Here is a 57,671-nt window from a genome sequence, read left to right as displayed (position 1 = left end):
TCTTGAACATTTGCGGTATGCCGCCCATTCTAAAGATTATAAAGTTACTGAAATCCCAAAACAAGAGACAAATAATGCCGAGCTTCCAACGGAATATGATGATAAGAAAAAACAGGCACCCGTTAAGACGGCATCAAGCAAGACCATTCGAGTGAACATTGAGCGGCTTGATATATTGATGAACTTATTCGAGGAACTAGTAATCGATAGAGGCAGGCTTGATCAAATTTCCAGTGAATTGGATAATCAAGAATTGCATGAAACAGTAGAAAGAATGTCCCGTATAACCAGTGATTTACAAACAATCGTATTGAATATGCGGATGGTGCCCGTGGAAACTGTATTCAATCGTTTTCCTAAAATGGTACGTCAATTGGCAAGGGACTTAAACAAGAAAGTCAATTTGGAAATCAACGGTGCCGAAACGGAACTTGATCGTACAGTCATTGATGAAATCGGTGATCCTCTCGTACATTTGATAAGGAACGCCATGGATCATGGAATTGAAACACCCGAAGAACGTTTGGCGAAAGGGAAGAATGAAGAAGGGAAAATCCTGTTAAAAGCATATCACAGCGGTAATCATGTTTTCATTGAAATCGAGGATGACGGCGCAGGAATCAATAAAGATCGAGTCTTGAACAAGGCGCTATCCAATGGGATATTAACTAAGGAAACTGCCGCCACCCTAACGGATAAGCAAATCTATGAATTGATATTCGCGTCTGGTTTCTCGACAGCGGAAACCATTTCAGATGTATCGGGACGCGGTGTGGGGCTGGATGTAGTTAAAAATACCATTGAGTCCCTTGGTGGATTTGTGACGATCGATTCCAAAGAAAATGAAGGATCCATCTTCCTTATTCAGCTTCCGCTTACATTGTCCATAATTTCTGTCATGCTGGTTGCCATCCAAAACGAAAAATATGCCATACCGCTTTCTTCCATCATAGAAACAGCAATCATAAAAAAAGCAGATATCATGAATGCCCATAATCAACAAGTCATTGACTTCAGGGGTAAGGTTCTGCCGCTTCTGTTCTTGAAAGATATATTTGAAGTTCCTATCAATCAGGAAGAAGAAGAGTCCCTCTCTGTGGTCATTGTAAGAAAAGGTGATAAATTAGCGGGATTAGTTGTAGATTCATTTATCGGGCAACTGGAAATCGTTCTGAAATCATTGGGCAATTATTTAACCAGTGCATTTGCCATATCCGGGGCTACGATACTTGGTGATGGTCAAGTTGCATTAATCATAGATTGCAACACATTGATTCATTGAATGATAGATGAATCGTGCAGGTATTGAGATGGTTCGACCGTGTCGATGCAGATTTCGTCAAGACTTCACAATCATCATTAGTTTTTTAAAGGAGGGGAATAGATGTCGGAGGATATGAAAGTAATCGTATTTCAAATAAAGGATAAGGAATATGCAATTCCAGTGGATAAGGTCAGCGGCATTGAAAAGCTACTGCATATTACCAGGGTTCCAAAGGCTTTAAAATTCGTTAAGGGAGTCATAAATTTAAGGGGGGTAATCACTCCAATTATTGATTTACGGGTTCGTTTTGATTTTGAAGAGGTGGAATACGATGAATCAACAAGGATTATCATCGTCATTCTGGATGATATGGAGGTGGGGTTAATAGTGGACTCTGCCAATGATGTTTTGGATATTCCAGTGGAGAGTATCGAACCTCAGCCTGAAGTTGTGGGACATTTGGCTTCAGAATACATTAGCGGAGTGGCTAAAATTGAAAAGCGACTGCTTGTCCTGATTAATTTGGAGAAGGCCTTAAGTCTTGAAATGACTGAAAATATGTTAAGAGAAGGATAATCATATGTCGTTCATTGAGAAAATCAACACTCTTCAGCTCGATATTTTGAAGGAAATCGGTAATATAGGTGCAGGAAACGCAGCAACTGCACTTTCTGCCATCCTTAATAGGAAAATTGATATGAATGTTCCTAATGTCCGAATCGTTTCCTTTGATGAAATGATGGAAATGGCTGGCGGGGCCGATCACGTCGTGGCCAGCGTTTTTCTTAGAATAGAAGGTGATGCTTCAGGAAGTATGTTTTTTATCCTTTCACTACCTGTAGCCCAATACTTGATTCGTAGGATGACTGGTGATGAAACCTTTTTGATGGAATCCGCACCCTATACTGAATTGGCACTCTCTTGCCTTCAGGAATTAGGGAATATTTTATCGGGATCCTATCTCTCTTCCCTTTCTGATTTTACCCGATTGAATATCTATCCATCCGTTCCTTCCTTGAGCATCGATATGGTAGGGGCAACGATCAGTTATGGGTTATTGGAATTATCTCAAGTAAGTGACGCAGCCATCGTCATTGAAACTGTACTTGAAAATGACCAGCTTTTTGCTGACTCGGTTAGTGGTCATTTCTTTTTATTACCTGATCCCGAATTTTTTGATATCATTTTTTCCGCCTTAGGAGTCTCACCTAATGACTGAATCGGTAAAGGTCCAGGTTGTTAAGGTTGGAATAGCTGATATGAATATAATAAAACCTCCCTATACGATTCGTACTTCAGGTTTGGGATCGTGTGTCGGTGTTGTGATTTATGATGAAAAAAAAGAAATTGCAGGTTTGGCCCATATCATGCTTCCAGACTCTTCACTCGCTAAATCGGGACAGATCAACGTTGCCAAATTTGCAGATACGGCGATAAACGAATTAGTGCAGGTATTAGTAAAAGAAGGCGCAAGAATGCCATTCCTAAAAGCGAAGCTGGCTGGCGGAGCACAAATGTTTCAATTTGCCTCCGGAGGGGATTTAATGAGAATCGGACCCCGGAATGTGGAAGCTGTCCGGAAAGGGTTATCTGACTTGCGGATTAGAATCGTTGCCGAAGATGTTGGCGGGAATAGCGGAAGAACGATTGAATTCAATTTAAATGATTGTCTGCTAAATATACGGACCGTTACAAAAGGGACTAAAAACATATAGGATCGGATTTGACTCTATAAAAACCAAAATATGACAGATGTATTTGCAACCGAATTATTATTGCATGTATGGCTTTAAGGGCCGTATTGATCACAAATCGTATAACAATGTTAGGAGGATGTCCAATGTCTCATCTGACCATCGAAGAAGAGCAGTTATGTTGGAAAAATTGGGTGGATTGCAGAGATCCGCTAGCCGGGGACATTTTGGTAAAGAAATACATACCTCTCGTATCGTACCATGTTCAACGTATTTCAGTAAGTCTTCCTAAAAATGTGAGCCGGGATGATATAAGGAGTTTAGGGATGATGGGGTTATTCGATGCCCTGGAACGTTTTGATACGAAGCGTGACCTCAAGTTTGACACATATGCATCATTTAGAATTCGTGGTGCCATTTTAGATGGATTAAGAAAAGAGGATTGGCTTCCACGGAGTGCAAGAGATAAAGCCAAGAAAATTGAATCTGCAATAGAGAAGCTGGAGCAGCAATACATGAGGAACCTTTCGCCAAATGAAATTGCCGCTGAATTGAATATTCCGGAAGATGAAGTATATGCTGCATTAAATGAGAATTTCTTTGCCAATGTACTATCTATGGATGAAAATCCCCAAGAGGACGATAAAGAAAGCGTGAATTTTCATATTAAAGATAAAAAGGCGGATTTACCTGAGGAACATGTGTTAAGGGATGAACTGTATGAGGAATTAGCCAAAGTCATTGAAACCCTAAATGAAAAAGAACAGTTGGTTTTACAGCTTTTTTATAAAGAAGAACTGACGTTAACCGAAATCGGACAAGTGATGAGTTTATCTACGTCACGGATATCCCAAATTCACTCGAAAGCGATTTATAAATTAAGAAACACGATGCAAGATCAAAAGATTTAATGAAGATATTTTCATTGAAGAGGCTATGGAGTTTGGAAGTCATAAGAGATTCCTATTGATTGAAGAAAGCCCTATAAATCAACTTGATAGAATTTTTAGGGATACCTTCATCAATAAATATTTCGAAATCACAGAATCTTCGAACTGTACGTTGTCAAGAAGAGCATAGGGAAAGTAATCAAGAAAAAAACAACAGTGAAAAAAGATCCCCATCCGTTAAAGGTAACAGGATTGACTATCCCGGTTAATTAGGAGGCAGCATGTCAGCATTTTTTATATTTCTGTTGTTTATATTGAACATATTCACCATTTTTGCCATCATCGTTTTATATCTTCGGCAAAATCGTTTAAGTAAGTTGGAAAAAGACCAAAAAGCCGTCATTGGAGAAATGGAACAACTTTTGTCTGGTTATTTAATGAAGATAAAGGAGGACAACGAGACACTGGTAAAGGCAATCAACAATTCGGTGGCGATGAATCCTGAGCATGGACAAAAAGGACAAGAACATGGTTCAATCAAAGAAACTAAGGAAGAAAAACAAGAAAAACAAGAACAAAACATTCTGCTAGAGTATAAAGCGGGAAGTCGTGCCGCCGCTAAAAAGCAGGCGATTATCGCTTATAAAATAATGCCTGAAGAAAATGAGGCCAATGCTTTACCCGTAAAAGTCGAGGACAAATTGGAACTTGCATCGGCTGCCATGGAATTTTCGGACATGCTGCAGGCTTCGTTAAATGAACGGTCATTAAATGAAAAAGTGGATATGTTAGCGGATCAAGGACATTCAGTAGTTGAAATCGCCAAAAAGTTAGGTCGCGGTCAAACGGAGATAGAGCTATTACTAAAGTTTCGCATGAATAGATAAACTTATCTCTTGATTGTGCAGAGTCATTATGATATATTATGAAATGGTGTTAATACACACGCCCCGTGATTCTTGCAGATGGTGCTGTTACGACAGTTTCTGTATGAAAATGATCGGTGCGGAGGAAAAACAAAACCATTTAGGAGGAACTAAAATGTCAGTCATTTCTATGAAACAATTGCTTGAAGCTGGTGTGCATTTCGGACACCAAACACGTCGCTGGAACCCAAAAATGAAGAAATATATCTTCACTGAGCGTAACGGCATCTACATCATCGACCTTCAAAAAACAGTTAAAAAGGTTGAAGAAGCTTATAACTTCGTGAAAGAACTAGCTGCTAACGGCGGTACTGTTCTTTTCGTCGGAACTAAAAAACAAGCTCAAGAATCTGTTAAAGAAGAAGCTATCCGTTCTGGTATGTACTATGTAAACCAACGTTGGTTAGGTGGAACTTTAACAAACTTTGAAACAATCCAAAAACGTATCGCTCGTCTTAAAGATATCGAAAAAATGGAAGAAAACGGAACTTTCGAAGTCCTTCCTAAAAAAGAAGTTATCCAACTTAAAAAAGAATGGGATCGCTTAGAGAAATTCTTAGGCGGTATTAAAGATATGAAGACTCTTCCAGATGCGATCTTCGTTATCGACCCACGCAAAGAGCGTATTGCTGTTGCGGAAGCACACAAATTACACATTCCACTTGTTGGTATCGTTGATACAAACTGTGATCCGGATGAAATCGATGTAGTTATTCCTGCGAATGACGATGCAATCCGTGCTGTTAAATTATTAACAGGTAAAATGGCAGATGCTATCTTAGAAGCTAAACAAGGCGAAGAAACAGCAACTGAAACAACTACTGCTTAATAAGTAAAAAAGGTTGCTTATTCAGTAAGAAAAAAGGTGATAAGAGGATAATGCCTTTTATCCCTTTTTTTTGCACTAAATAAACATACATAAAATCACTGTACGGAATGTCATTTTTAAAAGGTATGGGCGATTTTTAAGGGATGAAAATCATCTGCTGGTTTAGTTCCGTCATATTGACTGAAAATGTGGATGTTTTTCGAAAATATTGTCAAAGCTCGTTATTTTCTTTGATGATAACAAGTATTTTTTGGCAATAATGGGTAAAGATTGAATAAACTGCATTTAATTTGAGGAGGATATATATTATGGCAATCACTGCACAATTAGTTAAAGAATTGCGTGAAAAAACTGGTGCCGGTATGATGGACTGTAAAAAGGCACTTGTACAAACTGAAGGCGATATGGAAAAGGCAATCGATTTCCTACGTGAAAAAGGAATTGCAAAAGCTGCTAATAAAGGCGACCGTATCGCTGCTGAAGGTTTAACTTCAATCGTTGTTGAAGGAAACCAAGCGGTTATTCTTGAAGTGAACTCTGAAACTGATTTCGTTGCTAAAAACGAAGGCTTCCAAATTCTTGTTAAGGAATTGGCTGGGTTCCTTCTTGCGAACAAACCTGAAAGCGTTGAAGCTGCTCTTGAGCAAACAATGGAAAATGGAGCAAAAGTTGCAGATCATATCAATGCTGCTGTTGCTAAAATTGGGGAAAAATTAACTCTTCGCCGTTTCCAAGTCGTTTCTAAAACAGATAACGATGCATTTGGTGCATACCTTCACATGGGTGGCCGCATCAGCGTACTATCAGTTCTTGAAGGTACAACTGACGAAGAGGCAGCTAAAAGCGTTTCAATGCATATTGCTGCAATTAACCCTAAATATATCTCTCGCGACCAAGTGGATGCTAGCGAATTAGAACGCGAACGCGAAGTTCTTACGCAGCAAGCTCTTAATGAAGGAAAACCTGAAAAAATCGTTGCGAAAATGGTTGAAGGACGTATCAATAAATTCTACGAAGAAATCTGTGTTAACGAACAAGCTTTCGTTAAGAACCCTGATCAAAAAGTGGGACAATTCGTTGAATCAAAAGGTGGAAAAATCCAATCATTCGTTCGTTATGAAGTAGGGGAAGGTCTTGAAAAACGTCAAGAAAACTTCGCTGAAGAAGTAATGAACCAAGTTAAAAAAGACTAATTGTCAGATAATTAATAATGGGGAACACTCTTGTGTTCCCTATTTTTTGAAATGTCATGAATTTTTGGCAGTATTGCAAGAAAGCATGATGAACGAATGAAAAGATTACATAGTTGGAGGTTCTCATGAGTAACGCTAAATATAAACGTGTCGTTCTAAAACTAAGTGGTGAAGCATTAGCCGGTGAAGAAGGATTTGGAATTAACCCTGCAGTGATTAAATCCATTGCTGAACAAGTCAAGGAAGTGGCTGAGCTTGATGTGGAAGTGGCTGTTGTTGTCGGTGGCGGAAACATCTGGCGCGGGAAAATAGGCAGTGAAATGGGCATGGATCGTGCTAATGCCGATTATATGGGGATGTTGGCTACAGTCATGAACTCATTGGCATTACAAGACAGCCTTGATCAGCTTGGAATTGAAACGCGCGTGCAAACTTCCATTGAGATGAGACAAGTCGCAGAACCATACATTAGACGCCGTGCAATCAGGCATCTAGAGAAAAAGAGAGTGGTGATTTTTGCAGCTGGTACAGGTAATCCATACTTCTCAACGGATACCACTGCCGCCCTGCGTGCTGCAGAAATTGAAGCTGATGTCATCTTGATGGCGAAGAATAATGTGGATGGCGTATACAATGCAGATCCGGTTAAAGACAAAAATGCAGTGAAGTATGATAAACTTTCCTATCTTGATGTGATTAAAGAAGGGTTAGAAGTAATGGATTCAACTGCGTCCTCACTATGCATGGACAACGATATTCCATTGATCGTCTTCTCGATCATGGAAAAAGGTAATATTAAACGGGCCGTTTTAGGCGAAACGCTTGGAACTATTGTAAGGGGGAAATAAAAGATGCCGAAACAAGTTATTTCGAATGCGAAAACGAAAATGGAAAAAGCCATTGGAGCGTACACACGTGAATTAGCAAGCATCCGTGCCGGAAGGGCAAATGCCTCATTGCTTGATAGAATCTCGATTGATTATTATGGTTCGCCGACACCAGTTAATCAGGTGGCTGGTATTTCTGTCCCGGAAGCCAGACTATTAGTCATTCAACCATATGATAAAACGGTATTGGGTGAAATCGAAAAGGCGATTTTGAAATCAGACTTAGGCTTAAATCCTTCTAATGATGGATCGGTCATCAGGATAGCCATCCCGGCGTTAACTGAAGAGCGCAGAAAAGAGCTTGTGAAAGTTGTGAAAAAAGAAGCGGAAGAGGCGAAAATAGCTGTCCGTAATGTGCGTCGCGATGCTAATGATGATTTGAAAAAGCTTGAAAAAAGTGGTGAAATCACTGAAGATGATTTACGTGGCTATGCTGATGACATCCAAAAGATGACAGATGGCAATATCACGAGAATCGATGAAATTACAAAAGATAAAGAAAAAGAAATTTTGGAAGTATAATTTCCATTGAAGTATTGATTAAATAAAGAGGGCCGAATCCATACTGGGTCATGTCTTGGTGCTAACATATAGGTGTGCTTAAAGGAGAAAACTGTTATAATAAGGTTTCTCCGATAATGATTACTCCTTGAGTTAGTATGTTGCATGCAAACGTTGGAGGTGGTCCTTTTTTTGCATTTTTCATGGCAGTCATAATCGGTTTTAGAAAAAAATAAGGAATGATTTCTCCCTTTCAAGCTTCTAATGAAGAAATAATTTTCATAATAATAATATGAGAACCAGTTTTTTTTTGATATTATAATATAGATTCTTTTTAAGCGGCAGAAAGCTTGATATACATAGTGCACGAAAAACTTTGCCTTTGTAGAGAGATAAGTACAACCTGATGGGGGACTAACATATGTATTCACTTTGGAAGCGTTTCGTTAAAAAAGATGCTTCTTCCGATGTAACAAATAGGATTCAGCATATTAAACAGTTTGATGTTCCTCAGCATATCGCCATCATTATGGATGGGAACGGCCGTTGGGCCAAAAAGCGTGCATTGCCACGTGTGGCGGGTCATCATGAAGGAATGAAAACCGTTCGTAGAATTACGAAAGTTGCCAATAAATTAGGGGTCAAAACTTTGACGGTCTATGCGTTTTCCACTGAAAATTGGAAACGTCCGAAAAGTGAAGTTGACTTTTTGATGAAGCTGCCCCAGGAATTTCTTGGGACTTTTTTACCCGAGCTCATTTCCGAAAATGTTAGAGTTGAAACGATTGGGGACTTGTCACTCATTCCGTCACATACTCAAAGTGCCGTTAAACGGGCAATGGAAGACACGAAAGACAATGATGGGATGATTCTGAATTTTGCCCTGAACTATGGAAGCCGTGGGGAGATTGTCTCTGCAGTGAATAGCATCATTCAAGATGCTAAGAATGGTATAATAAAGGAAAATGTAACGGAGGAAATGGTATCCAGTTACCTGATGACCAAACATTTGTCGGATCCTGATTTACTGATCCGTACAAGCGGTGAAATCCGTTTAAGTAATTTCATGCTTTGGCAGTCTGCTTATACGGAGCTGTGGTTTACTGAAGTGCTGTGGCCGGATTTTAGTGAAGAGCATTTATTGCAGGCAGTTGAGGAGTATCAAAAGCGTTCACGAAGATTCGGTGGCGTTTAATGTAGAAGGCGAGGAAAATGGAATAATGAAACAACGAATTATTACGGCGGTCGCAGTTGCCGCTATCTTCATTCCACTAGTCATTTTAGGGGGCACTCCCTTTTTACTGACGGTTTATCTGTTAGGTTCAATTGGTTTATATGAACTGATGAAAATGAAAAAGTTACGTGTACTTTCTTTTGAAGCAATTCTTTCTCACATATTATTGTGGGTGCTTTTATTGCCTAATGAGCATACCGCTTTTTTGGCAGAAATTAATTATGATAAAGTTCAAGTATTCTTAATCGGGGTTTTGCTGCTGTTACTTTATACAGTCGTTTCAAAAAACCGTTTTACCTTTGATGACGCAGGCTTTCTAGTGATTTCAATCCTATACTTGGGCATAGGTTTCTACTTCCTATTTGAAACACGTGACTCTTTGGGGTTGGGGCTGATTTATATCCTGCTTACCCTATTTACGATCTGGGCAACTGATTCCGGAGCCTACTTCATTGGTAAATCGCTTGGTAAAAGAAAGCTGTGGCCGGAAATAAGTCCAAACAAGACGGTGGAAGGATTTATCGGCGGGTTAATATCCGCGATGGTGGTGGGTGTTCTATTTTACGCCTTCTCCAGCCTTGATTACACGTTATTACAATTATTATTGATTTCATTAATCATTGGGGTATTCGGCCAATTGGGTGATCTCGTCCAATCGGCGTATAAACGTCATTATGGCGTAAAGGATTCAGGGAAGCTTCTCCCGGGACATGGTGGAATTTTGGACAGGCTAGATAGTGTGATCTTCATTTTACCGATTTTGCATTTATTGCATGTTTTATAATATAAATATAGGCAAGCGTTATATGAATTAGGAGATGAACAATTTGAAAAATATCAGCCTTTTGGGCGCGACAGGATCGATTGGTCAACAAACAGCGGATGTAGTTAGGTCCCATCCAGATCAATTCAAGATCGTGGCGCTTTCTGCTGGAAAGAATATAGAATTGGTCAGGACTTATATACAAGAGTTTGAACCGAAACTGGTTTCAGTCCAGACGGAAGAAGATTATCATGTTTTGAAATGTGAATTCTCCAACCGCAAAGATATCGAGTTCATGTATGGGGATGAGGGATTGACTGCTGTTGCTGTTTATGGTCAGGCGACGATATTGGTCAATGCCGTCATCGGAAGCGTGGGTCTTTATCCGACACTTCAAGCAATAAAGGCTAAAAAGGATATTGCAATCGCCAACAAGGAGACGTTGGTGACGGCAGGTCATTTGGTCATAAGTGAAGCAAAAAAAGCGGGGGTCAGATTGCTGCCGGTTGACAGTGAGCATTCCGCTATTTTTCAGGCACTGCAAGGTGAAAAGGAAAAAAATATAGAACGTCTTGTCATTACTGCTTCAGGAGGCAGTTTTCGAGATCGGACCAGGGAAGAATTGAAGGATGTAACGGTGGAAGAGGCACTGAACCATCCGAACTGGTCAATGGGAGCTAAAATCACGATCGATTCAGCATCAATGATGAATAAAGGTTTGGAAGTGATTGAGGCCCAGTGGCTATTCGATCTTCCCTACGATAAAATTGATGTATTGCTACATAAGGAGAGCATCATCCATTCCATGGTTGAGTTTCATGACTCCAGCGTGATAGCACAACTGGGGACACCGGATATGCGGGTGCCGATACAATATGCACTTACTTATCCAGACCGTATTCCGCTGGCAGGTCGCAAACGATTGAACCTTGCTGAAGCAGGCAAACTGCATTTTAGGGATATGGATTTCACCAGATATCCTTGTTTGCAATTCGCTTATAAAGCAGGTAAAATGGGCGGAACGATGACTACTGTGTTAAATGCCGCCAATGAAGCCGCAGTCTCTGCGTTCTTATCTGGAAAGGTAACCTTCCTTGAAATTGAGACATTGATTGAAAAAGCGCTGAATCAGCATTCCGTCATAGCCCTTCCAGATTTAGAAACGATTCAGGAAGTCGATAATATGACAAGGCAGTATATAGAATCTTTAGTGAAAGATAGGTGACCGGAACATGCAGACTTTAGAAACGATTATAGCGTTCATCATCATTTTTGGAGCTCTAGTATTTTTCCATGAGCTTGGGCACTTAGTGTTTGCAAAGCGAGCAGGAATCTTATGCCGTGAGTTCGCAATCGGTTTCGGGCCAAAAGTATTCACATATAAAAAGAAGGAAACCGTTTATACCATCCGATTGCTTCCTCTTGGCGGTTACGTGCGTATGGCCGGTGAAGATGCAGAAAATATAGAATTGAAACCCGGCTATCGGGTGGGGTTAATGTTCGATAATGATGAGAATGTTACAAAGATCATTTTGAACAATAAAGATAAATATCCTGATATTCGTCTTGTGGAAGTTGAAGTGATTGACCTTGACCATAAACTGATCCTTACTGGTTATGAAGAGGGCGAGGAAGATACACTAAAAACGTTTACCATCAATAAAGAAGCTGTGATCGTTGAAAATGGTGTAGAGAACCAGATTGCTCCTTTTGACCGGCAATTTGCCTCAAAATCGCTTGGGCATCGTTTTCTGACGATTGTAGCTGGTCCGGCAATGAATTTCGTTTTGGCTTTTGTCATTTTTGTGCTGATCGGCCTGTTTCAAGGTGTCGTGGTGGATGAAGCGAAACTTGGTGAGTTGACTCCGGATGGTTCGGCTGTAAATGCCGGTTTAAAATCGGGAGATGTCATTCAATCCATAGAAGGGACGGAAGTCTCCACTTGGGGAGATGTTCAGGAAAGCATTCAGAAGAACCCTGGGCAAGAGATCGAGTTCGTCGTTGACAGGGACGGGAAAACATTAGAAGTACCGGTTGTTCCACAAGAAGTGGAAAGGGAAGGGAAGAAAATCGGGATTATCGGTGTTTACCCTCCGGTTGAAAAAGCACCGATTAAAGCTATACAATATGGTTTTACAGAAACGTATTTTTGGACAAAACAAATCTTCATCATCCTTGGTGATCTTGTAACGGGCGGATTTACGATTGACAGTTTATCTGGTCCTGTAGGCATATATAAATCAACTGAGGAAGTGGCGAAACAAGGTTTATTCACGTTAATGAAATGGGCAGGGCTGCTCAGCATTAACCTGGGAATCATGAACCTGCTTCCGCTGCCGGCATTGGATGGAGGAAGACTGTTATTCTTTGTGGTCGAATTCTTAAGAGGGAAACCAATTGACCGTCAAAAAGAAGGGATGGTCCACTTCATCGGCTTTGCTTTGCTGATGTTATTGATGATCGTCGTTACCTGGAATGACATCCAGCGATTCTTCCTGTAAGACATGTTTGGATAATGCAAAAACAGGCCAGCAGAATTATCTGTTGGCCGTTTTCTTATCTGAAGGGATTTCCTAGTTTTTTAATCGTTTTGGGGAAATTGTTTGTTTTCTAGGGAAATCGTAAGTATAATCGAGAATGAGTATATTAAATTAGCTTTTCTGAATGACCAGAAATTCTTTTTTGTATGAAATGACCGTATTAAAATGTTGCGGTATCAAATTTACCGAAGCTAAGTAATTTAAAGGAAATATTGAAGAGGTGCAGATATGAAACAAAGTATGACGTTGATCCCTACATTGAGGGAAGTGCCTGCAGATGCTGAAATCAAAAGTCATCAGCTGCTATTGCGTGCAGGATTTATGAGACAAAATTCCAGCGGGGTTTATAGTTTTATGCCGCTTGGAAAAAAGGTGCTTCAAAAGGTTGAGGCGATCGTTCGGGAAGAACTGGAAAATGCTGGTGCAGTGGAACTGTTGATGCCGGCTTTACAACAAGCCGAATTCTGGCAGGAATCTGGACGCTGGTATACTTATGGTCCAGAGCTGATGCGGCTTAAGGATCGCAACAACCGTGAATTTGCGCTTGGTGCCACGCATGAAGAAGTGATAACCAGTTTAGTTCGCGATGAGGTGAAATCCTATAAGCGTCTTCCATTGACGGTTTACCAAATCCAAACCAAATTCCGTGATGAAAAAAGACCGCGTTTCGGATTGCTGCGTGGACGTGAGTTCATCATGAAGGATGCTTATTCTTTCCATGCTAATCAAGAAAGCCTGGATGCTGTATATAAAAATTTATATGAGGCATATTCGAATATATTTAGCCGTTGTGGGTTGAACTTCCGTGCGGTCATTGCCGATTCTGGGGCAATGGGTGGTAAGGATACACATGAATTCATGGTCCTGTCTGAAATAGGGGAGGATACCATCGCTTATTCGGATACTTCCGATTATGCAGCCAATATTGAAATGGCACCTGTGAATGTAAAATATGAAAAAAGCGGCGAAGAACAAATTGCACTTGAAAAAATTCATACACCAGGTCAAAAATCGATAGAAGAAGTTGCTTCATTCCTGAATACTGATGCAGCGAAACTAATAAAATCATTATTGTTTAAAGTGGATGAAAAGTATGTGCTAGTTTTGGTACGAGGAGATCATGAAGTCAATGATATCAAGCTGAAGAACTTCTTTAACGCTTCAATCGTTGATTTGGTCGATCCAAATGAGACGAAGGAAGTCTTGGGATGTGCAATTGGATCTCTTGGACCAATAAATGTCACTTCTGAAGTGGAAGTGATTGCGGATCTTGCCGTTGAAGCCATGGTTAATGGAGTTTGTGGTGCAAATGAGGAAGACCACCATTATGTGAACGTCAATCCCGCTCGTGATTTTAATGTGGCCAATTATATAGATCTTCGTTTCATCCAAGAGGGTGATCCATCACCCGACGGAAACGGAAAAATTAAATTTGCCAAAGGGATTGAGGTAGGCCACGTATTCAAACTAGGAACAAAATATTCCGAAGCTATGAATGCGACATTCCTGGATGAGAATGGGCGGTCGCAGCCAATGATCATGGGATGTTATGGTATTGGGGTTTCCCGTACACTTGCAGCTGTCGCTGAACAATTCAACGATGAAAAAGGATTGGTCTGGCCAAAGAATTTAGCGCCATATCAAGTCCATTTGATTCCAATCAATATGAAGGATGAGGCTCAGGCTGCCCTGGCAGAAGAATTATATAAAGATTTAAAGGGACAAGGCATGGAAGTTCTAATGGATGATCGTCAAGAACGTGCGGGCGTAAAATTCGCAGACTCCGACTTGATCGGTCTTCCTGTCAGGGTGACTGTTGGTAAAAAGGCATCCGACGGAATTGTCGAAGTGAAAATCCGCAAAACGGGTGAGGTTCTTGAACTTGAAAGAGCTGAACTAACTCAAAAGCTCCACGAAATACTGGGATAATTTAAAAATGGGGGAACTAGGCATCATTCAATAGGATGATGCCTTTCCTTTTCATGGATTTGGATACTAGTGAAACATTCATGATATGTTATAATAGCCTCTGATATCAAAAAGAAAATGATAGTGAATAATATCTAAAGAGATAGTAGATAGGGGAGAGAGGGAATGGATCAAAATCCAAATAGCGGTAGAGAGAGATTTCAACTCTTGCTCCAGCAAATGGACTTGACCGAGGATGCCTTTGTAAATTATTTCATAGGTGCCGAAATTGATAAACTCTCAATCGAGAGGGAGTCCAAAACATGGCATTTTGCCTTTAATATACCTGCATTGATTCCTTGCAGTGTTCATACAAGACTTGCTACTCATCTAGCAAGTACGTTTTCCCATATTGCAAAGGTCACATTCAACTTGAATGTGGCCAATCCGCAAGTGACCGAACAATTGGTAAAAGAGTATTGGAAAAACTGCATTGGCGAGCTTGAAGGCATGTCTCCAGCACTGTTATCGCTCCTGAATGAACAAGTGCCAACGGTAAATGGATATAAGCTTATCGTAAGCGCCCGAAATGATACGGAAGCTGGTCAGCTGAAACGAAAATACTCCGGCATCATTTCGAATATCTACCAAACATTCGGTTTTCCTCCGTTGACACTTGAAGCGGAAGTGAAGGAAACGGTGTCGAATCCTGATTACCAAAAGTTTTTGGAAGAGAAACAAAAGGAAGACGCGGAAAAAGGACTTGCTGCGCTAGTGGAAATGCAGAAGAAAGAATCGGAAAAAGGCGGCGACGATGGCGTCTACGAAGGACCGGTTAAAATTGGCTATACGATTAAAGAAGATGCGGATTTCCGCAGAATCGAACAAATTATCGATGAAGAGCGCAGGATTGCTATCGAAGGATTCGTATTTGATGCAGAAGTGCGTGAGTTGCGAAGCGGACGAAGCCTGCTGACATTTAAAGTCACGGATTATACGAGCTCGATATTGGTCAAAATGTTTTCGCGTGATAAAGAAGATGCTGCCATACTTGCCCGAGTGAAAAAAGGGATGTGGGTACGTGCCCAAGGAAGCATCCAAAATGATACATTCGTACGTGACCTTGTAATGATCGCAAATGATATAAATGAAATTTCTAAACAAGGACGGCAGGATAAGGCCCCAGAAGGAGAAAAGCGTGTAGAACTGCATATGCATACCCCAATGAGCTCGATGGATGCAGTGACACCTACTTCAGCGCTTGTTGCCCAGGCTGCAAAGTGGGGGCATAAGGCTGTTGCCATTACAGATCATGCGGGAGCACAATCATTCCCTGAAGCTTATAGTGCCGGGAAAAAGAATGGTATCAAAATCCTTTATGGCGTCGAAGTGAATCTTGTAAATGATGGTGTACCCATCGTTTATAATGAGGCCCATATCGCTTTGGCAGATGCCACCTATGTTGTGTTTGACGTAGAGACGACGGGTCTGTCAGCCGTTTATGATACGATCATTGAATTTGCTGCAGTGAAAATCCGTGACGGTGACATCATTGATCGATTCGAGTCATTTGCTAATCCGCATCACCCACTATCCAATACGACGATAGAATTGACTGGAATCACTGATGATCTTGTAGAAAATGCTCCAGAAGTCTCGGAAGTGCTGGAAAAGTTCAAGGACTGGGCGGGCGATGCGATTCTGGTTGCCCACAACGCAGCCTTCGATATGGGGTTTTTGAATATAGGTTATAAAAACTTGGGTTATCCTAAAGCTTCCAATCCTGTGCTTGATACATTGGAACTTGCCCGTTTCTTATATCCGGAGTTTAAAAATCACCGGTTAAATACATTATGTAAAAAGTTCGATATTGATTTGACACAGCATCATAGGGCCATTTATGACGCCGAAGCTACTGGTTACCTTATGCTGAAGATGCTGAAGGATGCAATGGAAAAGGAGATTACCCATCATGATCAACTTAATGACAATATGGGTAAAGGAAATGCTTACCAGCGTTCCCGGCCGTCCCATTGTACGTTGATCGCGCAAACACAGGCTGGCTTAAAAAACCTTTTTAAATTAATTTCAATATCACACATCGATTATTTCTATCGTGTGCCCCGAATACCGCGCTCACAACTTAAAAAGTATCGTGAAGGAATCCTGGTCGGATCGGGATGTGATAAAGGGGAAGTTTTTGAAGGGATGATGCAGAAGGGTTTTGAGGAAGTCGTCGATATCGCCGAATTCTACGATTATCTTGAAATCCATCCGAAGGAAGTGTATCAGCATTTGATTGAGCTTGAATATGTACGGGATGATAAATCATTAGAAACGATCATCTCCAATATCGTCAAGCTTGGTGAAAAGCTTGACAAGCCAGTCGTAGCCACGGGAAATGTGCATTATTTGGATCCGAATGATAAAATTTACCGTAAAATCCTTGTGAATTCACAAGGCGGCGCAAACCCGCTGAATCGTCATAAGCTTCCTGACGTACATTTTCGGACAACAGATGAAATGCTGCGGGAATTCTCCTTCCTCGGCTCCGAGAAAGCCAAAGAGGTCGTGGTAACCAACACGAATAAAATCGCTGATATGATTGAAGAAATCAAGCCAATCAAGGATGAATTATACACACCTAAAATTGAAGGTGCAGATGAAGAGATGCGTGAAATGAGTTATGGCATGGCAAGGAAGATTTATGGAGAAAACCTGCCGGAAATCGTGGAAGCCCGTCTTGAGAAAGAATTGAAAAGCATCATCGGCCACGGTTTTGCCGTTATTTATTTAATTTCTCACAAGCTTGTTAAAAAATCATTGAATGATGGTTATCTAGTTGGCTCAAGGGGATCGGTTGGATCATCTTTCGTTGCCACCATGACTGAAATTACAGAGGTGAACCCTCTTCCGCCGCATTATGTATGTCCTGAGTGCAAGAAATCCGAATTCTTCAATGACGGTTCTGTAGGTTCCGGGTTTGACCTGCCCGATAAAGACTGTCCCGATTGTGGCATCGCTTATACAAAAGACGGGCATGATATCCCGTTTGAAACTTTCCTTGGATTTAAAGGGGATAAGGTTCCGGATATCGACTTGAACTTCTCCGGTGAATATCAGCCGAAGGCCCATAACTATACGAAGGTCTTATTTGGTGAAGAATATGTATATCGTGCCGGAACGATTGGTACGGTAGCTGAAAAAACGGCTTATGGATATGTAAAAGGGTATTCCTCTGATAATAACATCCATATGCGCGGAGCCGAGACCGATCGCCTTGTTGCCGGTTGTACTGGTGTGAAAAGGACGACTGGACAGCACCCGGGCGGAATCATCGTCGTTCCGGATTATATGGATATCTATGATTTCACACCAATTCAGTTCCCTGCGGATGACCGGAATTCAGAGTGGAAAACAACTCACTTTGATTTCCATTCCATTCACGATAATATTTTGAAACTTGATATACTTGGACACGATGATCCGACTGTAATCCGGATGCTTCAAGATTTAAGTGGCATCGATCCAAAGACCGTTCCTACCGATGATCCGGAAGTAATGAAAATATTCAGCAGTACTGAATCTTTAGGGGTTACCGAAGAACAGATCATGTGTAAAACGGGTACGCTTGGCATCCCGGAATTTGGTACGCGTTTTGTCCGGCAGATGCTTGAAGATACGAAACCTACTACTTTTTCCGAGCTTGTTCAGATTTCAGGCCTTTCCCACGGTACGGATGTATGGCTGAGCAATGCACAGGAACTGATCCACAACCGGATCTGTACACTAAGTGAGGTTATTGGCTGCCGGGATGATATTATGGTCTATCTGATCTATCAAGGTCTCGATCCTTCCCTGGCGTTTAAAATCATGGAATCTGTACGTAAAGGGAAAGGGCTCTCGGAGGAATTCGAAGAGGAAATGAGGAAAAATGAGGTGCCGGAATGGTATATCGATTCATGTAAGAAGATTAAATACATGTTCCCGAAAGCCCATGCTGCAGCTTACGTCTTAATGGCTGTCCGGATTGCCTATTTTAAAGTGCATCTGCCCTTATTATACTATGCGGCCTATTTCACAGTACGTGCCGATGATTTTGAAATCGACGCCATGACACGGGGATCGCAAGCTATCAAAGCAAAAATGGAAGAAATCATGGTTAAGGGATTGGATGCATCCACAAAGGAAAAGAATACATTGACGGTTCTTGAACTAGCTTTGGAAATGTGTGAACGAGGATATTCATTCGCTAAAGTGGACTTGTACAAATCCAGTGCAGATCAATTCCTAATTGAAGGAAATACTTTGATTCCTCCTTTCAATTCGATTCCAGGTCTTGGAACGAATGCGGCGATCAATATCGTCAACGCGCGGGGGAATGGTGAATTCCTCTCCAAAGAAGACCTTCAACAGCGGGGTAAGGTTTCGAAGACCATCCTTGAATACCTTGATAAACAAGGCTGTCTGGAGTCATTGCCTGAACAAAATCAGTTATCTTTATTTTAAAGAGGAAACGGATTTCAAAAAGGAAGAAACAGACATGATATTTGCATAAATATCTTGATTATGGTATATTTTTATTGGAAATACTAAGAGGAACCAATGGCAAGAGTGGGGAAACCCACTCTTTCGTGTTGTAATGACCATTTATTTTGAATCCGAAACCAAGCGCATACAACGCACGTATGGAGGAAACAAATGAGTAAAAAGGTAACGGAAGTCGTAGAGGAATTAGCATTACCAATTCTAGAAGAATTGCAGCTTGAATTAGTCGAAGTGGAGTATGTGAAGGAAGGTAAAAGCTGGTTCCTTCGAGTGTACATTGATAAAGAAACAGGCGTAGATATTGATGATTGCGGAAATGTGAGTGAAAAACTCAGTGAAAAGCTTGATGAGGTTGATCCGATTCCACAAAATTATTTTCTCGAAGTTTCATCACCCGGAGCTGAAAGGCCTCTGAAAAAAGAGAAGGATTTCCTTAATGCTATCGGTAAAAATGTTTACATAAAAACATACGAGCCCATTTTAGATGAAAAAGAATTCGAAGGAATCTTAACCAGTTTCGATGGTGAAGAAGTGACACTCGAAGTCAGAATCAAGACAAGAAAGAAAACGATCGTCATACCATTCGAAAAGGTAGCCAAAGCAAGATTGGCGATTACCTTCGCTTAAGTCAAGCAAATCATTAATTTAAATATCCGTAAGGGGGATCACCATGGGCAATGAGTTATTGGATGCTCTCTATATTTTAGAAAACGAAAAAGGAATTTCCAGGGAGGTTTTGATCGACGCGATTGAATCTGCCCTTATATCGGCATATCGCCGTAACTTTAACCAAGCACAAAATGTACGTATCGACTTGAATCTTGGTAAAGGAACAATGCGTGTATTTGCCAGAAAAGACGTTGTTGACGAAGTGTTCGATTCGCGTCTGGAAATTTCTGTTGAAGAAGCAAGAGCAATTGATCCCAACTATCAGTTAGAGGATGTTGTCGAAATGGAAGTAACACCTAAGGATTTCGGCCGTATTGCTGCACAAACAGCAAAACAAGTCGTCACTCAAAGGGTGCGTGAAGCGGAACGGGGCATCATTTATGCCGAATTCATCGATCGTGAAGAGGATATCATGACTGGTATCGTTCAACGCCAGGATTCCCGATTCATTTATGTGAGCTTAGGTAAAATCGAGGCTTTGCTCCCGGTGAATGAGCAAATGCCGAATGAACAATATAAACCGCATGACCGCATTAAAGTTTTCATCACTAAAGTTGAAAAGACTTCCAAGGGTCCGCAAATTTTTGTATCCCGTTCACATCCTGGCCTTTTAAAACGTTTATTCGAAATCGAAGTGCCTGAAATTTTCGATGGGACAGTCGAGATCAAGTCAGTTGCCCGTGAAGCAGGCGACCGTTCAAAAATCTCCGTGCATTCCGATAACGAAGAAGTCGATCCTGTCGGTTCCTGTGTAGGCCAAAAAGGCCAGCGTGTTCAGGCCATCGTCAACGAATTGAAAGGTGAAAAGATCGATATCGTCAAATGGTCGGAGAATCCGGTCATTTTCGTTGCGAATGCTTTAAGCCCTTCAAAAGTACTTGAGGTCATTGTTAAAGAAGAGGATAAGGCGACGACTGTAATCGTTCCGGATTATCAACTCTCCCTGGCAATCGGTAAGCGTGGACAAAATGCCCGTTTAGCTGCCAAGCTTACAGGCTGGAAAATTGATATAAAGAGTGAAACGGAAGCTCGCGAAGCTGGTATATATCCTGTGGAAGAACAGGAATTCCTTTTGAGCAGAGATAGTTATGTTACTGAAGAGGAAACAGATTTCGAAGAGGATAACGAGTAATTCGAGGTGAAAAAAGATGAATAACCGAAAAAAAATCCCGATGCGTAAATGTGTGGCAACAGGCGAAATGAAGCCGAAGAAAGAACTCATTCGCATCGTTCGATCTAAAGAAGGGGAAGTCAGCCTGGATCCGACCGGTAAGAAATCTGGAAGGGGAGCTTATTTGACTCTTGATCGGGATGTTATCGAGCTGGCCAAAAAGAAAAATGTGCTGGCTAATCACCTTAGTACCCAAATCGATTCTTCCCTTTATGAACAATTGCTCGAATTAGTGAATAAGGAGAAAAACTAACACCATGACCCAACAACAACAATGGATGTCTCTATTAGGTTTGGCCAATCGAGCACGCAAGCTAATTTCGGGTGAAGAATTAGTGGTTAAAGAGATTAGAAGCGGTAATGCCAAAGTTGTTATTTTATCCGCGGACGCTTCAAAAAACACTGAAAAAAAAATATCTGATAAGTGCGCATTTTATCAGGTTCCTTTAAAAAGAGTCGAAAGCAGGTCATTGCTCGGCCATGCGATAGGTAAGGATGCTAGAGTTGCCGTCGCAGTTCTGGATGAAGGTTTTGCACAAAAACTCCGAACGCTGCTCGATTAAATTTTACGGGGGTGAACGTATGACAAAATTGCGTGTATATGAATATGCAAAACAAAAGAACGTTTCAAGCAAGGATGTAATAAATAAACTTAAAGAAATGAATATAGAGGTAACAAACCATATGACAGCATTAGACGATTCAACTGTAAATAAATTAAACGATTCAATCAAACCTAAAAACGAAGATAAAAGCCAAGAGCCAAAAGCTAACGCTACGGTTGCGAAGTACGAAGCCGAAGCGGATGAAAAGAGCACTGTCAATAAAGAAAAACTGAAGAAGAAACCACCAGTTAAACCTGTAGGGACGAAAAAACCAACTGGCGGCCAGTTCAACAAGGGTCGCAATAACAAGAATAAAAATAATAAACAAAGACAACAAGCGCCTCAGGCACCTGTTACAAAACGTAAAGAAAGAGAACTTCCAGAGAAAATTACGTTTTATGAGTCTTTGACGGTTATGGAACTTGGAAAAAAACTTCACCGTGAACCTTCTGAAATCATTAAAAAGCTCTTTATGCTTGGTGTTATGGCAACAATCAACCAAACTTTGGATAAAGATGCAATTGAATTGATTTGTGCGGAATACGGTGTAGTGGCCGAAGAAGAGATTCGTGTCGATCTAACAGACCTTGAATCACTTGTCACTGAGGATGCTTCTGAAGATTTGATCGAACGTCCGGCTGTCGTGACGATCATGGGGCACGTTGACCATGGTAAAACGACTTTGCTTGATTCTATACGCCATACAAAAGTCACTGAAGGCGAAGCGGGCGGAATCACTCAGCATATCGGTGCTTATCAAGTTAAAGTTAACGATAAGAAAATAACATTCCTTGATACACCAGGTCATGCTGCGTTTACAACAATGCGTGCCCGCGGTGCACAAGTTACCGATATCACCATTCTTGTCGTCGCTGCGGATGATGGCGTTATGCCTCAAACGATTGAAGCGATCAACCATGCTAAAGCGGCAGAAGTTCCAATTATCGTCGCTGTCAATAAGATGGATAAAGAAGCTGCCAATCCGGACCGAGTCATGCAAGAATTGACAGAACATGGTTTAGTTTCTGAAGCATGGGGCGGAGACACAATTTTCGTACCAATTTCAGCTAAGAACGGTGAGGGTATCGATAGCTTACTTGAAATGATTCTTCTTGTCAGTGAAGTGGAGGAGTATAAAGCGAATCCAGCTCGTAAAGCAAATGGAACGGTTATCGAAGCACGCCTGGATAAAGGGCGCGGATCGGTTGCCACATTGCTTGTTCAAAACGGAACGTTGAAAATCGGGGATCCGATTGTTATCGGTAATACATTCGGACGTGTTCGTGCGATGGTCAACGATCTTGGACGCCGTGTTAAGGATGCAGGTCCTTCAACACCGGTTGAAATCACTGGATTGAACGAAGTGCCGCAAGCCGGCGATCGTTTCATCGTCTTTGAAGATGAGAAAACGGCCCGTCAAGTTGGGGAAGTGCGTGCACAGAGACAACTTGCTTCACAACGTAATGAGAAATCCCGTGTAACCCTAGATACTTTGTTCGAACAAATGAAAGAAGGGGAAATTAAAGAATTGAACATCATTCTAAAAGCTGATGTTCAAGGTTCTGCGGAAGCAGTAGCCGCTTCCCTGAATAAAATAGAAGTGGAAGGCGCTAAAGTGAAAATCATTCACATAGGCGTTGGTGCCATTACAGAGTCTGACATCATCCTTGCTACAGCTTCGAATGCAATCGTCATCGGATTTAACGTCCGTCCTGACGTGAATGCGAAGCGTGCAGCTGAATCAGAAAATGTTGATGTCCGCCTACACCGCATCATCTATAAAGCGATCGAAGAGATCGAGTCGGCTATGAAAGGGATGCTTGACCCTGAATTCGAAGAAAAAATTATCGGTCAGGCTGAGGTTCGTACGACTTTCAAGGTATCCAAGGTAGGCACGATTGCCGGTTCTTACGTTACAGAAGGAAAAATTACACGTGATAGCGGAATTCGCTTAATTCGTGAAGGTGTCGTCATTTACGAAGGTGAAATTGATGCATTGAAACGTTTTAAAGATGATGTTAAAGAAGTGGCAACGAACTATGAGTGCGGTATTACGATTAAAAATTACAACGACCTTAAAGAAGGCGATGTAATTGAAGCGTATGTAATGGAAGAGATCGAACGTAAATGATCGTTGGCTCCGTCCAATGTGAATGCATCATCCATGACACCCATTCTTTAAAAGAAAAAAGGGCCGTGCTCCAGCGTGTCATGACACGGCTTAAGCAGAAGTTCAATATTTCTGTAGCAGAGACCGATTTTCAGGATTTATGGCAGCGGACAAAGATTTCAATCGTAACCGTAACATCCTCAAGGAAGGCTACTGAACGGGAACTTCAAAATGCCCTTAAATTTCTAGATTCTTTTCCGGAACTAGAGCGAACAATAACAGATATAGACTGGCTTTAGGCTATCGAGGTGATATTATGAGCCTTCGTTCAAATCGTGTTGGCGAACAAATGAAAAAAGAGCTGAGTGAAATTATCGGCCGAAAAATTAAAGATCCAAGAATCGGATTTGTTACAGTGACGGATGTCGCGGTTACAGGCGATTTACAACAGGCAACAGTTTATATTTCCGTTTTGGGTGACCAGGAACAAAGGGAGAAAACCCTGCAAGGTCTAGCTAAGGCAAAAGGATTCATGCGTTCAGAAATTGGGCAGCGAATCCGCCTGCGCAAAACCCCTGAGCTGTTTTTTGAATTTGATGAATCGGTCGATTATGGTAATCGTATCGAGTCGTTGATTTCCCAAATCAATTCAGAGGATAAACCGGCTGAAAAAGACGAGGAATAAGCAAGCAGTAAAAGGAGGCCGACTCAATAAGTGCTTTGCACTTCTTGAAGTCGGTCTCTTTTTTTTGAAACCGAATATGAAAAAAGGAAAAACACCTTTCGGGACGGGATTCATAATCGTTTAAGGTGTTTTATAAAAGATGAGGTGAAAGCGTGAACGGTATTCTTCCATTATGGAAACCCAAGGGATTGACATCCCATGATTGTGTTTTTAAATTAAGAAAGATTTTAAAGACAAAAAAGGTTGGGCACACAGGTACTTTAGATCCTGATGTAACAGGGGTTTTACCTATTTGTATTGGCAGGGCAACAAAGATAGCCGAATATCTGACAGAAGCCGGTAAAGCTTATGAAGGGGAAGTGACCCTTGGTTTTTCGACGACAACTGAAGACGCAAGCGGCGAAAAAGTCGAAGAGAAAAAGATTGATCAAGTGATTCAGCGTAAACGGATTCTGGAAGTGCTTGAATCATTGACTGGAAAAATTGAACAGACGCCGCCGATGTTTTCAGCGGTAAAGGTAAACGGGAAGAAACTATATGAATATGCCCGTGCAGGGATAGATGTGGAGAGGCCGACAAGGGAGGTCACCATCTATGATATTACCCTTCTCGATGATCGTTCTGAATTTAAAGGGGAAACCATATCTTTTCGTTTTCGCGTAAATTGCAGCAAAGGAACGTATATTCGGACACTTGCAGTCATGATGGGTGAAGAACTGGGTTTTCCTGCTCATATGTCAGACTTGACGCGTATTGAATCAGCAGGTTTTAAGCAGGAGGACTGTTTCACATTTTCTGAAGTGGAAGAGTTCATGGAAAATGGTCAAACGGATGAATTTCTGTTGCCTTTGGAACGGGGATTATTTCATTTGCCCAAATTTCAGATTAGTGATAAAGTAGCAAAGAAAGTACTTAACGGCGCGGTATTGGAACAAACAAAGGATGTTGTTGTTGAAAAAGGAATGCCATTTGTGATGGTCGATCCAGCAGATAAGGCCATTGCCATTTATCAAATACATCCGACAAAAGAGGGATTAATTAAACCTGTAAAAGTATTGGCACAAGAATTATAGACCGTTTTACCGCCGGAAAGAGGAGATTGAAAGGTGAAAGTGATCGCAATAGAGCATCCTCATCAATTTAATACGGATGATTTTCCCGAGCTTGTAATGGCGCTTGGATTTTTTGATGGCATACATAAAGGCCATCAAATTGTCATTCAAGCCGCCAAGCAAAAAGCCGATGAAATGAATCTTAAGTCAGCAGTCATGACATTTGACCCGCACCCTTCTGCAGTACTGGGTAGGAAAACGGAAAATATCCGCTATATCACTCCACTTGAAGATAAGGTGGATATCATAGAGTCGATGGGGATCGATTATTTATTCATTGTCCATTTCAGCAAGGAATTTGCTTTAGTACTGCCGGAACGGTTCGTTGACGAATACATTGCCGGGCTGAATGTCCGTCATGTAGTTGCAGGCTTTGATTATTCATACGGTCGCTATGGTCAAGGGTCGATGGAAGATTTGCCTGTTTACGCACAGGGCAGATTTTCGCAGACAGTCGTTGCAAAACAGACACTTGAAGATGAAAAGGTTAGCTCGACGAGAATCAGGGAAACTCTGGGTAATGGCAACTTTTCCGACTTTTATCATTTGGCTGGACGACGCTATTTAACGAAAGGTCATGTCGTTCACGGTGAAAAGCGGGGCAGGAAGTTGGGTTTCCCCACCGCTAATATTGAAGTAAGTGACGATTATATCTTCCCTGCTGCAGGCGTGTATGCAGTCAGGATCAAAATAAGCGGTAAATGGTATAATGGGGTTTGCAATGTCGGATACAAACCTACGTTCCACGAAGAAAAACCTAAATATCCCACTGTAGAGGTCCATGCCTTGGAGTTCTCGGGAGATATTTATGGCGACCAGGTTTCGGTTGAATGGCATACAAGACTTCGGAGTGAGCAGAAATTTTCCGGACTTGAAGCATTGGTCGCTCAGATCGAAACGGATAAGCAAAATGCAATAGCCTATTTTGCAAAGCTTGAAGCATAAAAGACAAGACTTGCAATTTTGATGAAAAACATGTATTCTATTGTATGTATGAAAATAACCATTGCTTGGCTAGTCGAGACTCCGACGCTGGCTCGGTAATAGGTGATTTTACAGAATTTTAGGAGGAATAATAACATGGCAATTACACAAGTACGCAAAAACGAACTTATCGCAGAATTCAGAACTCACGATACTGACACTGGATCTCCAGAAGTTCAAATCGCAGTATTAACAGAAGAAATCAACAACTTGAACGATCACTTACGCACACACAAAAAAGACCACCATTCACGTCGCGGTCTTCTAAAAATGGTAGGTAAACGTCGTAATCTTTTAACTTACCTACGTAACAAAGACGTTACTCGTTACCGTACACTAATTAACAAATTAGGTCTACGTAGATAATTTTTTCAGGAAGGCGGGAAATTTCCCGCTTTTTTGGTGTTAATCAAATGATTTGGACGTGTTCTACTTAAGGCTGGGCCTTCGTCCTTGGGACTCGGCAGGAGCCGGGTCCTTTTCCATTTATAAATGATCAGGATATACATAATCAAATGAATGAAATTTTTATTCATTTTACTGTTAATGCTTGTTTTTTTCGTGCATAATAGGAATAGTTTGGTTTTAACTCGAGTTCAGTTACTTTCACATATAAATGATTTAATCCAATACAGGTTTAGGTAAACTAAGCCTCTAAGTGAAGATTCAGAGAGGGGTTTAATAAATGGGACAGGAAAAACATACGTATTCATTTGACTGGGCCGGCCGTAATGTAACGGTAGAGATAGGGCAATTAGCCAAACAAGCGAACGGGGCAGTTTTAGTCCGTTATGGAGAAACTGCTGTATTAAGTACTGCGACAGCTTCGAAGGAACCTAGAAATGTTGACTTCTTCCCTTTGACAGTCAACTACGAAGAAAGACTTTATGCAGTCGGTAAAATTCCGGGAGGCTTCATCAAACGTGAAGGACGACCGAGTGAAAGGGCAATTCTTGCAAGCCGTTTAATCGATCGTCCAATCCGTCCGCTTTTCGCCGATGGCTTCAGGAACGATGTTCAGATCATCAGCATGGTCATGAGTGTCGATCAAGATTGCTCTACGGAAATGGCAGCCATGCTAGGTTCTTCCCTTGCACTTTCAGTTTCCGATATTCCGTTTGAAGGTCCGATTGCTGGAGTTGTAGTGGGGAGAATCAATAATGAATTCATTATTAACCCTACTGTTGACCAACTAGCTAAAAGTGACATCAATCTGACGGTTGCCGGCACTAAAGATGCCATCAACATGGTTGAAGCCGGAGCGAATGAAGTACCAGAGGAAACGATGCTTGAAGCAATCATGTTCGGACATGATGAAATCAAGAAGATCATTGCATTCCAAGAGAAAATCGTTGCTGAAATCGGCAAGGAAAAAATGCAGGTCACTTTATACCAAGTGGATGCGGAACTGGAAGCAGAAGTGAAAGGCCTATGTGAAGCTGACTTGAACAAAGCTGTACAAGTTCAGGAAAAACATGCTCGTGAAGACGCGATCAAAGCAGTAAAAGATCGTGTGTTGGTTCATTATGAAGAAGAAACTGATGAAGAAAAATTAAAGCAAATTAAAGAAATCCTTAATAAATTGGTTAAATCCGAAGTCCGCCGTTTGATCACGGAAGAAAAAGTGCGCCCGGATGGCCGTAATCCTGACGAAATCAGACCATTATCATCTGAAGTCACCATTCTGCCCCGTACACATGGTTCCGGATTGTTCACACGCGGACAAACCCAAGCGCTATCCATCTGTACATTAGGTGCACTTGGTGATGTGCAGATTCTGGACGGACTTGGGACAGAAGAGTCAAAACGTTTTATGCATCACTATAATTTCCCGCATTTCAGTGTAGGTGAAACTGGTCCTATCCGTGGGGCAGGACGCCGTGAAATCGGTCACGGTGCACTTGGTGAAAGAGCATTGGAGCCTGTCATTCCTAACGATAAAGACTTCCCATATACAATCAGACTTGTATCTGAAGTCCTTGAATCGAACGGTTCAACATCACAAGCAAGTATCTGTGCAAGCACTTTGGCAATGATGGATGCCGGAGTTCCATTGAAAGCTCCAGTTGCCGGTATTGCCATGGGCCTAGTCAAATCAGGTGAGCACTATACAATCTTAACGGATATTCAAGGTATGGAAGATCATCTGGGAGACATGGACTTTAAAGTCGCAGGGACTTCAAAAGGTGTTACTGCCCTACAAATGGATATTAAGATTGAAGGACTTTCAAGAGAGATTCTTGAAGAAGCTTTACTTCAAGCCAAACATGGCCGGATGCACATTTTGGAATCAATGATGTCAACGATCAATCAACCGCGTGAGCAGTTATCCAAATATGCTCCAAAAATCGTTACAATGTCCATAAATCCGGATAAGATCCGTGATGTCATTGGACCGAGCGGAAAACATATCAACAAAATCATTGAAGAAACTGGCGTGAAAATCGACATCGAACAAGATGGAACGGTATTCATATCTTCTACTGATGAACCAATGATTCAAAAAGCGAAGAAAATCATTGAAGATATCGTACGTGAAGTCGTAGTGGGCGAACTATACTTAGGTAAAGTTAAACGTATCGAAAAGTTCGGTGCCTTCGTTGAAATCTTCAATGGTAAAGACGGTTTGGTACATATTTCTGAACTGGCTGAAGAAAGAGTCGGAAAAGTGGAAGATGTCGTTTCACTTGGCGATGAATTATTGGTCAAAGTCACTGAGATCGATAAGCAAGGAAGGGTTAACCTTTCCCGTAAAGCAGTCTTGAAAGAGCAAAAAGAGGCAGCCAACCCTTCTCAATCGTAATGAAAAATAGAAATCCGGCATGCGATTCCTTGTGAATCTGCATGCTTTTTTTGTTTAAAGGTATTGGAATATCCATGGGGAGAATGGCGTCAAAAGGATGTCATGTTCTACCTTGTCTTTTTTCTTCATACATTTTGGTATGAAGGGGGCGTAAAAAATGAATAATAAATGGAAGCAGATAGTTGCGATAAGTGCCATTGCAGGTATATCATGGTTATTAGTGCAAAATCCATATACACAAATTTATTTGACCCAATTAACCGATGATTCAGTTGCTTCTATGAAGCAAGAAGACGAGCTTCTTTTACAAATAAAAGAATCAACAAAAAAATATGAGATTGCACCACAGGATGCACGAATAGATTCTGTTTGGAAAACCGTTCCTGCATATAATGGCCTGAAGGTAAATATTGATGATTCGTATAAAGCCATGAAGAAGGAGGGCGTGTTCGATAAGAATAAGCTGGTATTTCAGCAGGTCCCTGCAAAGATACATATGGAGGATCTGGATCCGGCTCCCATTTACCGGGCCCATCCCGAAAAGCCAGTGGTATCATTTTTAATCAATGTGGCCTGGGGGAATGAATACCTACAAGATATGTTGGCCGTGTTAAAAAAGAATAATGTCAAGGCCACATTTTTCCTTGAAGGTAATTGGACCAAGAAAAATCCAGAATTGGCCAAGATGATTAAGGGTGGCGGGCACGAAATTGGAAATCATTCTTATTCACATCCAGATATGAAAAACATATCCGCACAAGCTACACGTGAGGAAATTCGAAAAACGAATGAAGTCATTGAAGCTGTGACAGGTTTGAAAATGAAATGGTTCGCACCACCAAGTGGAAGCTACCGGGATGAAACGGTGAAAATCGCGGATTCTTTCGGTATGGAGACCGCCATGTGGAGTGTGGATACGATCGACTGGCAAAAGCCAAGCCCTGAAGTCCTTCAACAAAGAGTGCTTTCTAAGGTGCACCCTGGAGCATTTATATTGATGCATCCGACTGAATCTACTGCAAAATCATTGGAAACGTTAATAATTGAAATAAAAAAGAAAGATTTAGATGTAGTTACCGTTTCGGAAGCTGTAGATGAAGAGCGATCGAATCCATAATGTATTGGTAACGATGGCAGCATAGAATGATTGGGAGGAATGTTAGTTGATTAAGAAATACACGTGTCAAAATGGAGTTAGAATTGTATTGGAAAATATTCCAACTGTACGTTCAGCGGCAATTGGAGTATGGATCAAAACAGGTTCAAGGAATGAAACGCCAGAATTGAATGGGGTTTCACATTTTCTGGAGCATATGTTCTTTAAAGGGACAACTAAGAGAAATGCGCGTGAAATTGCCGAATCGTTCGATAGTATCGGTGGACAGGTGAATGCATTCACTTCAAAAGAATATACATGCTATTATGCTAAAGTAATGGATAACCATGCAAGCTATGCGCTTGAAATCCTGGCTGATATGTTCTTCAACTCAACATTTGATGGGGAAGAATTGAAAAAAGAAAAAAATGTCGTCTATGAAGAAATCAAAATGTACGAAGACACACCAGATGACATTGTCCATGACCTCTTAAGCAAGGCGGTATATGAAAATCACCCCCTTGGTTATCCAATACTAGGGACGGAAAATACGCTTGAAACCTTCAATAGTGATACATTAAAAAAATACGTCCATGACATGTATACACCCGATAAGGTAGTCGTGTCCATTGCTGGGAATGTGGATGAAAAATTGATCAATGAAGTCGAAAGCTACTTTGGCTCGTATCAAGGAGGGGAAGAACGTCTTGAATTGGTCAAACCTTCCTTCCACGAAAATAGGATCACCCGTAAAAAAGATACGGAACAAGCCCACTTATGCCTTGGTTACAACGGATTGGAAATCGGCAATGATAAAACATACAGCCTGATTACCTTGAATAATATCCTTGGGGGAAGCATGAGCAGCCGTCTATTCCAGGACGTCAGGGAGCAACGCGGCCTTGCCTATTCCGTTTACTCTTATCATTCCAGCTATCAAGATAGCGGTATGGTGACAGTATATGGGGGGACAGGCACAAATCAGCTTGACAGCCTGTATGAAACCATTCAGGAAACATTGGATACTTTAAAAAGGGATGGCATTACGGAAAAGGAATTAAGGAATAGCAAAGAGCAACTTAAAGGAAGCTTGATGCTCAGCCTTGAAAGCACGAATAGCCGCATGAGCCGGAATGGGAAAAATGAGCTTATGTTGGGTGAGCACCGTTCCCTTGATGATATCATCATCAAGATTGACGAAGTGACTGAGGATACCGTCAATGAATTGGCAAATCAGATCTTTACGGAACATTCCTTGTCATTAGTGAGCCCGCTGGAAAATTGGGACAAATAATAACGAACAAGTCTGAACCTTCCTTCATTGGGAGGTCAGGCTTTTTTTCTTTGAGTGCGGGAGGGTCCAGAGTTATGGACAATATTTGGTTAAATCCCTTCTAAGTTCACCTTTTTCGGATATAGATTGAATAGAAGACGAAAAAGGGGGAACCAAAATTGAGGTTGAGCGAACTGAGCGGTAAGGAAATAGTCGATGTGAATAGGGCGGAAAGATTAGGAATCCTTGGTCAGACGGATTTGGAAATAGATGAAACTGGACAAATTACCTCGTTGATCATTCCATCTGTCAAATGGTTCGGCCTTTTAAGGAATGGCAGTGAAATAAGAGTGCCATGGGAACATATAAAAAAAATCGGTGCGGATATGGTCATCATTGATTTTCAGGAAGGACTTTCACTTAAAGACGGAGAGCATATGGACGGATAATGACGCTCGCTTCATACTCCTTGGAACTTCTCGAAATACACTCTCGAAAACGCCTTAGCTGGCAATAGCTATGGCGTTTTTTCTTTTCTTATCACCGTTTTTTAAGTAAAAACATAAGATGGCAGGGTAACTAGAGAATGTAGCAAAAACCGAATTGCTTCCTGAAGGAATTGTATCACGAGGCAAGGAATGTTTAGGATCTTTTATATAAAGAAGGTGACGGTTTTAATGCTTACAGGCATGCAAATCGCTGTAATTGGTGGAGATGCGCGTCAGCTTGAAGTTGTCCGTAAACTGACGGAGCTTGATGCAAAGCTATTATTGGTAGGTTTTGAACAGCTCGACCATGCTTTTACCGGAGCGGTTAAGGAAAAAATGGAAGATATAAACTTCAAGGAATTAGATTCAGTTATTTTACCTGTCCGGGGTACGGATTCAGATGGGAAAGTAGAAACGATCTTTTCCAGTGAAGAGGTTGTTTTGACTGAAGAAATGATAAAAAATACCCCGGAACATTGCACTTTTTATGCAGGAATCAGTAACGATTACCTTGATGAAATATTCAAGAAAGTGGATCGCAAACTTGTTCTATTGTTCGAACGTGATGATGTCGCTATTTATAATTCGATTCCCACTGTTGAGGGTGCGATCATGATGGCCATTCAACATACGGATTTTACTATCCATGGGTCGAATGTAGCCATTCTAGGACTGGGAAGGGTCGGTATGAGTGTAGCCCGGTCATTCCAGGCACTTGGAGCAAAAGTAAAGGTGGGGGCAAGAAAAAGCGAAGATTTAGCGAGGATCAGTGAAATGGCATTAGCCCCTTTTCATTTAAATGATCTTGCTGCAGAAATGAAAAATGTTGATATATGTATCAATACGATCCCTTTTCCGATAATTACCGCAAAAGTCATCGCTAATATGCCCGTTCATACATTAATCATCGACCTTGCTTCAAAACCGGGGGGGACGGATTTTCGTTACGCTGAAAAAAGGGGAATTAAGGCGCTGTTGGCACCGAGCCTGCCGGGTATAGTTGCCCCGAAAACAGCTGGTCAGATATTAGCGAATGCACTGGGACTATTGATTCAAGGCGAGTTCTTGAAAAGGAAGGGGAAAATGATATGAGTCTCAAAGGTAAACGGATTGGTTTCGGATTAACAGGATCACATTGCACATATGATGAAGTGTTTCCGGAAATAGAAAAACTTGTAAATGAAGGAGCGGAAGTCATCCCAATCGTAACATCGACTGTTCAAAACACGGAAACCCGTTTTGGAAAGGGTGAAGACTGGGTCGAAAGAATAGAAAAATTGACGGGGAATCACGTCGTTGATACAATCGTCAAAGCGGAGCCTTTAGGACCTAAATTGCCACTCGATTGTATGGTGATCGCTCCTTTAACGGGTAACTCAATGAGTAAAATGGCAAATGCTCTTACCGATTCGCCTGTACTTATGGCTGCAAAAGCGACGATGAGGAATCACCGTCCAGTCGTGGTCGCGATATCAACAAATGATGCACTTGGGTTAAATGGTGTCAATCTAATGAGGCTGATGGCAGCAAAAGATATTTATTTTGTTCCATATGGCCAGGATAATCCCACAGGCAAACCAAGTTCCATGGTTGCAAGGATGAGCATGATAAGGGATACGATCATATCGGCACTGGAGAGGGAACAGATTCAACCTGTCATTGTCGAAAGGTTCAAGGATGATTTAGCCTGAACAAGTTTTTGCCACGGATCTAGCTTTCAACGACTGACATATATGCATAAATTTGTAGGTTGAAGTTATAAAAAACCACTCTGCTACCAGAATATTTGTTAAAGTCCGACCCTTTGGAATGTTAATGTGATAAAATAAATGATATTCTGAACAAGAAGTAATAAATCCAACAAATAACTAATTTAAGAGATAGAAAAGGAGTATGTATAAATGACTGAGACACAGGGATTGCGTATTGCAGTTGTGGGAGCAACTGGAGCAGTAGGACAACAAATGATTTCAACACTCGAACAAAGGGACTTACCGATTAAGAAAATCATCTTTTTATCATCGGCTCGTTCCGCAGGCATTAAACTTACGTTTAAGGGCGAAGAAATCGAAGTGCAGGAAGCAAAACCTGAAAGCTTTGAAGGCATCGATATCGCTTTATTCAGTGCTGGAGGAAGCGTGTCTAAGGAATTGGCTCCAGAAGCAGTGAAACGCGGTGCGATAGTGGTGGATAATACGAGCGCTTTCCGCATGGATGAAAATGTGCCGCTAGTCGTTCCTGAAGTAAATGAGGAAGACTTGAAGCAGCATAATGGGATCATTGCAAACCCGAATTGTTCAACTATCCAAATGGTTGTGGCATTAGAGCCTATCCGCCAGACATATGGCTTATCAAAAATTGTTGTTTCTACCTACCAGGCTGTTTCTGGTGCAGGTGCAGCAGCGATAAATGAATTAAAGGAACAGGCTCGCGACTTGCTTGATGAAAAAGAAATCGATCCGAAAATATTACCGGTAAAAGGGGACGAAAAGCATTATCAAATCGCATTTAACGTCATTCCCCAAATCGATAAATTCCAAGATAATGGGTACACATTCGAAGAGATGAAAATGATTAATGAAACAAAGAAAATCATGCATATGCAAGACCTTCCAGTGGCTGCAACTTGCGTGAGGCTTCCTGTTGTAACAGGTCATTCGGAATCTGTATACATTGAAGTTGAAAAAGAAGGCATAGCGGCTTCTCAAATCAAGGATTTAATGAGAACGGCACCTGGAATAGTATTGGAAGACGAACCGGAACAACAAGTTTACCCAACACCTGCTTCATCCGTCGGCAAGAATGATGTATTCGTCGGTCGGATTCGCAAAGATTTGGATGAAGATAAAGGCTTCCATTTATGGGTGGTTTCCGATAATCTATTAAAAGGTGCAGCTTGGAATTCCGTTCAAATTGCTGAAAGCCTTTTGAAATTAGGTTTGGTTACCGTTAAGTAATAATTTATTCTTAATGAACTCGACAGAAAAATAATTTCCAATAGGATAGAGAGTTTTTGTCAGCTTCCCGGATTGGGGAGCTGGCTTATATTTGGGGTGCATATTATGAAAATTATCGTCCAGAAATACGGTGGGACATCCGTTCGTGATGAGGAAAGCCGTTCATTTGCCAAGGGGCATATCGAAAAAGCGATTAAAGAAGGCTATAAAGTGGTGGTTGTGGTTTCAGCAATGGGAAGAAAAGGGGATCCTTATGCAACGGATACCTTACTTTCCCTTGTAAATGGAGCCAAAGCCAGCCTTTCAAAGCGAGAACAGGATTTACTTATGTCTGTCGGAGAAACGATATCATCTGTAGTATTTACTAACATGCTCTTGGAACATGGTATTGATGCGGTTGCTTATACTGGAGCTCAAGCAGGATTCATGACGAATACCGACTATTCCAGTGCGAAAATAATCGAAATGAAATGCGATCGCTTAATGAAAGAACTTGAGGTGAAGGATGTTGTCGTTGTAGCAGGTTTCCAGGGAGCTGCTAAAAATGGCGACATCACGACCATCGGCCGTGGTGGAAGTGATACTTCAGCAGCTGCATTAGGTGCCGCATTGCAAGCTGAACGGGTCGATATTTTTACGGATGTGGAAGGAATCATGACAGCAGATCCGCGCATTGCCAATAAAGCTCGTCCATTATCAATCGTTTCATATACGGAAGTTTGCAACATGGCATATCAAGGGGCGAAGGTCATTCATCCGAGAGCTGTTGAAATTGCGATGCAGGCGAAAGTCCCGATTAGGATAAGGTCAACATACAGCGAAGGTTTGGGAACCCTTGTTACAAGCGTGAACAAGGGAAGCCAGGGCAGTGACATACGTGAAAGGCTTGTGACCGGGATTGCCCATGTACCAAAGATCACTCAAATCAAGGTCCGTGCGAAAAAAGATCAATATAATCTACAGGCTGAAGTTTTCAAAGCGATGGCCAATGCCTCCATTTCAGTTGACTTTATAAATATATATCCAAGTGGTGTAGTTTATACCGTATCGGAAGAGATGACAGAACTTGCCCTCTCGATTTTGGCCGAGCTTGGTCATGAACCGGTCATTGAAAGGAATTGTGCCAAGGTATCGGTAGTCGGTGCAGGCATCAATGGAGTACCGGGCGTTGCAGCGAAGATTGTCACAGCGCTTTCCGAAAAGGAAATTGCCATTCTCCAGTCAGCGGACAGCCATACGACAATTTGGGTACTCGTAAAAGAAGAAGATTTAATAGAAGCCGTTAATTCCCTGCACTATGCATTTCAATTGCATGAAGGGGAAGTCCTATAATCAGGTTTTTTATTAAGTAAATGTTTTAAAAATTAAAGAGGTGTTAGATGATGATATTTGGTAGAGTATCAACCGCGATGGTCACCCCTTTCGATAGCAAGGGAAATATTGATTTTCAAAAGACGACTTCATTGGTTAATTACTTATTAACGAATGGAACCGATTCGCTTGTGCTGTCGGGAACGACAGGGGAATCTCCAACTTTATCTTCGGAGGAGAAAATCGCGTTATTGCGTCATGTTTCTAAGGTTGTTGAAAAACGTGTGCCCATCATCATGGGTACAGGAAGCAACAATACGTATGCTTCCATCGAGTTGACAAAAAAGGCGGAACAAAATGGCGCCGATGCGATTATGCTGGTTGCCCCGTATTATAGTAAAACGAATCAAGAAGGTCTGTACCAGCATTTTAAGGCTATTGCAGCCAGTACGACGCTCCCTGTTATGGTATATAATATCCCTGGGCGCGCTTCAGTTAACATTGAACCGGAAACGATCATCCGGCTTTCGAAAATTCCTAATATCGTAGCCGTTAAGGAAGCGAGCGGGGATTTAAACGCTATGACCCAAATTATAGCCGGCACGGATGAAGATTTTGCATTATATAGCGGGGACGATGCTTTAACACTACCGGTATTGGCGATTGGCGGTGTGGGTGTAGTATCGGTTGCTTCACATGTTGCTGGCAAGGAGTTGCAGAAAATAGTGGAGGCCTTCATCAGTGGGAACTTGAAAGAGGCAGCCCGGCTGCATCAGGAACTGTTACCGCTTATAAAAGGTTTGTTTGCAGCGCCAAGCCCTGCACCTGTCAAAACAGCGCTTCAGTTATATGGAATTGACGTTGGATCGGTGAGACTTCCAATCGTGCCATTGACGGAGCAGGAACGCCTGGCATTAACCAAGGTATTAAAAAAATAAAAAGACACGGAACAAGCTGATCGTTGAAGATTGGCTTGTTTTTACATAATGATGTATATGAACGGGATATACTTTCCGATTTCGGGATGAAAATATTGGAGTTTATTATGATCAATCGAAACTGGTAAAAGTACAAAGGATCTCTTACATAATAGGTTGTTTTTTTGAATTATATGAAAAAGTCCCTCTGAAAATGGTAAGTGTTGTCATGTTTTTTGAACATCGGTTATAATGAAATCATTGGGAAATTATGAACGGGATTTTTTAAGGAGGATATTCGATTGGGTAAAGATAAAAATAATGGAATAAAAGTGATTTCTCTTGGAGGACAAGGGGAGCTTGGTAAAAATATGTACGTCGTTGAGGTGAACGAGGACATCTATCTTCTTGATGCAGGATTAATGCTGCCGGAAGACGAAATGCTCGGAATCGATGCGGTTATCCCAGATATTTCTTATTTGATGGATAATAAGGAACGGGTGCAGGGGATATTCATTACCCATGGTCATGAAGACCATATGGGAGCGCTTGCTTATGTCTTGAAATATTTACCAGCTCCTGTTTATGGAACTAAGCTTACACTTGCTTTAATCAAAACGAAATTAAAGGAAGATGGCTTTAACGGCAGGGCAACTTTCACTGAAATCGATTCGGATTCCCTTTTAAGTTTCCCTCAAGCAGCCGTGTCCTTTTTCCGGACTAACCATAGTATTCCCGATTCCGTCGGAGTCGTGATCCACACTCGTGAAGGTGCAATCGTTTATACAGGGGATTTCAAATTCGACCAGGCAGCAACGGATCTCTATAAACCGGAAATCGGTAAGATGGCCAGTATCGGTGAAGAAGGTGTCCTATGCCTGCTTTCGGATAGTACCGGTGCCGAGAGGCCAGGTTATACGACTTCAGAAGCAGTTGTGGCCAAAGATATTACAGAGGCTTTCCATGCTGCCTCCGGAAGGATCATCGTTGCGTGCTTCGCTTCGAACATCAACCGGATTCAACATGTTTTCAATGCAGCGGCAGCAAGTCGCAGAAAAGTGGCAGTTGTAGGAAAAAGTCTGCAACGAGTTTATGAAACAGCCTTGAATCTTGGCTACTTAAAGGTCGAAGAAGAGCTGATAATCCCGATTAATGAAATTGGCCAGTATGAAGACCGTGAAATCGTCGTGTTATCGACAGGTCATCAGGGCGAACCCATTGCAGCACTTCAAAAAATGGCAAAGCAGACCCACAAGCAGGTAACGATTAAAAAGGGAGACACCGTTTTGATCAGTGCATCACCCCTGCAGGGCGGTGAACTTATTTTATCCAAAACCGTCGATTTGCTATACAGGGTAGGTGCTGAAGTGGTATCTGCCAATAAATATAAAGTGCACGTAACAGGGCATGGCAGCCAGGAAGAGCTTAAAATGATGATCAATTTGATGAATCCTAAATTCTTAATCCCTGTACATGGGGAATACCGCCATTTATATGCCCATCAAAAAGTTGGGGTTGCTGCGGGAATTAAGCGTGAAAACATCATAATTGCCGAAAAAGGGGATGTCATCGAACTAAAGGGCAATAAAATGGGGCTTTCCGGCAAAGTCTCTGCAGGAAATATCCTGATAGATGGCAGCGGTGTTGGAGATGTAGGTAATATCGTTCTTCGTGATCGTCGCTTGTTATCCCAAGATGGCATTTTGATTGTAGTCGTCACGTTGAACCGTCAGGATAAAAGCATTGCAGCAGGCCCTGAAATCATTTCAAGGGGCTTCGTATATGTTCGCGAATCAGAAAAAATGATTGCGGAAGCAACTGAAATAGTAAGTGAAATCGTAAAGAAAAATGGGTCGCGCCAGCCTTTTGATTGGTCCACGCTGAAGCAGGAAATGCGTGATGCGTTAAACCAATTCTTCTATGAAAAAACGAAACGCCGCCCAATGATTTTACCGATCATAATGGAATATTAAGTAAGTAACCCCTGATTTGAACAGTCAGGGGTTCTTTTTTCTGACTCTTATATCTTGAAGAATGAAGTCCGAGACTCGAGACATAATAAAGCTATAGGCTAAAAGAGAAAGGGGTTGGCATAGTGGATAATGCACCATTACCAAATGAAAATGAAGGCAAGCAGGAAGGTAAGAATTCAACTTTAATCGAAAAGATCCAGCAGCTGGGGGCTACTAATGTTCCGCAACTATCTCAAGACTCAAAAATCCATTGTTTGACGATCATTGGACAAATTGAAGGACATATGCAGCTGCCGCCTCAAAATAAAACGACCAAATATGAACATGTTATTCCGCAAATTGTGGCAATTGAACAAAATCCCAATATAGAGGGGCTGCTTGTCATATTAAATACAGTCGGAGGAGATGTCGAAGCGGGACTGGCAATCGCAGAAATGCTGGCTTCCCTATCAAAGCCATCCGTCTCGATTGTACTTGGGGGAGGGCACTCGATCGGTGTGCCGATTGCGGTTTCGTGTGACCATAGCTATATAGCAGAAACAGCAACGATGACGATTCATCCAATTCGTTTGACAGGGCTAGTCATTGGCGTGCCTCAAACCTTTGAATACTTGGATAAAATGCAGGAAAGAGTCATAAAATTTGTTACGCGCCACTCCAACGTTACGGAAGAAAGTTTTAAGGATTTAATGTTTGCCAAAGGAAACTTGACCCGTGATATCGGTACGAATGTTATCGGGGCCGAGGCAGTTGAAATCGGTATGATCGATGATGTAGGAGGAGTGGGCCAGGCCATGAGAAAACTAAATAGCTTCATGGAAGAAAGAAGGCCAAAAATTTCCGGGGAAGAGGAGGGGCTTCTGCAATGACGCTTTACACGATCGTTCCTGAAGAAATAATTTTCCCTCATCACCATGAGAAGACGGCAAATTTAATAGAAATGATCTACAATGGTGTACATGTGATGGTTGAACATGACGGTGGCCGTACGTTTCGCATTGATCGAATCGTCAGCACCGATCCTGAAGATTATATGAATGTACACATTCAACCGGGAGCTGTCATAAATGTGTTCGAACATATGAACCATTAGTAAAAACGACTAACTGAGGTAAATTATGATATACTGGAATGAAAATCAGCAGCCGCTTGGCTGCTTTATTCATTATATGGGAAAAATGTCCGCCTAAAGAATGAATGGTATATATATCAAGGACAGGGTCATATTTATTTGGTATAATCAGTAGCGAACGTTTGTTTCGTGAAGGGAAATCATGTAGTGATGTTGAATAGGAAAGTTAGAATAGTTTCATGAAGAATCAGGTGATATTATGGCAAAGAAGAAACGCAGAAAAAAGAATAGTACAGAGAAGTTAAAACTAACGCTTAAATATGAATTGATTGGCCTCACTATAATAGGTTTGGCCATCATTGCCATTGCCAAGCTTGGAGCAGTTGGAAACGGGACGGTCTTTTTAATCCGCTTCTTCATGGGGGAATGGTATATCCTCTTTTTGTTGGGAGCAATTGCAGCTGGGTTCTATTTGATGATAAAGAGAGAGGTCCCGTACCTGTTGAAACGGCAATTGGTCGGGATGTACTTCCTTGTTGCGAGCATGCTCCTACTAAGTCATGTGACCCTGTTTAACATGCTTGCAGATGGAGGACCATTTACGAAGCCCAGCGTCATTTCGAATACATGGGAACTATTTTGGATGGAAGTGACCGGCAAGGCCAGCTCAAAGGACCTTGGGGGCGGTATGATTGGAGCGATATTATTTGCAGCTTCTTACTTTCTATTCGACGAAGCTGGATCGAAAATCGTTTCATTCCTCTTTATCATTGTAGGTGCCGTCCTATTGACCGGGAAAACGTTAGGTGAAACCCTCGGGAAGTTTTTCAGGGGTCTTGGCGGCTTTTTCAAAAAGCAATGGTCCGCATTCAGAGATGATGTGAAAACGTGGAATGAAGACAAAAAAGAAAAGAAAAAGAATCCCGTGAAAAAGAAGAAACGGCAAAACGAACCGGTGGAAGAAACGGATCAGCCTCCTCTAGAAGAGGAAACACAGGAAATGGCGACGGAACGGATCATTTCCAGCTTTGCTGATAAAGCATATAGCGACGAAAACGAAGTAATTCCCGTTGTTACGGAACCTGCAGCTGAAAATGCAGAGGACCAGGATGATGCCGTTCCGCCTATGAATTTTACGGAAGTGGAGAATAAAGAATATCTTTTACCGCCTCTTTCCTTGTTATTGCAGCCTAAAAAAACAGACCAAAGCGGAGAGTACCAATTGATTCATGAAAATGCGGCAAAACTTGAGCGCACCTTTCATAGCTTTGGAGTGAAAGCGAGAGTCACTCAAGTTCATTTAGGCCCAGCCGTAACCAAATACGAAGTACATCCGGATGTAGGTGTGAAGGTAAGTAAAATTGTCAGCCTATCCGATGACTTGGCCCTTGCACTTGCCGCAAAGGATATTAGGATTGAAGCGCCGATTCCCGGAAAATCGGCAATCGGAATAGAAGTGCCTAACTCCGAAGTGGCGATGGTCTCATTAAGGGAAGTTTTAGAGGCCAAAGAAGTTGACAAGCCTGACGCAAAACTGCAAATAGGCTTAGGGCGGAATATTTCCGGTGAAGCGGTTAAGGCGGAGCTCAATAAAATGCCGCATTTACTAGTGGCTGGTGCTACGGGCAGCGGGAAATCCGTTTGTATCAATGGGATTATCACGAGTATTCTGATGCGGGCAAAACCGCATGAAGTGAAAATGATGATGATCGATCCAAAAATGGTCGAGTTGAATGTCTATAATGGAATTCCCCACTTACTTGCACCTGTAGTGACCAATCCAAAGAAAGCCGCACAGGCTTTGCAAAAAGTGGTCAGTGAAATGGAAAGGCGCTACGAGCTATTTTCTCATTCCGGTACGCGAAATATTGAAGGCTACAATGATTACATTAACCGGTATAACATTGAAGAAGACGCCAAACAACCGCTCTTGCCTTATATCGTAGTCATTGTCGATGAGCTGGCAGATTTGATGATGGTCGCTTCTAACGATGTTGAGGATGCCATCACAAGGCTTGCACAAATGGCTCGTGCTGCTGGCATCCACTTGATAATTGCCACTCAGCGGCCATCCGTAGATGTAATTACAGGGGTCATTAAAGCGAACATCCCATCTCGGATAGCTTTTAGTGTCTCATCAATGACCGATTCGAGAACGATCCTCGACATGGGCGGGGCCGAAAAACTGTTAGGCCGGGGTGACATGCTCTTCCTGCCTTCTGGAGCTTCAAAACCGGTCCGCGTCCAAGGGGCCTTTTTATCCGACAATGAAGTCGAGGAAGTTGTCACATATGTCATTTCACAGCAAAAAGCACAATACAACGAAGAAATGATACCCGATGAAATTGCAGAAACCTCAAATGGTGAAGTCGAAGATGATTTATATGGGGATGCGGTATCGTTGATCGTAGAAATGCAGACTGCATCTGTTTCCATGCTGCAGCGCCGTTTCCGGATTGGCTATACCCGGGCAGCCAGATTGATTGATGAAATGGAAGCGAGGGGAATTGTCGGTCCATATGAAGGCAGTAAACCACGAAATGTATTGGTTACAAAAGATGAACAAGATGAAGCACATTCATCATAGGTAAAGAAAAAACCGGGCATCTGCCCGGTTTTTTAATTATTCATCGCCTCGTCTAAATGTTTAAGGCAGAAGTCGGTAATCATCGCTTCTTCATCTTCTTCTAAATCGAATTCGAGTGCGCCTTCGTTCCCTTTTTCAAAAATATCATATTTAATCAATTTGCCTTTTTGTTCTTCCACAGCAAAAAGCACCCGGATATATAAACCATCTTCTGAAAAGAGTTCATCCTCTTCAGGCACTTCAATATCCAAGAACAACTCGTAACGTTCCCCGGACAAAATACCAAATGGATCATTTAATTTTTCGATTGTGTATTCTGTAATCTCTAACATCTTGTGTACATCCCTTCAAAGAAGATAAATCCTATTATACAGGAAAACAGCATCTTGAACATAGCTGCATGCATCTAGCCTTTTTTAAAAAAAATTTATCTGATTTAGGAGAATAATCGTACAAATTCCGCGGCCACATCTAGATTGAAAGACACAGTGAAGGGTAATTTCTCCTAAATTCTTTTAAAGTAAATAGTAAAACACTATTTATTTATATTAAAAAAAATGTTATATTATTTTCGATTAGTAGGAATGATTCAACATCAGAGGTCTGATGTCTTAAGAAATTAGCTGGGGGAAACTGTATGTCAATAAAATCAGATAGTCGACATTTATATTTGCAGGTCATTGATTACCTGAAGCAGGATATTGAAGCTGGAGTCTATCAGGAAAATGAAAAATTCCCTTCAGAATTCGATCTTGCGAAAAAATTGGGAGTTAGTAGGGCGACACTTCGAGAAGCGCTGCGAATTTTGGAAGAAGAGAACATCATCATTCGCCGCCATGGAGTTGGGACTTTCGTCAATCCGAAACCTCGGTTCACTTCAGGTATCGAGCAATTAAAAAGTGTCACGAACATGATTGAAGAGGCAGGGATGAAGCCGGGTACGATTTTCTTAAGCTCGACGGCCCAAGAACCTACAGAAGAGGATATACGCAGGTTTTCTTGTTCAACAGACGAACGCATCGTCAGCATCGAACGAGTAAGGACAGCGAATGGGGAGCCAGTCGTCTACTGTATTGACAAAATTCCTGAATCTATTCTTTCAGAAAATTTTGACCGTAATGATGAGTCTCTTTTAGATATTTTGGAAAGAGATGCGCATCGGAAAATTACGCATGCCGTAGCTGAGATTGAGCCTATTGGATATCATGAGAAAGTTTCTCCTATCCTTAAATGCTCGCCAGAAGCCGCGCTACTCGTTTTAAAGCAGATGCATCTGGATGATTGGGACCAGCCTATCCTGTATTCTGTTAACTACTTTAAAGCCAATATGTTCAGCTTTCATGTTCTTCGTAAACGTGTGTAGGCCTTGACTCTGCATACGGATGAATGCAAGCGATTGTTTCGATTCCGAAAAAAGTCTATCAAACGTATGCAAAAAAAATTAACGAGAAGTGAAAACGCAAACATAAATGACTTTTCAGAACATTCCTGCTCAAAAAACTATGTAAATTAGGGGGATAAAAATTGAAAAAGCGCAAATTAGGACTAGCTCTTTCACTTGTTCTTGCAGCCGGTACGCTACTGGGAGCATGTGGTAATTCAGAGAATGATGATAAAGAATCTTCAAATGGGAAAAACAAAGATAACTTCACTGTTGCGATGGTAACTGATACTGGCGGCGTGGATGACGAGTCGTTCAACCAATCCGCTTGGAAGGGCATTCAGGAATTCGGTAAGGATAATGGTCTGGAAAAAGGTAAAGATGGCTACAACTACCTGCAATCTAAATCTGATGCCGATTACGCTAAGAACCTGAATACGCTTGTACGTGAAGATTACCAACTAATCTATGGCATCGGTTTCCTTCTAGCGGAAGCTGTTGGTGAAGTGGCTGACCAACGTCCGGATTCACACTTTGCCATCGTGGATACAGTCGTAGACAAAAAGAATGTAGCCAGCATTAATTTTAAAGAGCAGCAAGGTTCATTCCTAGTAGGTGTAATTGCCGGAATGCAAACGAAAACAAACAAAGTCGGTTTTATCGGCGGAGTTGAATCTGAGTTAATCAAGAAATTCGAAGTTGGCTTTAAGGCTGGGGTTTTATCTGTAAATCCGGATGCAAAAGTTGAAGTTAAATATGCCGGGGATTTCAATAAAGCTGATATCGGTAAATCAACTGCAGGCTCCATGTATTCTTCAGGTATCGATATCATTTATCATGCTGCTGGCGGAACTGGAAAAGGTGTATTCACTGAAGCAGTAGAGCAAAAGCAAAAAGATCCTAAGAGAGAAATCTATGTTATCGGTGTAGATAGCGACCAAGCTAAATTGGGGGCAGTTCCTGGAACTGACGACAACATCACTCTGACTTCCATGCTAAAACGTGTTGACGTGGCAGTTAAAGACCTTTCCGAAAAAGCGAAAGAAGGAAACTTCCCAGGCGGAAAAGTAATTGAGTACGGTATCGAAGAAAATGGTGTAGGCATTTCCGAAACAAAAGATAACGTAACAGAAGAATCATTAAAAGCGGTCGAAGAATGGACAGAAAAAATTAAATCAGGTGAATTCGTCGTTCCGGGTACGGATGAAGAATTTGAAAAACTTGATTTATAAGCTGTAATGCCAGAAAGAATAGGGAGGCAGAATTGCCCTCTATTCTTTCTTTTCCCAATCACGCTTTGCAACTGAAAAATATCGAATGAAAAACTATGAAAGAATCGTAGTTTTTCATTTGGTTTTTTTAAAAAAATCAATAAGCTAGTAAAAGCAATTAAATGATTTAAGAATATTTACACTCATTTTAGGAGTTGATAATACGTGGAATATGTAATTGAGATGCTTAATATCCGTAAGGAATTCCCCGGCATCGTCGCAAATGATAACGTTACACTTCAGGTTAAAAAAGGGGAGATTCACGCATTATTAGGTGAAAATGGCGCGGGTAAATCCACTTTGATGAATGTTTTATTCGGCTTATACCAGCCTGAGCAGGGAGAAATCCGTGTGAATGGCAAGCCAGTCAAGATTACCAGTCCCAACATTGCCAATGATTTAGGGATTGGGATGGTCCATCAGCATTTTATGCTCGTTGACCCTTTTACAGTAACGGAAAATATCATTTTAGGAAAAGAACCATCCAAAGCGGGTAAGATCGATTTAAAAGAAGCGAGCGAGGAAGTTAGGAAACTATCAGAACAATATCAGCTTCGTGTTGACCCCTATGCGAAAATTGCCGATATTTCAATAGGGATGCAGCAGCGTGTCGAGATTCTTAAGACCCTTTACCGCGGAGCCGAAATATTGATTTTTGATGAACCGACCGCTGTATTGACTCCTCAAGAAATCAAGGAATTGATTTATATTATGAAAGCCCTTATCAAAGAGGGGAAATCTATCATTTTAATCACACACAAACTTAAGGAAATCATGGAGGTTTGTGACCGGGTAACGGTTATACGCAAAGGGCAAGGAATTGGTACAGTGAACGTCAACGAAACGAATCCTAACGAATTGGCGAGCTTGATGGTCGGTAGGGAAGTTCTATTCAAGACGGAAAAAACGGCCGCTACTCCTTCGGATGTAGTTCTCGAGGTTCAGGAATTGGAAGTCAAGGATTCCCGGGGCGTTTCAGCTGTTCGGAACTTGGATTTAACAGTCCGTGCAGGAGAAATTGTCGGTATTGCCGGTGTAGATGGAAACGGTCAATCCGAACTGATTGAGGCATTGGCTGGCCTAAGGAAGACAACAGCTGGTTCGATAAAGCTAAATGGAAAAGAAATCAGGAATCTGAAGCCGCGTAAAATCACTGAAGCAGGTGTCGGCCATATTCCAGAAGACAGGCATAAGCATGGTTTGGTTCTCGATTACAGCATTGGGGAAAATATTGTCTTGCAAACCTACTATCAAAGGCCTTTCTCAAAAGCCGGTATCTTGAACTCAAAGAAAATATTTGAAAAAGCCCGTTCATTGATCAAAAGCTATGATGTTCGGACTCCGAGTGAATATACCCCGGCAAGGGCTCTTTCCGGCGGGAATCAGCAAAAAGCGATCATCGGCCGGGAAGTTGATAGGAACCCGGATTTATTGATTGCCGCACAGCCAACACGCGGACTTGATGTAGGAGCGATCGAGTTTATCCATAAACGGCTGATTGAACAGCGTGATGCAGGAAAAGCGGTACTTCTCATATCATTTGAATTGGAAGAAATCATGAATGTGAGCGATAGGATTGCCGTTATATACGAAGGGGAAATCGTCGCAATTGTCGATCCGAAAGAAACGACTGAACAGGAGCTTGGCCTTCTAATGGCCGGCAGTAAACGGACGGAAGCAGGTGGAAAACAAAATGTCTAAGTATTTATCTAAATTAACGAGTCCGTTAATAGCAGTTATCCTCGGCTTAGTCGTTGGGGCCATAATCATGTTAGTAAGCGGCTATGACCCAGTTGCCGGCTATGGCTCCATGGTAAATGGAATTATTGGGGATTCTTATTATGTAGGGGAATCCGTCAGGACCATCATCCCCTATATCCTTGCCGGTTTGGCAGTGGCTTTTGCTTTTCGCACGGGACTTTTCAATATCGGTGTAGAAGGGCAATTAATTGTAGGCTGGCTGGCGGCAGTTTGGGTCGGAATCGCTTTTGATCTTCCAAGGATCATTCATTTGCCATTGGCCATCTTAGTTGGTGCAGCTGCTGGGGCATTGTGGGCATTTATCCCTGGTTATTTAAAAGCTAAGTTCCGTGTACATGAAGTAATCGTTTCTATCATGTTGAATTATACAGCTTTATATGTGACGAATTATTTAATTAGGAATGTAATGACTGACAAGCTGGATAAAACAGAAAGAATTGCTGATACAGCATCACTGCGGTCTCCTTTTTTTGAAAGCATTACGGATTTTTCCCGGATGCATTGGGGAATAGTGGTAGCGATTATTTGCGTAATCATCATGTGGTTCCTGCTTGAAAGGACCAAAACCGGCTTTGAACTGAAAGCGGTAGGTTTCAATCAGCACGCGTCCGAGTATGCAGGGATGAGTGTCAATAAGAACATCATACTTTCCATGGTTATTTCAGGTGCTTTTGCAGGACTTGCCGGTGCGATGGAAGGCCTTGGAACTTTCGGTTATGCCGCAGTCAAAGGCGGGTTCACAGGTATGGGCTTTGATGGGATTGCAGTAGCCTTATTAGGGGCGAATACAGCTATTGGTGTTGTGCTTGCAGCCTTATTATTTGGGGGACTGAAAGCCGGGGCCTTAAATATGCCGCTAGAAACCGGAATACCTAGTGAGATTGTGGATATTGTCATAGCATTGATCATTTTCTTCGTCGCTTCCAGTTATTTTATTCGTTGGATAGCCGCTCGATTTAAGAAAGGGGTGAAATAAGTGGATTTTTACCAAGTATTACAAATTATTATTCCATCTATGATAGCTCTAGCTGCTCCACTTATTTTTACTTCACTCGGAGGAGTGTTTTCTGAACGGGCTGGTGTCATAAACATCGGTTTAGAAGGTTTGATGGTCATTGGTGCCTTTACAGGGATTGTTTTTAACTTAATGTTTGCTGATGTATTTGGTGAATGGACTCCTTGGCTTGCAGTCTTAGCGGCTATGATTGCCGGCTTGCTGTTTTCCATTCTGCACGCAGTGGCATGCATTACGTTCAGGGCGGACCAAACGGTTAGTGGGGTAGCCATCAACTTGTTGGCAGTTGGTCTGACCATGTTTTTGGTGAAGTTGATTTTTGACAAAGGTCAAACTGATAGAATCACAGTAACATTCCCAAGGATTGATGTTCCGTTACTAAGTGATATTCCATTTATTGGACCCATCTTTTTCGCAAATGGCTATTACATCGTATATATAGCGATTCTCATATCTTTTGTCGTTTGGTATGTACTTTATAAAACACCATTCGGGTTAAGGATCCGTGCAGTGGGTGAGCACCCAATGGCTGCTGATACGATGGGTGTCAATGTTACGAAAATCCGATATGCCGCAGTTTTATTATCAGGTGCTTTTGGAGGTATCGGCGGAGCGATTTATGCTACCATCTTTTCGAATGAATTCAATCATGCGACAATTAATGGTCAAGGTTTCATGGCCATTGCCGCCATGATTTTTGGTAAGTGGCACCCGATCGGGGCAATGGGAGCAGCTTTATTCTTTGGTTTGGCCCAAAGTTTAAGTATCGTTGGCTCGAGCCTTCCCTTCTTCAAGGATATTCCATCAGTTTACCTCTTGATCGCTCCATATGTTCTGACGATCATTGCGCTAACTGGTTTCATTGGACGTGCTGATGCTCCAAAAGCATCCGGACAGCCATACATCAAAGGGAAAAGATAAGTGTCTAACCGGTCAGCAAACTGTGCTGGCCGGTTTTTTCTTTTGAGATTTGAGCCATAAGTGATGGTGAGTTGGTGAAAAACCAAAAAAAGTAGCTGTAACTTGCATGATTTTTCCTTTCACATGTATATTTTAAGTAGATGTTTAAAAGGGTTCCAATCTACAAACAATAAGCTAATAAAGGTGATTTATATAATGAGGAGGATTATTCATGTCTATTGCTTCCGATACAATTACGGAAAAAAGCGGCTACAAGCTTCATGTGGTCCGGACGGATAAATATAAAACGAATACTCTCGTGCTGAAGATGAAAGCCCCGTTGACAAAAGAGGACGTTACATATCGTGCATTGCTGCCATATGTGTTACAAAGCAATACAAGTAAATATCCTACTACACCCGAGCTTCGATCTTATCTTGATGATTTATATGGAGCAGGGTTTTATGTCGATGTAGCTAAAAAAGGAGAATATCAAATCATAAGTTTTACGATCGATATCGTAAATGAAAAATTCCTTAGTGATTCAACCCCGCTTCTCGAAAAGGCTTTTGGGCTATTATCAGAGGTGATCTTCAATCCGAAGAAAAACAGCGAAGCCTTTGACTCTAAAACGGTTTCCAATGAAATCCGTTCTTTAAAACAGCGGATTCAATCCATTTCCGATGACAAAATGCGATATTCAGCTACACGTCTAGTAGAGGAAATGTGCAAAAACGAACCATATGCTTTAGAAGCGAGCGGTAATCTTCAAGACTTGGAAACGATAACTCCAGAATCCCTATTCGCCTACTATAAAAAAATGCTGTCGGAAGATGAAATCGATTTATATGTAATCGGCGACATCGATGGATCGGAAGTGGAGGCACTGGCTGACAAGTATGTGTCGTTGCAAGAACGTGAGCCTGTTAGACTGCCAAGGGAGACGGGCAAGGCAGTGGAGAAGGAAAAAGAAATCATCGAGAATTCGGATGTGAAACAAGGGAAGTTGAATATCGGTTATCGAACCCAAGTTGCATACGGTGATCCGGATTATTATGCTCTTCAGCTATTCAATGGGATTTTTGGCGGCTTTTCACATTCCAAACTTTTCATTAATGTCAGGGAGAAAGCCAGCCTTGCTTATTATGCAGCTTCAAGGCTTGAAAGTCATAAAGGGCTATTGATGGTCATGGCCGGCATTGAAAATGCCAACTACAAGCAGGCACTGGATATCATTCATGCACAAATGAATGAAATGAAGCAAGGGAACTTTTCCGATGAAGAACTGGCACAGACAAAGGCGGTCGTTAAGAACCAGCTCCTTGAAACCATTGACGTTTCGAGAGGGCTTGTGGAAATTTTATATCATAATGTGATTTCCGGGCAGGATATATCACTCGACGAGTGGTTTGCAAAAACAGAGCGGACGACAAAGGAAGAAATCATTGCAGTTGGTCAAAAGATCCAGCTTGATACGATTTATTTCCTAACGGAAGCGGAGGTGCAAGGGTAATGGAAAAAATAGCATTCACTCAATTGAAAGAAGAGCTTTTCCATGAAAAAATGGATAATGGTCTCGAAGTATATATTCTTCCGAAAAGCGGGTTCAATAAATCATTTGCGACTTTCACGACGAATTATGGTTCAATCGACAACCATTTCAAACCATTGAATGAAACGGAATTTTCAAAAGTACCAGATGGGATTGCCCATTTTCTTGAACATAAGCTATTTGAAAAGGAAGATGGTGATGTTTTTCAGCAATTTTCAAAGCAGGGAGCATCTGCAAATGCCTTTACCTCTTTCACCCGTACAGCTTATTTATTTTCCAGCACGTCGGATTTCGAGAGGAATCTAACTACCTTAATTGACTTTGTCCAGGATCCTTACTTTTCGGAAAAGACGGTAGAGAAGGAAAAAGGAATCATTGGGCAGGAAATCAATATGTATGATGATAATTCAGACTGGCGTTTATATTTCGGGACTATTGCCAATATGTATCATCAGCATCCAGTGAAAATCGATATTGCCGGTACTGTGGAATCGATTGCAGGTATTACGAAAGATATGCTTTATGAATGTTATAATACGTTTTACCATCCTAGCAACATGCTCCTATTCGTTGTAGGACCGGTAGATGTCGAAAGTACCATGAAACTGATTCGGGATAACCAAAATGATAAAGGGTACAACGAACAACCAGCAGTGGAACGTAAATTTGACGAAGAGCCGGAAATCGTTGCCAAGGAAAAGGAAGTCTTAAGGATGAATGTCCAGACACCAAAAGTGATGCTGGGCATCAAGGCCATCAATGTAAACCAATCCGGTTTACAGCTTTTGAAAAGGGAATTGGCGACCAATATTTATTTGGAAATGCTGTTTGGCAAGAGTTCGCCTTTGCATGAGGAGCTGTATGAGGAAGGGTTGATCGATCAAAGCTTCTCATATGATTACACACAGGAACAAGGTTTTGGGTTTGCGTTAATTGGCGGGGACAGTGCCAAACCTGATGAGTTGACGGAGTCTTTATTCGGTATCCTGCAAAAATCAAAAGCCGGAACCGGCCTGAATGAAGAAAGCCTGCAAAGGACAATCAAGAAAAAAATCGGTTCTTTCCTCCGTTCCTTGAATTCGCCGGAATATATAGCGAATCAATTCACCAGATATGCATTCAATGATATGAATTTGTTCGATGTTGTATCGGTATTGGAAAAATTAACCATCGAGGATATCAGGGAGGTCGCCAAGGATTTAATATCCGATGAACGGATGACAGTCTGTCAGGTACTTCCGAAATAATATAAAGGGGGCGTGAAAGTGGGGAAACGTTTTGCCCTTATTACAGGAGCCAGTGGAGGAATCGGCAGGGAAATCGCTATAAAGCTCGCCGAGGAGAATTACTCTCTTTATTTACATTATAACAGCAATGAAGAAGCGATACTTGCCCTGATTGAAGAACTGAGGCCTCATCAAGTCGAACTTATTCCGATACAAGCGGATTTGGCTGCACCGGACGGCTACAAGAAATTGGCGGAAAATATTTTTGCCCTCCATGCAATCGTCCTTAATAGTGGCAATAGCTATTACGGGCTTATATCTGACATGGATGAGACTATCGTTACTGAAATGGTTCAGCTGCATGTAACGAGCCCTTTCCAATTAACAAAGGAACTGCTTCCAAAGCTTATGTACCAAGAACAGGCTGCCATCGTTGCCGTCACATCGATTTGGGGGCAGACAGGTGCATCTTGTGAAGTATTATATTCAATGGTCAAAGGCAGCCAAAATGCTTTTATCAAGGCGCTTAGCAAAGAAGTATCGCTTAATGGAATCCGGGTGAATGCCGTTGCCCCCGGTGCGATTTCCACTTCCATGCTCGAATCTTTCAGTGCAGAAGATCTGGAAATCATCAAAGGCGATATCCCGATGGGCAGGATGGGGCATTCCAAAGAAGTCGCGGAGGCCGTATACTATTTGCTTTCCGACAAGTCGTCCTATATAACCGGGCAGATTTTAGGCGTAAATGGCGGATGGTACACATGATTTTTTTTAAAGACATGTATAATTTCCTCGGTTCCTTCACAAAATATCTTTGTACTATTTTGAAGGAAAGGGTGACCATTCATGTCTGTACTGGACAATTGGGATCAATGGAAAAACTTCTTAGGCGACAGATTACATCAAGGTGAACAACAAGGCTTGTCAGAAGGCGCTGTTAACAACTTGGCTTACGAAATCGGTGATTACCTAGCTAATCAGGTTGAGCCCCAGAATGATCAAGAGAAAGTGCTTGCTGATCTTTGGTCAGTCGCAAGCGATCAAGAAAAACATGCCATGGCAAGTGTCATGGTCAAGTTAGTCGAGAACAATGGAACGAAGTAAAATATCAATCCAAAGGCCCTGTTATTAATTAACAGGGCCTTTTGGATTCTAGGGGGATGACTATTTGTCCTCTTATATAAAAATGAATACTTTTATAGGGTTTTTCCTTTTAACTTATCACGAAATGCTATATTATAGAAGCTAGACAATTAATATTAAAGTGTTCAGACCTTGAAATTTACGATGGATAAGTTTTTTGCCCATGATTAGGGCAAAAGCTTTTAGGCTTAAGGAGTGTTATCGTGGATAATAAAGAATGGTATTTTGAATATGAAATTCAAGTCAACCGTCCTGGTTTATTAGGGGATATTTCATCCCTTCTGGGTATGCTTTCCATTAATATCATCACCATTAACGGGGTAGATGAAGGCAGGCGTGGGTTACTTTTGTTGGCCAAAGACAGCCGTAATATAGAAAGATTCGAGTCAATTCTCCGTACGATGGATACGATAAAGGTCATTAAGCTTAGGGAACCTAAATTACGTGATCGCCTCGCAGTCAGGCATGGACGCTATATTCAGCGCGATGCCGATGAGAAAAACACCTTTAGGTTTGTTCGTGATGAACTAGGCTTGCTTGTCGATTTCCTGGCCGAGCTATTTAAACAGGAAGGTCATAAATTGATCGGGATCCGAGGGATGCCCCGTGTCGGAAAAACTGAATCTATCGTAGCATCGAGTGTTTGTGCTAATAAGAGATGGTTGTTTGTGTCATCGACCCTTTTAAAGCAGACTATCCGCAGCCAGCTTATTGAGGATGAATATAATAATGATAATTTGTTCATTTTAGATGGAATTGTTTCCACTCGCCGTGCAAATGAGCGTCATTGGCAGTTGATTCGTGAAATAATGAGGCTTGATGCTGTCAAAGTAATCGAACATCCGGATGTTTTTGTCCAAAATACGGAGTATACCCTCGAAGACTTTGATTATATTATTGAATTGAGAAACAATCCTGAAGAAGAAATAACATATGAAGTTGTCGACCAAAAAGACCAGTTTTCAGGGTCTGATTTTGGTTCCTTTGACTTTTAAAATGGCAGGTGTTTTATTTGACTGAATTGGGTAATCGATTAAAGGAAGCTAGGGAAGCCAAAGGTCTTAGCCTAGAAGATTTGCAGGAATTAACAAAGATCCAAAAGCGTTACCTCATTGGCATTGAAGAGGGAAATTACAGTATGATGCCTGGAAAGTTCTATGTACGGGCATTCATAAAGCAATATTGTGAAGCGGTCGGACTGGATTCAGAAGAGATTTTCGAACAATATAAGAATGAAATACCATCGGTCTATAGTGAGGAATTGCCAGAACAGCTTTCACGGGTCCAATCCCGGAAAACCATTCCGGCAGGAGATTCAAAGGTTGTGGAAATGTTACCGAGGATCCTGGCTGTCGTTTTAGTCATTGGTGCGGCCGTTTTGATATGGGTACTGGTATCGAATTATATGAGTAACCCAGATAATGATGATAAAAAGAACGCTAAAGAGAATGAAGCTGTGGGCTACAATAAAAGTGATGGGTTTAACGAAGAAAAAGAGAATGCAGACAAAAAACAGGATGAAGAAAAATCTGAGTCATCTGACGAGAAGAATGAAGATGATGCTGTTGTCAAAGATGAAAAGAAAGAGCAAAATCTTGCCGTCACAAGTTCCAGCGGTAAAAATAGTACGTATGAATTAAAAAATACCGATACTTTTAAATTAAAGGTGACCTCCAAAGGCTCACCATGGGTCGGCATAAAAAATGGTGAAGGTAAATTACTTTTCCAGGGCACTATCGAAAAGGACAAAAGCCAGGAAATTGATTTCACCAATGAAAAAGAAGCTGTCATCAATATAGGCAGGGCATATGAAACTGAGATTTATGTGAATGATGAGAAGCTGGAGTATTCCATTTCACCGACTGAAGTGAATACGCAATTGGTTACGATACAATTTACGAAAGCCGAATAGTCATCTTATAGATGACTATTTTTGCTCTATATAATAGTAAGGCGGCGGGAAATGGTTCACCCGGCATATAAGATTGGATTTTGAGTTAAATTATACATATAAGCATTATTTTAGATCTAAGACGCATTGCCCAAATGGCAGGCGTAAATTTTGGAGGTAAAAGTTTTGAATCTGCCTAATAAGATTACAGTAGCAAGAATCTGTTTAATACCAGTATTTTTAATCATCATGCTCGTTCCTTTTTCATGGGGGACACTGACTTGGGGAGAATACAGTTTGCCAGTGGCACACCTGGCTGGAGCCATCCTCTTTATAATCGCTTCCACTACGGATTGGATCGATGGCCATTTTGCCAGAAAATATAATATGATTACTGATTTAGGGAAATTTTTAGATCCATTGGCAGATAAACTTCTGGTTTCGGCTGCCTTAATCGTTTTGGTTGATCTAGATTTAATGTACGGTCAATCTTGGATTGCCATCGTGATCATAAGTCGCGAGTTTGCAGTCACTGGATTGCGTTTGGTGTTAGCGGGTACAGGGGAAGTGGTTGCAGCGAACCAGCTAGGTAAAATTAAAACATGGGCACAAATTGTTTCTATTTCGGCTTTATTGCTGCATAATCTTCCATTTGCCCTCATTTCACTTCCATTTGCCAATATCGCATTATGGATTGCATTAATCTTTACAATCTGGTCAGGTTTGGATTATTTTATAAAAAACAAAGAAGTATTTGTTAATTCAAAGTAAAACGAATGGTGGTTTTGAAAAGATGGATGCAGAAATCATTGCAGTGGGCTCAGAGCTTCTTTTAGGTCAAATCAATAACACTAATGGAAGATTCTTATCGCAGCAGTTTGCGGAAATGGGAATCAACGTTTTTTACCATACTGTGGTCGGAGATAACGACCGCCGATTACAACAAGCTATAGAAATCGCTGAATCGAGGGCGAACTTGATTGTTTTTACCGGTGGGCTTGGTCCTACCAAAGATGACTTAACGAAAGAAACGATTGCTCGCCATATCGGGAAAAAGCTCGTTTTTAATGATGAAGCTTTGCAATCCATTGAAGCTTACTTCCAAAAACGGGAACGGCCGATGACGGAAAACAACAAAAAGCAGGCCCTTGTCTTGGAAGGCAGTGAAGTGTTGGCAAACGATCATGGCATGGCCCCGGGAATGGTTTTGTCCAAATCTGGGATTACATATATGCTCCTGCCTGGTCCACCAAGTGAAATGGAGCCGATGTTTTTAAGTTATGGTTATGAAAAAATCATGAATAAATTGGAAAAGCATGAACGGATCGATTCCAAGGTTCTTCGGTTCTACGGTATAGGTGAAGCCGAACTGGAAACGGTGATTGAAGATCTCCTTGTCAATCAAACGAATCCGACAATCGCTCCGCTTGCAGCCGAAGGGGAAGTGACGTTAAGGATCACCGCCAAAGGCCCTTCTAAAGAAAAATGCGAAGAACTTATTTTAGAAACGGAAAAAGAAATTCTTAGCCGGGTCGGAAAGTTCCATTATGGAAGTGATAATACTTCGCTAATAAAGGAACTTGTAAAAGAATTAACGGTCCGCAAGCTTTCAATCGCGGCAGCTGAAAGCTTGACCGGGGGGATGTTCCAAGAACAGCTGACAACCATCCCGGGCGCCGGTAAAGTCTTTAAGGGCGGAATGGTCTGCTATACGAATGATGCGAAGTCCAATGTCCTCGGCGTCAGTGATGATACCATATCTGAGTATGGGGTGGTCAGCGGTGAGTGTGCAATGGAAATGGCCTCTAATGTCCGGAGTAAGCTCGATGCGGATGTAGGCATAAGCTTTACGGGTGTTGCGGGGCCGGACGAACAAGAAGGCAAGCCTGTAGGTACAGTATTTATTGGCATTTCCTATCGGGATGGAAACACTCACTTCAAGGAGTTGAATCTTTCCGGAAGCAGGGCGCAAAACCGTATTCGGAGTGTGAAGTACGGTTGTCATTACTTATTAAGGGATTTATAAACGCCATAAGCAGAGCTTTTTTACAGCTCTGCTTTTTATTTGGTTTTAGAAGTTTGTTTCTTGAAAAATAGGGAAAAAAGAAAAAAGTTAATTCAATGAAAATGTTTTTTTTTAGGGAGTAAGTGAAGCGAAATGGAGATTTCCTTAAGCTAAAACGCTTTTTTACAAAGAATATCCCGAAAGAAAAAAACGAATGAATGTTCGACTTTTTGCTTGGCAAAATAGTAAAAAGAGTATATAGTAAAGATAGGTTTTGAGACAGGGTACAAACCTTGATCTTGAATAATTGCTAACGTAAGTACACCTTTAATCGGACAGCCGATTAGTTGAATATAGAGGAGGAAATTGAGTGAGTGATCGTCAAGCGGCTTTAGATATGGCGTTAAAACAAATTGAGAAACAATTTGGTAAAGGTTCGATTATGAAACTTGGGGAACAGACTGATCGTAGGATTTCAACGATCTCAAGCGGTTCTTTAGCATTGGACGTAGCGTTGGGAGTGGGCGGATATCCAA

General features: G+C 41.6%; 54 protein-coding genes (2 of these 54 cut by a window edge). 53 read left to right on the top strand and 1 reads right to left on the bottom strand.

The genetic code is table 11. The features are described from left to right. The 39 genes from ACZ9AO_RS12465 to ACZ9AO_RS12275 all read left to right on the top strand — a co-directional run. A protein-coding gene (locus tag ACZ9AO_RS12465; RefSeq protein ID WP_476109170.1) for a chemotaxis protein CheW crosses the window boundary here: on the top strand, positions 1-1,282 show its 3' portion. It extends 296 nt beyond the left edge of the window; the window shows 1,282 of its 1,578 coding nt (coding positions 297-1,578); its start codon lies beyond the left edge, outside the window; it ends in the stop codon at positions 1,280-1,282. 102 nt (positions 1,283-1,384) lie between these two features. After that, complete coding sequence (locus tag ACZ9AO_RS12460; RefSeq protein WP_251538984.1) at positions 1,385-1,840, top strand: chemotaxis protein CheW; 456 nt, start codon at positions 1,385-1,387, stop codon at positions 1,838-1,840. A gap of 4 nt (positions 1,841-1,844) precedes the next feature. Then, complete coding sequence (locus ACZ9AO_RS12455) at positions 1,845-2,483, top strand: chemotaxis protein CheC (protein ID WP_476109169.1); 639 nt, start codon at positions 1,845-1,847, stop codon at positions 2,481-2,483. Then, the gene (locus ACZ9AO_RS12450; RefSeq protein ID WP_323598865.1) at positions 2,476-2,979 is read left to right on the top strand and encodes a chemotaxis protein CheD; all 504 of its coding nucleotides are present in this window, start codon (positions 2,476-2,478) and stop codon (positions 2,977-2,979) included. The genes ACZ9AO_RS12455 and ACZ9AO_RS12450 overlap by 8 nt, the downstream gene beginning before the upstream one ends. 125 nt (positions 2,980-3,104) lie before the next feature. Next, on the top strand, positions 3,105-3,869 hold the full coding sequence (locus ACZ9AO_RS12445; protein WP_476109168.1) for a FliA/WhiG family RNA polymerase sigma factor: 765 nt from the start codon (positions 3,105-3,107) through the stop codon (positions 3,867-3,869). Between the two features lie 260 nt (positions 3,870-4,129). After that, on the top strand, positions 4,130-4,735 hold the full coding sequence (locus ACZ9AO_RS12440) for a DUF6115 domain-containing protein (protein WP_476109167.1): 606 nt from the start codon (positions 4,130-4,132) through the stop codon (positions 4,733-4,735). A gap of 154 nt (positions 4,736-4,889) precedes the next feature. Then, positions 4,890-5,603, top strand: a complete 714-nt coding sequence (gene rpsB, locus ACZ9AO_RS12435; protein WP_034313644.1) for a 30S ribosomal protein S2 — start codon at positions 4,890-4,892, stop codon at positions 5,601-5,603. Between the two features lie 308 nt (positions 5,604-5,911). Continuing rightward, entirely contained in the window at positions 5,912-6,796 is an 885-nt protein-coding gene (gene tsf / locus ACZ9AO_RS12430; RefSeq protein WP_034313641.1) for a translation elongation factor Ts, read from the top strand. A gap of 125 nt (positions 6,797-6,921) precedes the next feature. Then, positions 6,922-7,644, top strand: a complete 723-nt coding sequence (gene pyrH, locus ACZ9AO_RS12425; protein WP_034313639.1) for a UMP kinase — start codon at positions 6,922-6,924, stop codon at positions 7,642-7,644. A gap of 3 nt (positions 7,645-7,647) precedes the next feature. After that, the gene (gene frr, locus ACZ9AO_RS12420; RefSeq protein ID WP_048684777.1) at positions 7,648-8,205 is read left to right on the top strand and encodes a ribosome recycling factor; all 558 of its coding nucleotides are present in this window, start codon (positions 7,648-7,650) and stop codon (positions 8,203-8,205) included. 400 nt (positions 8,206-8,605) lie between these two features. Beyond that, entirely contained in the window at positions 8,606-9,379 is a 774-nt protein-coding gene (locus ACZ9AO_RS12415) for an isoprenyl transferase (RefSeq protein ID WP_034313634.1), read from the top strand. 25 nt (positions 9,380-9,404) lie between these two features. Next, the gene (locus tag ACZ9AO_RS12410; protein WP_476109166.1) at positions 9,405-10,202 is read left to right on the top strand and encodes a phosphatidate cytidylyltransferase; all 798 of its coding nucleotides are present in this window, start codon (positions 9,405-9,407) and stop codon (positions 10,200-10,202) included. A 43-nt stretch (positions 10,203-10,245) separates the two neighbouring features. Next, positions 10,246-11,406 carry a 1-deoxy-D-xylulose-5-phosphate reductoisomerase gene (gene dxr, locus ACZ9AO_RS12405; RefSeq protein WP_476109165.1) on the top strand — a complete coding sequence of 387 codons (1,161 nt, stop codon included), beginning with the start codon at positions 10,246-10,248 and terminating at the stop codon, positions 11,404-11,406. Between the two features lie 7 nt (positions 11,407-11,413). Then, positions 11,414-12,682 (top strand): RIP metalloprotease RseP, encoded by a 1,269-nt coding sequence (gene rseP / locus ACZ9AO_RS12400; RefSeq protein ID WP_048684772.1) that lies wholly within the window; start codon positions 11,414-11,416, stop codon positions 12,680-12,682. A 267-nt stretch (positions 12,683-12,949) separates the two neighbouring features. Then, the gene (locus ACZ9AO_RS12395) at positions 12,950-14,650 is read left to right on the top strand and encodes a proline--tRNA ligase (RefSeq protein WP_251538994.1); all 1,701 of its coding nucleotides are present in this window, start codon (positions 12,950-12,952) and stop codon (positions 14,648-14,650) included. A gap of 165 nt (positions 14,651-14,815) precedes the next feature. After that, positions 14,816-19,138 carry a PolC-type DNA polymerase III gene (locus ACZ9AO_RS12390; RefSeq protein ID WP_476109164.1) on the top strand — a complete coding sequence of 1,441 codons (4,323 nt, stop codon included), beginning with the start codon at positions 14,816-14,818 and terminating at the stop codon, positions 19,136-19,138. 192 nt (positions 19,139-19,330) lie between these two features. After that, entirely contained in the window at positions 19,331-19,804 is a 474-nt protein-coding gene (gene rimP, locus ACZ9AO_RS12385) for a ribosome maturation factor RimP (protein WP_048684765.1), read from the top strand. A 43-nt stretch (positions 19,805-19,847) separates the two neighbouring features. Next, a complete protein-coding gene (gene nusA / locus ACZ9AO_RS12380; RefSeq protein WP_476109163.1) occupies positions 19,848-20,978 on the top strand; it encodes a transcription termination factor NusA in 1,131 nt (376 codons plus the stop codon). Positions 20,979-20,994: 16 nt separating this feature from the next. Then, positions 20,995-21,270, top strand: coding sequence for an RNase P modulator RnpM (rnpM, locus tag ACZ9AO_RS12375; protein WP_034313617.1), 276 nt, complete (start codon positions 20,995-20,997; stop codon positions 21,268-21,270). 4 nt (positions 21,271-21,274) lie between these two features. Next, on the top strand, positions 21,275-21,580 hold the full coding sequence (locus ACZ9AO_RS12370; protein WP_034313614.1) for a YlxQ family RNA-binding protein: 306 nt from the start codon (positions 21,275-21,277) through the stop codon (positions 21,578-21,580). A 19-nt stretch (positions 21,581-21,599) separates the two neighbouring features. Then, positions 21,600-23,753 carry a translation initiation factor IF-2 gene (gene infB / locus ACZ9AO_RS12365; RefSeq protein WP_048684762.1) on the top strand — a complete coding sequence of 718 codons (2,154 nt, stop codon included), beginning with the start codon at positions 21,600-21,602 and terminating at the stop codon, positions 23,751-23,753. Continuing rightward, on the top strand, positions 23,750-24,031 hold the full coding sequence (locus ACZ9AO_RS12360; protein WP_034313609.1) for a DUF503 domain-containing protein: 282 nt from the start codon (positions 23,750-23,752) through the stop codon (positions 24,029-24,031). The genes infB and ACZ9AO_RS12360 overlap by 4 nt, the downstream gene beginning before the upstream one ends. A 17-nt stretch (positions 24,032-24,048) precedes the next feature. Then, complete coding sequence (gene rbfA, locus ACZ9AO_RS12355) at positions 24,049-24,417, top strand: 30S ribosome-binding factor RbfA (RefSeq protein ID WP_034313607.1); 369 nt, start codon at positions 24,049-24,051, stop codon at positions 24,415-24,417. A gap of 152 nt (positions 24,418-24,569) precedes the next feature. Beyond that, positions 24,570-25,490, top strand: coding sequence for a tRNA pseudouridine(55) synthase TruB (truB, locus tag ACZ9AO_RS12350; RefSeq protein WP_063596248.1), 921 nt, complete (start codon positions 24,570-24,572; stop codon positions 25,488-25,490). A 33-nt stretch (positions 25,491-25,523) separates the two neighbouring features. Beyond that, on the top strand, positions 25,524-26,474 hold the full coding sequence (gene ribF / locus ACZ9AO_RS12345) for a bifunctional riboflavin kinase/FAD synthetase (protein WP_476109162.1): 951 nt from the start codon (positions 25,524-25,526) through the stop codon (positions 26,472-26,474). Between the two features lie 135 nt (positions 26,475-26,609). Further along, positions 26,610-26,879, top strand: a complete 270-nt coding sequence (gene rpsO, locus ACZ9AO_RS12340; protein ID WP_034313598.1) for a 30S ribosomal protein S15 — start codon at positions 26,610-26,612, stop codon at positions 26,877-26,879. Positions 26,880-27,198: 319 nt separating this feature from the next. Next, positions 27,199-29,316, top strand: coding sequence for a polyribonucleotide nucleotidyltransferase (gene pnp / locus ACZ9AO_RS12335; RefSeq protein WP_034313594.1), 2,118 nt, complete (start codon positions 27,199-27,201; stop codon positions 29,314-29,316). A 157-nt stretch (positions 29,317-29,473) separates the two neighbouring features. Continuing rightward, complete coding sequence (locus ACZ9AO_RS12330; protein ID WP_048684756.1) at positions 29,474-30,433, top strand: polysaccharide deacetylase family protein; 960 nt, start codon at positions 29,474-29,476, stop codon at positions 30,431-30,433. 46 nt (positions 30,434-30,479) lie between these two features. Then, entirely contained in the window at positions 30,480-31,706 is a 1,227-nt protein-coding gene (locus tag ACZ9AO_RS12325; protein WP_034313588.1) for a M16 family metallopeptidase, read from the top strand. 158 nt (positions 31,707-31,864) lie between these two features. Further along, positions 31,865-32,134 carry a YlmC/YmxH family sporulation protein gene (locus ACZ9AO_RS12320; protein WP_048684753.1) on the top strand — a complete coding sequence of 90 codons (270 nt, stop codon included), beginning with the start codon at positions 31,865-31,867 and terminating at the stop codon, positions 32,132-32,134. A 228-nt stretch (positions 32,135-32,362) separates the two neighbouring features. Then, complete coding sequence (gene dpaA / locus ACZ9AO_RS12315; protein WP_476109232.1) at positions 32,363-33,265, top strand: dipicolinic acid synthetase subunit A; 903 nt, start codon at positions 32,363-32,365, stop codon at positions 33,263-33,265. Then, positions 33,262-33,864, top strand: coding sequence for a dipicolinate synthase subunit B (locus ACZ9AO_RS12310; RefSeq protein ID WP_034313581.1), 603 nt, complete (start codon positions 33,262-33,264; stop codon positions 33,862-33,864). Before dpaA ends, ACZ9AO_RS12310 begins: the two co-directional genes overlap by 4 nt. A 210-nt stretch (positions 33,865-34,074) precedes the next feature. After that, positions 34,075-35,130, top strand: coding sequence for an aspartate-semialdehyde dehydrogenase (gene asd / locus ACZ9AO_RS12305; protein ID WP_053534389.1), 1,056 nt, complete (start codon positions 34,075-34,077; stop codon positions 35,128-35,130). 105 nt (positions 35,131-35,235) lie between these two features. Further along, complete coding sequence (dapG, locus tag ACZ9AO_RS12300) at positions 35,236-36,462, top strand: aspartate kinase (protein WP_251538996.1); 1,227 nt, start codon at positions 35,236-35,238, stop codon at positions 36,460-36,462. 47 nt (positions 36,463-36,509) lie between these two features. Then, positions 36,510-37,379 carry a 4-hydroxy-tetrahydrodipicolinate synthase gene (dapA, locus tag ACZ9AO_RS12295; protein WP_048684746.1) on the top strand — a complete coding sequence of 290 codons (870 nt, stop codon included), beginning with the start codon at positions 36,510-36,512 and terminating at the stop codon, positions 37,377-37,379. Between the two features lie 281 nt (positions 37,380-37,660). Next, the gene (locus ACZ9AO_RS12290) at positions 37,661-39,331 is read left to right on the top strand and encodes a ribonuclease J (protein ID WP_034313569.1); all 1,671 of its coding nucleotides are present in this window, start codon (positions 37,661-37,663) and stop codon (positions 39,329-39,331) included. A 119-nt stretch (positions 39,332-39,450) separates the two neighbouring features. Then, the gene (locus ACZ9AO_RS12285; protein WP_375541136.1) at positions 39,451-40,200 is read left to right on the top strand and encodes a ClpP family protease; all 750 of its coding nucleotides are present in this window, start codon (positions 39,451-39,453) and stop codon (positions 40,198-40,200) included. After that, a complete protein-coding gene (locus ACZ9AO_RS12280; RefSeq protein WP_034313564.1) occupies positions 40,197-40,424 on the top strand; it encodes a YlzJ-like family protein in 228 nt (75 codons plus the stop codon). Before ACZ9AO_RS12285 ends, ACZ9AO_RS12280 begins: the two co-directional genes overlap by 4 nt. A gap of 238 nt (positions 40,425-40,662) precedes the next feature. Next, positions 40,663-42,990, top strand: a complete 2,328-nt coding sequence (locus ACZ9AO_RS12275; RefSeq protein ID WP_323598873.1) for a DNA translocase FtsK — start codon at positions 40,663-40,665, stop codon at positions 42,988-42,990. Positions 42,991-43,022: 32 nt separating this feature from the next. Here the strand turns inward: ACZ9AO_RS12275 and ACZ9AO_RS12270 are convergent, their stop codons facing one another. Beyond that, positions 43,023-43,322, bottom strand: a complete 300-nt coding sequence (locus ACZ9AO_RS12270) for a DUF6509 family protein (RefSeq protein WP_476109161.1) — start codon at positions 43,320-43,322, stop codon at positions 43,023-43,025. 305 nt (positions 43,323-43,627) lie between these two features. On the opposite strand from ACZ9AO_RS12270, the gene ACZ9AO_RS12265 reads away from it, so the two are divergent. The 14 genes from ACZ9AO_RS12265 to recA form a co-directional block, all read left to right on the top strand. Further along, positions 43,628-44,353 carry a GntR family transcriptional regulator gene (locus ACZ9AO_RS12265; RefSeq protein WP_048684736.1) on the top strand — a complete coding sequence of 242 codons (726 nt, stop codon included), beginning with the start codon at positions 43,628-43,630 and terminating at the stop codon, positions 44,351-44,353. A 161-nt stretch (positions 44,354-44,514) separates the two neighbouring features. After that, the gene (locus ACZ9AO_RS12260) at positions 44,515-45,603 is read left to right on the top strand and encodes a BMP family lipoprotein (RefSeq protein ID WP_048684735.1); all 1,089 of its coding nucleotides are present in this window, start codon (positions 44,515-44,517) and stop codon (positions 45,601-45,603) included. Between the two features lie 204 nt (positions 45,604-45,807). After that, entirely contained in the window at positions 45,808-47,343 is a 1,536-nt protein-coding gene (locus tag ACZ9AO_RS12255; RefSeq protein WP_252269253.1) for an ABC transporter ATP-binding protein, read from the top strand. Next, positions 47,336-48,379, top strand: coding sequence for an ABC transporter permease (locus ACZ9AO_RS12250; protein WP_048684732.1), 1,044 nt, complete (start codon positions 47,336-47,338; stop codon positions 48,377-48,379). The genes ACZ9AO_RS12255 and ACZ9AO_RS12250 overlap by 8 nt, the downstream gene beginning before the upstream one ends. After that, the gene (locus ACZ9AO_RS12245) at positions 48,380-49,339 is read left to right on the top strand and encodes an ABC transporter permease (RefSeq protein WP_476109160.1); all 960 of its coding nucleotides are present in this window, start codon (positions 48,380-48,382) and stop codon (positions 49,337-49,339) included. Between the two features lie 211 nt (positions 49,340-49,550). Next, the gene (yfmF, locus tag ACZ9AO_RS12240; RefSeq protein ID WP_476109159.1) at positions 49,551-50,831 is read left to right on the top strand and encodes an EF-P 5-aminopentanol modification-associated protein YfmF; all 1,281 of its coding nucleotides are present in this window, start codon (positions 49,551-49,553) and stop codon (positions 50,829-50,831) included. Next, the gene (gene yfmH / locus ACZ9AO_RS12235; RefSeq protein WP_476109158.1) at positions 50,831-52,117 is read left to right on the top strand and encodes an EF-P 5-aminopentanol modification-associated protein YfmH; all 1,287 of its coding nucleotides are present in this window, start codon (positions 50,831-50,833) and stop codon (positions 52,115-52,117) included. Before yfmF ends, yfmH begins: the two co-directional genes overlap by 1 nt. Positions 52,118-52,135: 18 nt before the next feature. Then, positions 52,136-52,861 carry an elongation factor P 5-aminopentanone reductase gene (ymfI, locus tag ACZ9AO_RS12230; protein WP_476109157.1) on the top strand — a complete coding sequence of 242 codons (726 nt, stop codon included), beginning with the start codon at positions 52,136-52,138 and terminating at the stop codon, positions 52,859-52,861. Between the two features lie 81 nt (positions 52,862-52,942). Continuing rightward, positions 52,943-53,200: a DUF3243 domain-containing protein gene (locus tag ACZ9AO_RS12225; protein ID WP_034313532.1), complete on the top strand. Its 258-nt coding sequence runs from the start codon at positions 52,943-52,945 to the stop codon at positions 53,198-53,200. 242 nt (positions 53,201-53,442) lie between these two features. Further along, positions 53,443-54,234: a DUF3388 domain-containing protein gene (locus tag ACZ9AO_RS12220; RefSeq protein ID WP_034313530.1), complete on the top strand. Its 792-nt coding sequence runs from the start codon at positions 53,443-53,445 to the stop codon at positions 54,232-54,234. Positions 54,235-54,242: 8 nt separating this feature from the next. Continuing rightward, positions 54,243-55,151: a helix-turn-helix domain-containing protein gene (locus ACZ9AO_RS12215; RefSeq protein ID WP_311292726.1), complete on the top strand. Its 909-nt coding sequence runs from the start codon at positions 54,243-54,245 to the stop codon at positions 55,149-55,151. A 165-nt stretch (positions 55,152-55,316) separates the two neighbouring features. Beyond that, a complete protein-coding gene (gene pgsA, locus ACZ9AO_RS12210; protein WP_034313524.1) occupies positions 55,317-55,901 on the top strand; it encodes a CDP-diacylglycerol--glycerol-3-phosphate 3-phosphatidyltransferase in 585 nt (194 codons plus the stop codon). Positions 55,902-55,923: 22 nt separating this feature from the next. Beyond that, a complete protein-coding gene (locus tag ACZ9AO_RS12205; protein WP_034315395.1) occupies positions 55,924-57,156 on the top strand; it encodes a competence/damage-inducible protein A in 1,233 nt (410 codons plus the stop codon). A gap of 349 nt (positions 57,157-57,505) precedes the next feature. After that, positions 57,506-57,671, top strand: partial view of a recombinase RecA gene (recA, locus tag ACZ9AO_RS12200; protein WP_034313522.1) — the start only. Its footprint extends 881 nt past the window's final position; 166 of the gene's 1,047 nt are visible here — the first part of the coding sequence; its start codon is at positions 57,506-57,508; its stop codon lies off the right edge, out of view.

The sequence above is a fragment of the Peribacillus sp. TE19612 genome, assembly GCF_056279465.1.
This window is presented reverse-complemented; position numbering and strand designations above follow the sequence as displayed.

Excerpts from the sequence above, each read along its gene's own strand:
- ACZ9AO_RS12460 (WP_251538984.1), top strand. The coding sequence starts at position 1,385 with ATGTCGGAGGATATGAAAGTAATCGTATTTCAAATAAAGGATAAGGAA.
- ACZ9AO_RS12455 (WP_476109169.1), top strand. The coding sequence starts at position 1,845 with ATGTCGTTCATTGAGAAAATCAACACTCTTCAGCTCGATATTTTGAAG.
- ACZ9AO_RS12450 (WP_323598865.1), top strand. The coding sequence starts at position 2,476 with ATGACTGAATCGGTAAAGGTCCAGGTTGTTAAGGTTGGAATAGCTGAT.
- ACZ9AO_RS12445 (WP_476109168.1), top strand. The coding sequence starts at position 3,105 with ATGTCTCATCTGACCATCGAAGAAGAGCAGTTATGTTGGAAAAATTGG.
- ACZ9AO_RS12440 (WP_476109167.1), top strand. The coding sequence starts at position 4,130 with ATGTCAGCATTTTTTATATTTCTGTTGTTTATATTGAACATATTCACC.
- rpsB (WP_034313644.1), top strand. The coding sequence starts at position 4,890 with ATGTCAGTCATTTCTATGAAACAATTGCTTGAAGCTGGTGTGCATTTC.
- tsf (WP_034313641.1), top strand. The coding sequence starts at position 5,912 with ATGGCAATCACTGCACAATTAGTTAAAGAATTGCGTGAAAAAACTGGT.
- pyrH (WP_034313639.1), top strand. The coding sequence starts at position 6,922 with ATGAGTAACGCTAAATATAAACGTGTCGTTCTAAAACTAAGTGGTGAA.
- frr (WP_048684777.1), top strand. The coding sequence starts at position 7,648 with ATGCCGAAACAAGTTATTTCGAATGCGAAAACGAAAATGGAAAAAGCC.
- ACZ9AO_RS12415 (WP_034313634.1), top strand. The coding sequence starts at position 8,606 with ATGTATTCACTTTGGAAGCGTTTCGTTAAAAAAGATGCTTCTTCCGAT.
- ACZ9AO_RS12410 (WP_476109166.1), top strand. The coding sequence starts at position 9,405 with ATGAAACAACGAATTATTACGGCGGTCGCAGTTGCCGCTATCTTCATT.
- rseP (WP_048684772.1), top strand. The coding sequence starts at position 11,414 with ATGCAGACTTTAGAAACGATTATAGCGTTCATCATCATTTTTGGAGCT.
- ACZ9AO_RS12395 (WP_251538994.1), top strand. The coding sequence starts at position 12,950 with ATGAAACAAAGTATGACGTTGATCCCTACATTGAGGGAAGTGCCTGCA.
- ACZ9AO_RS12390 (WP_476109164.1), top strand. The coding sequence starts at position 14,816 with ATGGATCAAAATCCAAATAGCGGTAGAGAGAGATTTCAACTCTTGCTC.
- rimP (WP_048684765.1), top strand. The coding sequence starts at position 19,331 with ATGAGTAAAAAGGTAACGGAAGTCGTAGAGGAATTAGCATTACCAATT.
- nusA (WP_476109163.1), top strand. The coding sequence starts at position 19,848 with ATGGGCAATGAGTTATTGGATGCTCTCTATATTTTAGAAAACGAAAAA.
- rnpM (WP_034313617.1), top strand. The coding sequence starts at position 20,995 with ATGAATAACCGAAAAAAAATCCCGATGCGTAAATGTGTGGCAACAGGC.
- ACZ9AO_RS12370 (WP_034313614.1), top strand. The coding sequence starts at position 21,275 with ATGACCCAACAACAACAATGGATGTCTCTATTAGGTTTGGCCAATCGA.
- infB (WP_048684762.1), top strand. The coding sequence starts at position 21,600 with ATGACAAAATTGCGTGTATATGAATATGCAAAACAAAAGAACGTTTCA.
- ACZ9AO_RS12360 (WP_034313609.1), top strand. The coding sequence starts at position 23,750 with ATGATCGTTGGCTCCGTCCAATGTGAATGCATCATCCATGACACCCAT.
- rbfA (WP_034313607.1), top strand. The coding sequence starts at position 24,049 with ATGAGCCTTCGTTCAAATCGTGTTGGCGAACAAATGAAAAAAGAGCTG.
- rpsO (WP_034313598.1), top strand. The coding sequence starts at position 26,610 with ATGGCAATTACACAAGTACGCAAAAACGAACTTATCGCAGAATTCAGA.
- pnp (WP_034313594.1), top strand. The coding sequence starts at position 27,199 with ATGGGACAGGAAAAACATACGTATTCATTTGACTGGGCCGGCCGTAAT.
- ACZ9AO_RS12330 (WP_048684756.1), top strand. The coding sequence starts at position 29,474 with ATGAATAATAAATGGAAGCAGATAGTTGCGATAAGTGCCATTGCAGGT.
- dpaA (WP_476109232.1), top strand. The coding sequence starts at position 32,363 with ATGCTTACAGGCATGCAAATCGCTGTAATTGGTGGAGATGCGCGTCAG.
- ACZ9AO_RS12310 (WP_034313581.1), top strand. The coding sequence starts at position 33,262 with ATGAGTCTCAAAGGTAAACGGATTGGTTTCGGATTAACAGGATCACAT.
- asd (WP_053534389.1), top strand. The coding sequence starts at position 34,075 with ATGACTGAGACACAGGGATTGCGTATTGCAGTTGTGGGAGCAACTGGA.
- dapG (WP_251538996.1), top strand. The coding sequence starts at position 35,236 with ATGAAAATTATCGTCCAGAAATACGGTGGGACATCCGTTCGTGATGAG.
- dapA (WP_048684746.1), top strand. The coding sequence starts at position 36,510 with ATGATGATATTTGGTAGAGTATCAACCGCGATGGTCACCCCTTTCGAT.
- ACZ9AO_RS12280 (WP_034313564.1), top strand. The coding sequence starts at position 40,197 with ATGACGCTTTACACGATCGTTCCTGAAGAAATAATTTTCCCTCATCAC.
- ACZ9AO_RS12275 (WP_323598873.1), top strand. The coding sequence starts at position 40,663 with ATGGCAAAGAAGAAACGCAGAAAAAAGAATAGTACAGAGAAGTTAAAA.
- ACZ9AO_RS12270 (WP_476109161.1), bottom strand. The coding sequence starts at position 43,322 with ATGTTAGAGATTACAGAATACACAATCGAAAAATTAAATGATCCATTT.
- ACZ9AO_RS12265 (WP_048684736.1), top strand. The coding sequence starts at position 43,628 with ATGTCAATAAAATCAGATAGTCGACATTTATATTTGCAGGTCATTGAT.
- ACZ9AO_RS12250 (WP_048684732.1), top strand. The coding sequence starts at position 47,336 with ATGTCTAAGTATTTATCTAAATTAACGAGTCCGTTAATAGCAGTTATC.
- yfmF (WP_476109159.1), top strand. The coding sequence starts at position 49,551 with ATGTCTATTGCTTCCGATACAATTACGGAAAAAAGCGGCTACAAGCTT.
- yfmH (WP_476109158.1), top strand. The coding sequence starts at position 50,831 with ATGGAAAAAATAGCATTCACTCAATTGAAAGAAGAGCTTTTCCATGAA.
- ACZ9AO_RS12225 (WP_034313532.1), top strand. The coding sequence starts at position 52,943 with ATGTCTGTACTGGACAATTGGGATCAATGGAAAAACTTCTTAGGCGAC.
- ACZ9AO_RS12205 (WP_034315395.1), top strand. The coding sequence starts at position 55,924 with ATGGATGCAGAAATCATTGCAGTGGGCTCAGAGCTTCTTTTAGGTCAA.